The organism is [Mycobacterium] manitobense, assembly GCF_025821665.1.
In the GTDB taxonomy this organism is placed as follows: domain Bacteria; phylum Actinomycetota; class Actinomycetes; order Mycobacteriales; family Mycobacteriaceae; genus Mycobacterium; species Mycobacterium arseniciresistens.
The window spans coordinates 1-57,156 of record NZ_JACKSJ010000037.1; the positions used below are offsets into that span (position 1 = coordinate 1).

The following is a 57,156-nucleotide window of genomic DNA, read 5'->3' on the forward strand; positions in this document are numbered from 1 at the left end:
CCGATCGGGTGAGGGCTGGCCGGCACTACGCGTCGACGACTGGGAGCCGACGCGCAGATCGCTGCACATGTGGACCCAGATCGTGGGCAAGGTGCGGCTGGCCCACGCGCCACTGCTCAACCACTGGTGGCAGGTGCCGCTGTACGTGTCACCACGAGGGTTGACGACGTCGGCGATCCCGGTGGGCACCGACTCCTTCGACATGGAGTTCGACTTCGTCGACCATGCACTCGCGGTGCGGGTGAGTGACGGCGGTGCTGCCACCATCGATCTGCAGGACACTTCCGTGGCGCGGTTCCACCANGCGGTGCTGGACACCCTCGGCAGTCTGGGCATCGAGGCGAACATCTCGAACGCGCCCAACGAAGTAGATCCCGCTGTCCCGTTCGCCGAGGACACGCACGCCGGCTACGACCCGGCCGCTGCCAACGCATTCTGGCGACAGCTGGTGCAGGCCGACAGGGTGATCGGCCGGTTCCGGGCTCGGTTCATCGGCAAGGTCAGTCCGGTGCACTTCTTCTGGGGTTCCTTCGACCTGGCATGTACCCGGTTCTCCGGTGGCCTGGCTCCCCGGCATCCCGGAGGCGCGCCGAACTGCGGCGACTGGGTGATGGAAGAGGGGTACTCGCACGAGCTGAGTAGTTGCGGATTCTGGCCCGGCGGCGCGGCCGAAGGAGCGTTCTACTCCTACGCCTATCCCGAACCGGCGGGGTTCGCCGACGCCNCAGACAGTCCCGNCGGTGTCTTCTACGACGCCGGCCTGCGGCAGTACCTGTTGCCGTACGAGGTCGCACGCCAAGCGAAGGACCCCGACGGGGCGGTGATGGACTTCCTCGAGTTCACCTACTACGACGCCGGCCTGCGGCAGTACCTGTTGCCGTACGAGGTCGCACGCCAAGCGAAGGACCCCGACGGGGCGGTGATGGACTTCCTCGAGTTCACCTACGGCGCGGCCGCCGATTTGATGGGCTGGGACCGCGGCGCCCTCGAAACCGACCCGAACCGCTGGACACACAAAGCCCGGCCTTCGTGACGGCCTGAGCGGGGGTCGAACCTCACTAGCCACGTACTGTGCCATGGAAGCCGTCGAACGATCACGCAACCGGTCGTGGTGTGATGCCGGCAGGCAGCAGTTGGCAGTAGATTGCAGTGACACCACACCATCATTCGAGCAGGCTCGCGGCATGGACACCTGCCCGTCAGGACATCCCTTCATCACGAGATTCGCCGACTTCTGGGACGCGCCGTCCCCGGCGCGACTGCCCGAACTGCTGCACCCGAATGTCGTGCTTCGCCAACCGCTGGCACGTTCAACGGTCGGGATCACCCAAGCCCAGCGCCAATTCGAGCGCTTCTGCCGCTGCCTACCCGGTCTGCACGCGCGCATCGATCACTGGGTCGCCGACGGTGATGACCTCTTCATCGAATTCACTCTGCACGCCGACTTCGGCAGGGACACCCTCACCTGGCCGACCGTGAACCGGCTCGTCCTTCGTGATGGGAAGGCCATCGAGCGCGTGACCTACTTCGACCCGCTCGCCGTGCTTCCGACGTTGCTGCGACACCCCTCGGTGTGGTGGCAGTGGCTCATCCGCCGAGAACGTTCGTCGCTCGGTGACGCGTACCGCCAACTGAACGGAGAAGACCATGCGTGAAGATCTCGTCTCAGCAGAGTCGGTTCACGACCTGGTCGGCCGCTACGCCGAAGCGAAATGTCGCCAGGACCCCGAGGCGGCACTGCGGCTGTGCACCCATGACTTTCTTCTCCACACCGAAGCGGTGCACAACACCACGGTGGGGAAACGCAACGTCGGGCGCCTCCTCGACACCTTCTTCGGCATCTTCCCCGACTACCACGTCACCCTCGAGGACAGCGTTCTCAATGGCTACGGCTACACATGCTGGGGAACGTTGCGCATGACCATGCACGGGCGCATGGGCCCCTGGCCTGCAACTCACCGCACCGCGACCCTGCCGTTCGTCTGCGTATTCACGATCAGGGACGGGCTGATCGCAAGCGAGCATTTCTTCTTCGACCGCTACGCCATGTGCGATGCCCTGGGCCTTCCCTCGGCGAGGTTCGAGCGTCTCTCCCGGATCGTGGCCCGCTTACCGCAGCGGCTGCGGTCCGCCATCTGACCCGAGAACACGGGCGCAGGTAGCGCGCTGTGGATGCGCCACGGCGGCCTCACCGAAGGGCGGTGGCGGGTCATCACTGCATCCGGCTGCCGGCGTAGGCCAGCATGGCTTCGCGCAGGTACTCCGCCAGGCGGGGGTCCTGGGCATTGTAATACGAGCGCAGTTCTGACGGCTGCCGCAGGCCCTCGGCCTGCTCGATGTAGCTGGCCTTGTCCGGACTCCACAGCTTGCGCTGCAAGGCCAGGTCGTCGTCGAGGACCGCGAAGGTCTCCGCGTCGTCGGCGGCCACACCGGCGCGCAGCAGGGCCACCATTCGCCGCGCGAGCGCGTGGCCTTCGGCGTTGAATTGATCCCAGTCCTGTTTGGCCCAGTCGGCGGTGTTGCGTTTGATTTCGGTGATCTCCGGTTGTTCTGTGCGGCCTGTGCTTTCGATACGGCGGGCTTCCAGATCGTCGAGGTGTTCGGGGCTCATCTCGAAACCCTCGAACATGTGCTCTGCGGGCATGTCTGTTCCTTCCTCCAGGTGTTCGATGGTGGCGGCCACAGTGGCTGCGAGACGGTCCAACCGGCCTCGCTCGTCGAGAAGCCGGCGGTGATGCCGGCGCAGCGCCTCGATCGGATCATGCTGCGCATCGACCACTTGTCCGATCGTCGTCAGATCCAGCCCTAAATCACGAAGCAACAGAATCTGCTGCAGCCTCAGCAGCTGCTCCTGCTCGTAGTAGCGGTAACCGTTGGAACCGACTCGAGCGGGCCGCAATAACTCGATCTCGTCGTAGTAGCGCAACGTCCGGGCAGTCACACCCGAAACCCGAGCCGCCTGCTGAATCGACCAACTCACCGACCTCAACCCCTCTCGATGACCAACACCCACGCTAGAAGTTGCCGCTACGAGAAGGTCAAGACCCGACGTTCGGGCGGCGAGCCCGAGACGCCACCAAACCCACGCGGCTGACGGCACCGCCTCCTGTGAAAAACCGCGAGGTCGCCCGCCGGTAGGGAGATGGCCGGCATGGTTACAGCGCGCAGAACTCAGGCGATAGCGGGGCACCACGTCACAGGCAACGAGAGCAAGCCGCGCACTACGCTGTCGGTACGCCACGACAGTGCATCCGGATCAATCGCGAAGTCAAGCGTCGGCAGCCGGGTTAGCAGTGCGGTGAGACCGATATCGAGTTCCATGCGGGCAAGTGGTGCTCCGAGGCAGTGGTGAGCACCGTGGCCGAACGCGATGTGCGGGTTCGGATTCCGGTTGACCTTGACCGCCTCGGGGTCGGCGAACACGTCGGGCTGGCGATTCGCGATCGCCGAGGCGCCCAGGACGATCTCGCCCGCGCGCACGTCGACTCCGCCGATGGTGAGATCCTCGGTGGCCACCTGACTGAACGTCCCTGCCACCCCACTGCCGAGAGGGGTCAGTCGCAGGAGTTCCTCGATCGCTGACGGCATCTGCTCCGGGTGGTTTCGTAGCGAGTCCGTGAGGTCGGTGTACGTGAGCAGGCGGTAGGTGAAGTTGGCGAGTTGGGTGGCTGTGGTCTCGTGACCTCCGATCAGGACACCGGCCGCCAGATCCACCATCTCCTGCTCGTCGAGCCGATGCGCATCGTCGCGGGCCGCGATCATCACCCCGAGCAGATCGTCGGATGGCGCTGCGCGCTTCGCTTCGATCAGTGCCTTCATGTACCGGTCCAAGTCCTCCTCGGCCGACACGACCCGCGACGGATCTGCGGTCGACATCAGGTCCCGGGACCACTGCGCGAACCTGTCGCGGTCCTCCTCCGGTATGCCCAACAATTCGCCGATCACGGTCACGGGAAGGGGCAGACAGAAGGCCTCGATCAGATCGACAGGCGGACCCTGGCGCAGCATCTCGTCGATCAGTTTCGCGGCGATGACTTCGGTGCGTTCACGCAGATCTTTGATTCGCCGCGCGCTGAAGGCGCGCACGACCACCGAGCGCACCCGACCGTGGTCGGGTGCATCCATCATCGAGATCGAGTCGTGATTGCCGGGTTTGGCGATCGCGGCGCGGGAGAATCTCGTGTCGGTCAAAAGTTGACGAATGTCGTTGTGGCGCGTCAGCAACCACGTGACTTGGCCATCGATCTCGAAGCGATGCGCCGGGCTCTCGGCCAGGGCCATCGATGCCTCCGTCAGTTCGATGCCCACCTCGCCCTCCGGGAATCGGGGTGACTCGGTCATCGCATGGCTCCCTTCGGATGAGGCGGCGGCGTCTCGGGCCCAGGTTCCTCAGTGAGCGCCAACGCACCCGACGGACAGCAGGCGACTGCGCGCCGCACAGCGTCGAGGTGGTCGGTGGTAGGAACTCGGGTCCGTAACAGGACGACGCCGGTGTCGTCGTCCTGATCGAAGACATCAGGGGCGGTGGTGGCGCACATGCCCGCACCGATGCACACCTCGGTGTCTGCGTGCAGCCGAGTAACTCTGTCGGACATGTCGATCACCACGTGACGGGGAGGGCGTGGACGCCGTACACGGCATGGCTGCGCCGATAGGCAATGTCCTCGAAAGGCACGCCGAGCGCCAGATTCGGGAAGCGGCGCAAGAGCGCGGGGAAGGCGACGCGCATCTCGGCTCGAGCCAGCGGCGCACCCAGGCAGTGGTGCACGCCGTGCCCGAAGGCGACATGTCCGGGTGCGCCGCGACGCACGTCGAGGCGGTCAGGATCGGTGACGAAGCCCGGGTCGCGATTGGCGGCCGGGAGGTACACGACTACGTGTTCCCCCGAGGGGATGGTGTGGTCGCCGATGGTGACGTCCCGGGTGGTGATGCGTTCGACCCCGGTGGGCACGATCGACAGCCAGCGCATCAGTTCTTCGACGGCCGGCCCGATCAGCTCCTGGTCGTCGCGCAGTGCTGCGAGCTGGTCGGGGTGGCGCAGCAGGGCCAGCGTCCCCAACCCCAGCATGTTGGCGGTGGTTTCGTGACCGGCGATGAGCAACAGCGAGCCGATGCCGACGAGTTCGTCAGCCGAGAGGTCGGCGCCATGACTGCGTACCAATGCGCCCAGCAGGTCGTCACCGGGATCGGCTTGAGCCATGGCGACGAGTCCGGCCATGTAGCGACGCTGTTCCCTGTCGACCTGCAATTGCTCGGTGGAGCTGAGTGTCGAGTCCACCATCGCCTGGGCGCGCTGCTGGAATTCGTCGCGATCGTGGTACGGGACACCGAGTAGCTCGCAGATGACCAGGGACGGGACCGGCAGCGCGAAGTGGGCCACCAGGTCGGCGGGCTGGGGTTGGGCGGCCAGGTCGTCGAGGAATCCTTCGACGATCTCGGTGATGCGTGACTCCAGCGCTGCGATGCGCCGGGCGGTGAAGGCGGAAACGAGCATGCGGCGCAGCCGGCTGTGCTCGGGCGGGTTCATCTCGAGCAGGTTGCCCGCCCTCATCACAGCCGCCTCCTCGTCGCTGACCGGGCCGTAATCGGCGGAGACCACGGCGAAGTCTGCGCTGTTGGCGAGCACGCTTCGCGCATGTTCGTAGTTGGTGACGACGTACGCCAACGTGGGGGTAGATGAATATGCGAGCGGAACACGAGTCAGCACACCTTCGTCGCGGGCACGAGTCAGCTCCGGGTCGGGCTCGAAAACGTTGTGGCGTCGCAGGATCAGCGGTCGCTCGGCGCTATCGGTCATCGTTGAGGTCCTCTCGATCGTCGGGCCGGGATGGGGTGAGCATCGTGGTGGTGGTCAGCTCGACCAGCAGGTCCGTTTTTCCAGCGACTTCGCACACCTCGGCCAGGTGGACGAGCGCATCGCGATCGCCGTGTCGAACCGCCTCGGCAGCCAGGCGGCGCGCATCCATCCAGCGCTGCGCACCGGCCATCGCCAGCGCCGTCATCGTCAGTGCGGTGGGGGCGTTGTGACGGGCCGCCTCCCCGGCCAACCGTTCGGCCTCGTCCCATTGCCGGCGCTTCGCCCGGACAGCGGTCAGGGCCGTCAGTGCCCGCCCCGGCCGTGGTGATGTCCTGGCGAGCGTCTCGGCCTGCAGCCAGTCGAGTCGGGTGGCGGTGCGCCGGTCGACGAGCGCCACCAGGGCGGCGGGTTCGCCACGGGCAGCCGCTGCCTGGGTGTCGGCACGGTCGAACTGGCGCGCCTGAGCGATCTTGACCCCGGTGACAGAGGCCTCCAGCATGCCGCCGACGTCCTGGCCGACGAGCGGTTTGGCGATCGTCGCAGCCGTGCGACCGGCAGCCCCGCGCAACGCGGACAGTCCGGTGCGGCCGATGGGGGCTTCGCTCGACGGGACAGGATCCTTGCGGTCGACCGTTGGCGATGTGGCAGCCGGGATGAGGCGCCACGAGACGACGGCGGCGGCCACGAGTAGCGCGGCGGTCACAGCCGAGGTCATCTGCATCGCGGCCACGAAAGCCTCCTGGCTCGCGGTGACCATCGGTTCGCGCAGGCCCGCCGATGCGTCACTGGCCGCGGTCATGGCCGAGGCGATGGACTCGCGGGCGCGTTCGGCGAGGTCGTCGGCGAGGTCGGTGGGGAGGGTGAGATGGCCGCGGTAGAGCGCGGTGTGCAGCGAGCCCAGCAGGGCGATACCGAGGGCAGCGCCCAGTTCATACCCGGTTTCCGACACTGCCGCCGCTGCTCCGGCCCGTTCGCCGGGTACGGCGGACACGACCGCATCGGTGGTGACCGTCAACGCCAACCCGACACCGAACCCGGTCACCGCGAGCCCGGCGACCAACCACCCGTACCCGGGCATGACCTCGGCCGCCGCAACCGTGGCCACACCGGCCGCGGCGCACGCCAAGCCTCCGGCGATTACCCCGCCGCGACCCAGGCGCGCCACCAGCCAACCCGCCAGAAATGCGGTGAACAGGCTCGCCAATGTCATGGGTGATTGCGCGATACCGGCGGCGAGGGGCTGAAGGCCGCGCACCAACTGCAGGTACTGCGACAGGTAGAACAGCAAGCCGCTCAGCGCGAAGATGGCCAGAACGTTGGCCGCCACCGCGCCCGAGAACGCCTTCGACCGGAACAGTCGCAGGTCGAGGAGCGGAGCCGCGGCACGGCGCTGCCGAGCGACGAACAGCCACCCGCAAACCGTTGCGACCGCCGCCGCCACGGCCACGGTGATGTCGAAGCCCTCGCCGGCCACGAGTTTGATCGCGTACACCGCGGGGATGATCGTGGCCACTGACAACACGGCGCCGAGCACGTCCAACGGCGCGGATTGCGGCGAACGCGATTCGGGCAACAACCAGGCTCCGGTGATGAGGAGCAGCACCATCACCGGCAGGTTGATCACGAATACCGATCCCCACCAGAAATGTTGCAGCAGAGCACCACCCACCAACGGGCCTACCGCCGCGCCGGCGGTCGCCGCCCCGCCCCATGCCGCGATCGCGGTGGTGCGCTGGCGCGCGTCCGGGAACATCGTCCGAATCAACGACAAAGTCGACGGCATCAATGTCGCGCCGGCCACGCCCAACAGCGCCCGCGCCGCGATCAACCACGCCGCACTCGGCGCGATCGCCGCCAGGAGTGACGCCACCCCGAATCCGGCGGCCCCGATCAAGAGCAGCCGCTTACGGCCGATCCGATCCCCCAGGTTGCCCATCGTGACCAGCAACCCGGCCAATGCGAAGGAGTACACGTCGACGATCCACAACAGCTGCGGGGCAGATGGATTCAGGTCCTCAGCCAGCGACGGCACGGCAAGCGAGAGCACCGTGGCGTCGACGGCGAGCAGCAGCACCGCGAGCACCAGGACGGCTAGCCCCAGCCACTCTCTGAGGCCGGCGGTGCCGACCTCCTCGTTGTCGTCCATTCGGCCGTCCATCGACCGGTACCCCTGAGCCATGGCAGCCAACGTACCGTCCAGACGGTCGGTTAGCTAGTCTCGGCCGGGTATGCTCACACAGTGACCACGGTGCAACGCGACGCGATCCGCACTCGCCGCGCCCTACTGGAGGCGGCGGAGCGCGCACTGATGGCCCACGGCCCGCAGGTCAGCCTGGAAGTCGTCGCCCGTGACGCCGGCGTCTCCAAAGGTGGCCTGCTCCATCACTTCCGCAGCCGAGAGGCGCTGCTGCGGGCGCTGTGCGAGCACTGGATCCAACAGTACGACGACGCCGTCGCCCGGTACCTCGAACTCGACGACGGACGACCCGGGCGATGGTGCCGTGCACACATCAGGGCCTCATTCGATCCGTCGATCGGAGATGGACCGTGGCGAAATATCGCGGTGCAGTCGGCGCTTCTGGCCATCCCCGGCCTCTTCGAACACGCCCGCATCAACGGCCATCGATGGGAGACCGAGATGGCCAGCGATGGACTACACCCGCAGCGGGTCCTCCTCATCGCGCGCGCACTGGACGGCGACTCGATGACCGAAGTCTTCGACGCAGAACCCGACCATGACACGCGCCACGAGCTTCGAGACCTGTTGCTTGCCCTCACCGAACGCAATGAGCCCTTGGTCTGAGCAGCGCCGTCATCCGGTCGCGGTGACCCTGACTCCGAGCGGGGTGCGCCCTGTCCTGCGACTGAAGGCGCGGTGGAAGGAGTTCGGGTCGTCGTAGCCCAGGAGGAACGCGATCTCGGTCAATGACAGTGCGGACTGGGTGAGGTAATGGCGAGCCAGGTCTTCGCGGACCTCAGCGAGGATTTCTTGGAACGTCGTGCCTTCCTCGCCGAGGCGGCGCTGCAGCGTGCGGGTGCTGATGCCGAGGTGGCGTGCGACGCCGTGCGTCGTTCCGGCACCGGCGGGCAGTAGTTCGACCAGGATGGCGCGAACCTTGGTGCCGAGCGCGGCGTCGGCCGCGAGATCATCGAGGCGTCGGCGCAGCTCGGGTTCGAAGAACTCCCACATACCCGCGTTGGCGGTCAGGAACGGCCGGGAGGCGTCGAGGCGGGAGAACCGGATGAGGGTGGTTTCGCCCCGCTCCACCCGTGTGCGCAGCCAGTCCTCGACTGCTGCGAGGTTGCGCGGCGGCTGCGGCAGCACGACACGCGCAGGTACGACGCGGGTGCGGGTGCCGATCCGGGCCAGGGCCGCGAAGAAGGCGACTTCGACGGCGGGCAGCACAGCCGGTGGGGCATTGCCTGCGGGCCAGCAGAACTCGAGGCTGACGCCGTCGGCATCCGCCTCGATCCGCAGGCGAATCGGCCCGAGCAGACGTTTGTGCACGGCGATGCGTTCGGCCGCGACCTGCAAATTGGGACTGCACATCGCCGCGAAGATCGGCGGGTCGAAGACCTCGGGGCTCAGCGTGCCGGCGATCGTCGTCGCCAGCTCCCGATCACCCACGAGGTGATCCAGAGCATCGAACAGTGCGTAGTACTGCGGCGGGGTCAGCGCCGCATCCTCACGGCCCAGCAGGTCTCCGGGTAACCCCGCCGCGTCGAGCAGGTCCGCCGCCCGCACGCCGAGGTCGGCGAGCAGTACCCGCACGAACGGCAGCGACAGGCGGAAGGGCGCGACCAGAGTGCTCATGCTCCGACGGCGGCGGCCACGTCGATTCGGAGGCCGGTCTCACTCTCGGCCGCGCGCCACAGCGCCTCGATGGCGGCGTTGCTGCCGGGCCGTACCAGCGGCTTGCGAACAGGCGGGCCGTTCGTCCCCCACAGTGGTCCGTAGAACCCGCCACCCGGGGCACCGGGATCGACGGCTGCTCGCAGTTGGCTGAGCGCGCCGCGGTCGGTCGACATGCCGATCACCTTGACCAGCCTCTCGGAGACGGTGCCGAGTAGGCCGGCGCTCCCGTGGGCCTGCGTGGTGGTCTGCAGATCGGAGTTGGTCAGACCCGGCTGGGCGGACAGCGCCTTCGCGTCGATACCCGCGTCGTCGAACTGCCTCTGGAGGCCGACCGCCAGGTGGCGCATCGCCAGCTTGGTCTGGCCGTACATGCGCCACTCGTCGAAGTTCTCGCGCATGTGCGGGTCGGCGGGATCGACGGCACGACCGGTGTGCTGCGCGGTGCTCGACAGGGTCACCACTCGTGCGCCGGGTGTGCCGACGATGTTCGGCAGCAGGTGGGAGATCAGAGCCCAGTGGCCGAGGACGTTGATGCCCATCTGGGTGTCGAAGCCGTCCACCGTGGTCCCCTGGGGCAGCGCCATCACTCCGGCGTTGCACATCAAGATGTCGATGCGGTCGTGCGCGGCGGCGATGGTCTTCGCCGCAGCCGCCACGGAGGCGAGCGACCCGAGATCCAGGTCGACGATCTCGAGTGACGCGCCCGGGTGCTCAGCGAGGATCTCTGCGTGCGCGTGGACTGCCTTGGCCTTGTTGCGGACCGCCATCACCACGTGTGCGCCACTACCGGCGAACGCCTTGGCGGAGGCGAGGCCCAGCCCGCCGTTGGCTCCGGTGACCACGGCGACCTTGCCGTTCAATTCGGGGAAGTTCTTCGTTGACCAGCTCATGGGTGTTCCTCGGGTCGGCGATGCTCGGATCACCCCAAGCTACGACAACGGAGTCGGTGTGACGCTCGCAAAGCGCGCCATCTGACTCGCACTTCGCGCCGTCACGGCCGGCCGCCCCCTGCGCTGCGGTGTGGTCGTCAGGCATCATCGAGGCATCATGCTGGTGATCACCGGTCCGACTGGGAACGTCGGAGCCGAGCTCGTCGACATCCTCGGTAGGCAAACGAACCCCTTGCCGCGGCGCATCGCCAGCCGCCACACCGACACGCGGCCAGGCATCGGCGACGCCGCCGAGGTGGAGCGGACCAGGCTGGACTTCTTCGACCGAACCACCTGGGACGGCGCACTCGCCGGCGTCACACAACTGTTCCTGCTGTTCCCGCTTCCCGGCAATCGCGCTGCGCGCGAAGGGATCGTCCCGTTCCTGCGCGCCGCCCAGGGCGCGGGCTGTCGACACGTTGTGTACGTGTCGGTGTTCGGAGCCGACCGGGCGCGGTTCATCCCGCACTACACGGTCGAAGCCGCGCTCCGCGAGAGTGCGATGACGTGGACGGTGCTGCGATGCAGCTTCTTCATGCAGAACCTGCATCGCCACATCTCCACTCACGGCGTCGACATCACCGAGCGCGGTGAGCTCTTCATTCCCGCCGGCGCCGGCCGTACCACGTTCCTCGATGCCCGCGACGCCGCCGCCGTCGCCGCACTCGCCCTCCTCGACCCCGACAGTCACCGCAACACGGTGCATCACCTGACGGGGCCGGAAGCGCTCAGCATGGAGCAGGTGGCAGCGGCGTTGACAGAGGAACTGGGCTATCCGGTGACCTACACGAATCCCGGCTTGATCAAATTCGCCCGGCGACTTCGCAGCCGCGGCGTCGGGTGGGACAGCATCGGTTTCATGTCGGCGGTCTACACCCTCACAAGGCTCGGACAGAACCAACCCATCACCGATGACGTCCGGCGCCTGCTCGACCGATCTCCGCGCGATCTCGCCACCTTCCTTCGCGACAACGCTTGGCGATGGCGGGAGCGAAGCTGGACGTGAGCACCCATCCTGGTGCGTGCGCCGCTTCATCGGTCCGCAGGTAACGCCGAGGGCTCCGTTCGGCAACGGCGCGCGGCATCGACGGCGGTGGTGTTCTGCCATCAGCAGACGACTCGCGGGCCGTTGCCCGGTGGGTCCGGGGTGACCGCCCGTCCCCAGGCGAGCGGACTCAGTTGACGGAACGGGTACGTTGCGGCCGCGGTACCAGCGTCGGCCCGAGTCCGCGGATCAGGCTCAGTAGGTGTGCAAGCCCGGCCGCAGCGTGGCGCGATCGTGCTTGCGCTGCGCAGGTTAGCCTTGATCGGTGGGGGCACCGCAGCTGCCGGACGGAATCGTGCGCGAGGCAACGGCACCGCAGCAGCTGGTGGTCGTGTGGGCCGGTGCACAGGACGTCGACTCGCTCCTGCACGCGACAGCCGAAGCAGGATTCCTGGCGATGCGGCTCGACCCCCAGGAGACTGAGGAATCCTGTCTGTCAGCTGGTCGCTGTCGATGATGTTGATCGACTCGGACCTGCTCGATGCGCAGGTGGTGGGCGTCATTGCGCGGATCACGGCCAGTGTGGACGGTCTGCGGGTCGCCGTCCTCGCCGATGCCGGAGCACGAGGCTTGCGTTTTGCACTGAGCGCCGGCATCGGTGAGATCATCGATCCCACAGATGCGGAGTCGATCGCCGCGTTCGTGTCCACTACCAGCTCGGCTGCACCCATGGAGCGCGTGCTCGCGATCGGCGCTCATCCCGATGATGTGGAAATCGGTTGCGGTGCAACGTTGTTGCGGCACCGGGACCAGGGTCACTGGCTGTCGGTGCTGACGCTGAGCCGTGGCGCCGTCGGCGGGCCGCGCGAGGACAGGCGCCGCGAAGCGATCGGTGCGGCGATCACGATGTCGGCCGAGCTGTTGATGGGCGACATCACCGACACCCGGATTTGACGGTCGAAGCAAAACTTGGGGAGCCGCAGTGGAGTGGACGGAGACCATCGTGGTGACCCGGCCGCTGGAGCAGGTGCGTGACGCGATAGCCGACGAGAACCAACTGATGGCATGGTCGGCATGGCCGAAGGCCACCGGCTTCAGCTGCGCCGTCGAAGGCGATGGCACGTCCATCGGCTCGGCGATAACCTTCCGCGACCGAGCCGGCGTCGTGCAGGGCCGTCAACGGCTGACCCGCATCGAGACAGATCGAGTCGAGTATCGCCTGCGTAACAGGGGCCCCGGAGGGCGTGAGATGACTCCGGAACTCGACTTCCGCCTCACCCCTGTCGACGACACCCACACCCGTGTGCACCTCGACTTCCGCGCCACCGCTCCCCTCCCACCCGGACTGCGACAACTAGCAGAGCTGGTGCTGGGGCGACGGGTCCGGCGCCTGCACATCCAAGACCTCGAACAGCTGAAGGCGCACGTGGAAAACGATCGGGGCAGCAGGCCGACACGATGAACCGCGACCGGCATCTCGGCCCGGTTTCGCAGCGGGCCTGGCTTGCCGACGCGCGCGCCTGATGGAGGCGATGAGGTCTCCTGCTTCTTCGGCGCCATCCCGAAAAGACAGGTCGGCGACATCGACGACATCCACCTATTCGATCGCAGCTTGCACGGTCATCGCCGCCGTCAGGAGGCGACGGTCGTGGCCAAAAGGTGCGGACAGCAGCATCCCGATAGGCGATCGGCCGAGCGGCAGGCTGATTCCGCAGGTCCCGAGATAGCTGAGGACCATCGTCGTTCTCAGAGTGCTGGCGTTGGCGGCGTCGTATACCTGCTCCGAGGTCAGGAGGTCCGCGATGCGTGGGGGTGCGTGGCGCACCGTGGGGCAGAGCAATAGCCCGCCGCCGAGCTCAGTCGCGAATTGCCGGCGCAGGGCGGGCATCGCCTTGCGAACGACGTCGACGGTGTGCTCGAAACGGGCGCTGGCGACGAGGCGACGCCGAGTGGCGGGCTCGATGTCCTGCGGCTGCTCCAGCAGCCGGCGATAGGTCGCGTACGCGTCGGCCCCGACGATGGTGCCGTGAGTGTCGAGAAGATGTTGCGCCTGCCGAAGAGAGGGCACCTCGGCGGTGGTCACAGCGCCCGCCCCGCGCAACCGGTCCACGGCCGCTGCGAACGCGTTCGCGACCGCATCGCTGCATTCGTCGATCAGCTCGCCGGTGGGGACGACGAGGCGCAACTTCGGGGAATCGACGTAGTCGGCGTCGGACGCGAGTGCCCGGTCGAAGTCAAGGATGCGCGCAACCGTCTTCGCGATGACGCCGACGGTGTCGAGAGCAGGCGACAGCGGATGAAAATCGTTGCGACCGTAACGGTTGAAGCTCGCGCGGAAGCCGACACAGCCCGTGAACGCCGCCGGAACGCGCACCGATCCTGACGTGTCGGTGCCCACCGCCAACGGCGCGATGCCGGTCGCTACCGCCACCGCAGCACCCGACGACGATCCCCCGGGAACCAGGCCCGGGTCTATCGGATTGACCGGGGTGCCGAACGCGCGGTTGATTCCGAGACCGGAGAACGCGAACTCGCTGAGGTTCGTCTTGCCAACCGTCACCGTGCCGAGATTCGACGCCCGACGCACCAGCGCACCGTCAGCCGTCGCGGCGTCCCCGTGTCGACGCGACGCGGAACCGAGGGTTGTCACCGTCCCGGCAACGTCGAAGACGTCCTTCCAGACAATCGGCAGTCCGTCCAGCGCGCTCAACGGGCGGCCGGTGCGCAGCCGTTCATCGCTGAGCTCGGACTCGCGACGCGCGCGTTGAGCGGTCACCGTGATCATCGCGGCCGCCTCGGAATCACCGGCCCGCTGCAACGCCAGCTCACATCGTCGGCGGGACAGCATGCTCACAGGCTAGAGGCGTGCGCGAGGTGACGTGGGTGGAGGAACCTCCAATCCATCCCGCCAAACGGTGGATCATCGGCCATGCCGTTCACCGCGGCCTTCCCCGTTGACTCACCACATGGAGCTGACGAACACCAACGCGCGGCGGGTCGTTCCCGCGGGAACGGGACGCGCGGTCCGGTTAGCGCGCGGCGCGCGTCTTCGAGTCGTGGACCTCGAGGGTGGTCAGGTCGGGGATCTCTTCGCGTTCGTCGCAGACGACCCCGAGGAACACCTCTCGGCATCTCACACCCGAACGAGTACCGGGCGACTGTTTCCGCGGGCGGGTGAGCACTTCGTCACCACCCGGCGGCGGCCCATCCTCACACTGATCGAGGACACCTCACCGGGTGTCCACGACATGCTCATCGCCGCGTGTGACGCGGCCCGGTACCGAGCCCTCGGCGCGCCGCATCATCCGTCGTGTGCGGACAACCTCCGAACGGCACTGACTTCTGTCGACCTTCACTGCGAGGTGGTGCCGCAGCCGGTCAACGTCTTCATGAACATCCCGGTCAGCGGGGGCGGCGAACTGCGCTGGCTTCCCGCCGTCAGCAGGCCAGGGGATTCAGTGACCTTCGAAGCCGAGCTGACTTCGGTCGTCGTCGTCTCCGCCTGCCCGATGGACCTCAATTCCATCAACGGTGAACGTCCGACCGCGCTCGCCCTGGAGATCACGCCACCGAATCACGCCACCAAAGAGGAGACCTGAGAATGCCCATCAACCACGCCGCCCTGACGCCTATGCACATCGGAACCCTCGAGTCGAGGAACCGGTTCGTCGTTGCGCCGATGACCCGGGTCTCGGCCACCCCATCCGGCACACCGACCGATGAGATGATCGACTACTACCGTGATTTCGCCCGCGGCGGGTTCGGCGTCGTGTTGACCGAGGGCCTCTACACCGACACCACCCACAGTCAGGCTTACCTCAACCAGGCCGGAATCGCGACGGATGAGCATGTAGCGGCTTGGCGTCGCGTCGTCGATGCGGTGCACACCGAGGGCACACCCTTCATCGCTCAGCTCATGCACGCCGGCGCGCTGTCGCAGGGAAACGCCTACGGTGCCGAGACCATCGCGCCCTCGGACGTGGCGCCGCGTGGCGAGATGCTCAGCGAGTACGGCGGTTCGGGTCGCTGGCCGACGCCTCGGTCCATGACGGCCGCCGACATCGACCGAGTAGTCGACGGATTCGTCGCCGCGGCCACCCGCGCGAAACAGGCCGGCTTCGACGGCGTCGAGGTGCACGCGGCGAATGGGTACCTGCTCGACCAATACCTCACCGACTACACCAATGTCCGCGACGACGACTACGGCGGCCCGATCGCCAACCGGGTCCGATTGACCACCAGGGTGATCAGCGCGATCCGCCGCGCCCTGCCGGACGGATTCGTGGTCGGTGTCCGGCTCTCGCAGACCAAGGTCAACGATTTCACCTACCGCTGGCCGGGGGGCGCAGCCGACGCCGAGATCGTCTTCGGCGCATTGACCCGGGCCCATTACCTGCACATCGCCAGCGAGGGGCGCGACTTCATCGAGACCGCGCGACTGGACGACGGCCGGACCATCACCGAGGTCGCGCGCGCGGTCACCGGGCTGCCGGTCATCGCGAACGGCGGCATGCACGACCTCGACCAGGCGGCCGCGGTGCTGGAAGGCGGCCACGCCGACCTGTTGTCAGTCGGGCGCGGCGCGCTCGCGAACCCGGACCTGCCCAATCGAGCGGCGGCGGGTGTCGGCCTGGAACGGTTCGACCATGCGATGCTCTCTCCCATGGCCACCATCGCCAACTCCCGTGCGTGGCGAGCCACGCACGCGCTCCGATGACCACGCAGTGGCACGGGGGTGCCGCGGCGGTGGCCACGCTCACCTTCGACGTGGACGCCGAGACGCCGATCCTCGCCCAAGGCCGGGGCTACGCCGATCATCTGATGACTATGTCGCACCAGTCCTACGGGCCCGATGTCGGTGTTCCGCGCATCCTCGACATGCTGGCCGAGGTCGACGTTCCCGCCACCTTCTTCGTGCCGGGCTGGGTCGCCGAGCACCGACCGGGCTTGGCGGCTGCGATCGTCGAACGCGGCCATGAGGTTGCCCACCACTCGTACAGCCACCGTTCCCCGGTCACCATGACGGACGCCGAGGAACGGGTCGATTTCGTCCGGGCGCTCGAGGTGTTCGCCGAGCAGGGCATCGAGATCCGCGGACACCGTGCGGCGTTGTGGGGGGCGAGTTGGCAGACGCCGTCGCTGATCGCCGAGCACGGACTGGCCTACGATTCGTCGCTGATGGGTGACGACCGGCCGTACCGCATCGCCACCGCTTCCGCTCCGATCGTGGAGTTGCCCGTGCACTGGTCGCTTGACGATTGGGAGCAGTACGCCTACCTGCCCGACCCCCACATCGGTTCGGTGATCGAGTCGCCGGTCAAAGTGGCCGAGATGTGGCGGGCGGAACTCGACGGGATGCGCGAATACCGGTGCCTGTTCAATCTCTGCGTGCACCCGTTCCTCTCGGGCCGGCCCAGCCGCATCGTGGCCTTGCGTGGACTGATCGAGTACGCAAAGGAAACGGGCGACGTCCGGTTCGCGCGTTGCCGTGACGTCGCGGACGCGGTGGAGGCCGACTCGTCGATGCGACCACGGGTACTCCGCCGGCCCTATGCCCCGGCCGACGTCTACCCGGATTAGGCGGTCAGCTCAGGGAGTCCGCTTCGAGCGCGAGGAACAGGTCGACACGGTCCTCGATCCGCGTGACGTCGCGACCGGTGAGTTCACCGATCCGAGCCACCCGATTGCGCAGGGTGTTGACGTGAACGAACAGGTCGTTCGCCGTGGCGGACCAGTGTCCGTCGTTGCCGAGGAAGACTCGCAGCGTGCGCTCCAGGGCAGTGCCGTGCAGGTCGTCGTGTGAGCGCAGCGGGGCGAGGACGTCGTCAGCGAACCGGCGCAGGACCGCTCGGTCGTGCAGGCCGAGCAGCATGCGGTGGGTACCCACGTCGGCGAACGTTCCGATGCGAGAACCGGTGCTGCGCCGACGCATAACGTGGCACACCTCGCGTGAGCCGACCAGCGGCTCGCGCAGTGCCGCGGAATCAGCGGCGATATCGCCGATGCCGATGACCGTGCGATCGGTGGGGAAGCGGGCGGTCACCGCGGCGGCGAGGTCTCCAGCCAGTGCCCGCAGCGCCGCGGCGCCCTCGCCCCAGGGGAACACCGCGACGGTGTCGCTACTGCCCGCAACCACGACCGCGGGCATGCCACGCCCGGTGAAGAACGACTCGATCTCATCGGTGGACCCGGCGGGCCGCAGCCGGTCGTCACCCACGACGATCGTCATCACGCCCAGGCGACCCGTCGGGTCGATGCCGAACGCGCGCAACCGGTCCTGTACGTCCGCGTTGCGGGCCGCGCCGGACAACACCATCTCGAGAAGCTCGCTGGCGAAGCGGGATTCGATCGCCTGCAAAGCCTGTTGCCGCGTGACTTCGAGGCTGAGGAAGCGGGCGGCCTGTTCGATCGCGTCGCGCTCGATCGCGGTCAACTCGGCGAGCGGGCTCATGCAGAACAGTCCCGCATCGACGTCGCCGACGGCGCCCTCGACGAGGAACAGGGCGGCGCGCCGACCGCCGGGCAACTCCACTTCCAGCGGCGGGGGGTGACGGGCCAGGGCTTGGGCGGCGAGGCGGTCGAAGTCGGCGTCGACATCCGCGGTCGTACCCGCCAGGCGGCGGCCGACCCGGTCGACCACGGCGAGAGGGAGATCGTGGTCGCGGCGCAGCACCTCGAGGACGCCTTCGGCACCGCCGCCACGCGAGATCGACGTGGCAAGCGCGTTACCTCGGCGCACCAGGCTCGTCAGTGCCTCCTGGCGGCCGGTACTCCGGATGCGTGCGGCGGCCTCGGTGATGGCAGTGAAGGGCACCGCAATGGAGACCGTTGCGAGGGGTAACGCGGCGTCGGCGCACGCCCGGACGAGATCTTCTGGGGGAGAATCGATTTGCTCAGTCAGGCCGAAGACCAGAGCGGATGCGCGTGCCGCGGTGAGGGATGCGACGAATTGCTCGGCGGCGACATGGGAGCGCCAGAGTCCGTTGGTGAGAACCAGCTCGGTGGGCCGGATATACGGCGACGGGTCAGCCAGTTCGGTGTTGTGCACCCAGAGCACCTCGCGGTCGACGGCGGCATCGGATCCGGCCACGATCAACGTCAGTTCGAGGGCGGGGTCCTCCAGGAGGGAGCGCAGACTCAACATCGGTGTCGCTACCTCCAACTCAGGCCCCCGATAATGGACGTTTATACACTCCTCGCGCCGGTACGACGGTGTTTCGATGGCGACAACCACATCCTCGAGGAGTCCGCCATGACCGCCAGTCCACAGTCCTCAGTCGCCCCGTCCGATGCGGCGTCGACCGGGACCGCCGTCCCGTTCGACGCACACGGCATCGAGCCGATCCCCGACGGGAGTCGTGACTGTTCGCCGTGGGAGCTGTTCTGGATCTGGGCCGGCGCGAACATCGCCCCGATCAACTGGGTACTCGGCGCGCTGGGAATCACGCTGGGGCTGAGTCTGGTCGAGACGCTCATCGTCGTCGCGGTCGGGAACATCATCGGATGCGCGGTCTTCGGGCTGTTCAACGTCATCGGCCACCGCACCGCGGTGAATCAGATGGTGCTGGGCCGGGCCCCCTTCGGCTCGGCCGGGGCAGCGGTGCCCGGTGTCGTGCAGTTTCTTCTCACGATGGGCTGGGTCGGCGTCAACACGTGGGTGGTTCTGGATCTCGTCATGGCGATCCTCGCCGAGGTGGGGCTCACCGGCGGAGTGTGGCTCGACGTCGCCGTCGCTGCGGTGATCATGGCGATACAGCTGGGCCTTGCGCTGTACGGCTTCTACGCCATCCGCAGCTTCGAGAAGTACACCGTCCCCGCCACGGCCGCGGTGATGGGCGTGATGACCGTGCTCGCCATCGCGACCACCGATGTCGACTGGACCCTGCAGGGTACGGCCGCGACCACTGCGGACGAGGTCACGGCGATCACCCAGTTGCTCACCGCGATCGGCATCGGTTGGGGTCTGACCTGGATTCCCTATGCATCCGACTACAGTCGGTTCGTCCGGGTCGGCACCCCGTCGCGGACCGTGTTCTGGTCCTCGGCGCTGGGCATGTACATCCCTACGGTGTGGTTGGCGGTGCTGGGCGCGTGCCTGGCCAGTGCCGGTAGCGGCAGCGATCCGTCGACGCTGGTGGTCAGCACCTTCGGCGTCATGGCGATTCCCGTACTGCTGCTGCTCGTTCACGGCCCCATCGCCACCAACGTGCTCAACCTCTATTCCTGCGCGCTCGCCGCGCTGTCGATCGGGATGCGCGCCGCTCGATGGAAAGTGACTCTGGTGGCGGGGGTTTGCGCGTCGGCGGTGCTGGCGGTGTTCGTCGAGGCCGACAGCTTCGCGCACGCCTTCGACAACTGGATGGTGTCCATCCTCGTGTGGATCAGCCCGTGGGCCACCATCGTCGCGGTGGACTACCTCGTCCTGCGCGGTGGCGCGTTGGATGTCGGATCGTTGTACTCGTCGCCCGGCTCGAAGTCGTTACCGCGTTACCGTGCAGCGGGACTCATCAGCCTCGGCGCCGGCGTCGTCGCGGGCTGGGCCTGGCAGTATGGACTGGTGTCCGCGATGCAGGGTCCTCTGGCAACGGCGTTCGGCGACACCGACTTCTCCTGGCTGTCCGGCAGCGTCGTGGCGGGCGGCCTGTACCTCACGCTGAGCAGGCGCGCGTGAGCGCCGATCGATTGCCGGCCGTGCTCAGCGCCACCCGGCTGTCCAACAGCTTCCTGGGAGAATTGATCGAGATCTGCATCGTCACCGCCGATCACCGCCGCACCATGGAGGGCCTTGTGCGGCTGGGGATCGGGCCGTGGCGGGTCTACACCTTTGACTCCCGGACCGTGACCGACCGCACCTACCGCGGAGCCGCCGCCGACTATGCGATCAAGGTGTGCTTCGCCGACGTGGGCAACATCGCGGTGGAGATCATGCAGCCGCTGTACGGGCCGTCGATCTTCCAGGAGTTCCTCGATACTCACGGGGAGGGCATTCAGCACATCGCCTTCGACTGCGAGCAGCGGCCCTGGGGTGAGCGGATCGCCGATTTCGCCGGACGCGGATTCCGAATGGTGCAGTCAGGCCGCTTCGTCGACGAGAACGCGTTCGCCTTCTTCGACACCGAACGGGACACGGGTACAACGTTCGAGACGTATTCGATCCCGCCCGGTTTCGTCTGGCCCGAACCCGAGGAGTGGTTTCCGGCACCGCCTCCGCAGGGCCAGGCGCCTCCCGTGCGCGAGCAGCGCGGCTGAGCGTTGACCGGCGGCGCATTGTCCATACAGGTAGGGGCACCCGACGTTGTTTTGTCCAGCGTCCCCGCCCGCCCCCCAGCCTGACTCAGCACCCAGATACCCATAATCAAGCCGTGTTTCGTGACATTGGCGCACGCTGGGTTCAACCCAGTCGCCACCGAACACGGTTGTCAGATTCGAGCGGTTCGACTGTCAGACGGGAGGTCGGTATGTCACACAGCGCGAACGGCGACGACGGTCTGTCGACGATCGTCGCCGCAGTGGGCGACGAGTTCCCGTGCCATCGCCACCGTGCCGATCGCGAAACTACGTGGCGGGCCGATGACCGACGTTTCGGCGCTCAGATCGGTCAGCTGGAGCGAGCTGCCATAGAGACGATCTGGAGCAGGCGGGCTACCAGCCTTGACCGCTGGCACGAGAATCACGGCCCCAGTCAAGGTCTCGGCGACTGGCCTCAGCATGCGACCGGTCGTCCTCGCCAGCGCCAGGTGAGCGTTCGCTCCGCCCGGTAATCTGCAGGACTCCTCGAGGCCGCCCACGACGACGACGGCCCCCGGATTGCTCCGGGGGCCGTCGTCGGTGGTGCGTGGTGTTACTTGACGCTGACGGTGACCGTCGGGCTGAAGGTGGAGTTGTTCTTGTCGTTGGAGCGGATCGCGTCGGGGCGGATGCTGGCGTTGGGGCTGACCGAGACGACGCGGGCTTCGTCGAGCGGGACGTCGTTGAGGCGGTTGACCTGTACGCGGTAGCCCTGCGAGCGGAGNTCTTCGATGGCTTGTTCGGCGTTGCCGGGGCCGCTGGGTGCGGCGGCGGCGGGGCCGGCGAGGCCGATGAAGGCGGCGGCGAAGGCGCTGGCGGCGATGGTGGCGAATCCGAACTTGTTCATGGTCGTGCTTCTTTCTTGTCTCGAGGTTCGAGCCGTGGCGGAGAGGTCGCGGTTCGGACGCGGTGTCGGCCGGTTCTTGNTGGTTCTCGTTCCGGTCTGACCCGTTAAACCGGCAGGTCAGGGGTTTAATTCCGCTGGCAGAAATTGATCGACCGGTGGCAGGAAGTGAACGCATCGGTGCCGATGCCGGAGAACCGCGAGCACCCGCCGGGGGTCTGCGATGCCGCACGCGCAGCCGCACAGTCCCTCGAGCCGATGGCGCGGCTACGGCTGAGGACCAGCGAAACCGGATCCCGCGATCAACTCGTACCGATCGTCGTCCACCTTGCGAAGACACATGGGTGTGAGGACCTGGACGCCATCGGCGACTCTCCACCCTTGCTATGAGCGCCGGTGTCAGCTGGGAACGTAGTCATCCGCCTCAGGCGTTGAGCTCGGTCTCCAACGTCTCTTCGCGGGCCCACGACGCCAACCGGGCCAGACTGTCAGCGGCCGGCCCCTCTGCAGGTGCCGTGTACACGTTCAGCTGCAGGCCAGGGTCGGTGGGCAAATCCATGGACTCGAAGTTCAGGTCGAGCCGGCCCACCACCGGATGGTTCACATGCTTGCTTCCATGCCCCTTCACCCGCACGTCCCGAGTTGCCCACTGCCGCCGGAAGAGCTCACTACACATCGATAACTCGCTTACCAAGGCAATGAGCTCCTCGTCGTGGGGATGATGGCCCGCTTCCATGCGCAACATCGCGGCCGCATTTCGCGTCGCCTGGTCGTAGTCGACGAAGAACATCTCGGCTTCCCGGGGCTTCAAGTACACGAACCGCGCCAGGTTGGCGGGCCGTCGCGGGTCGGCCAGTATCGGTGCATACAGCGCGCGACCAAGGTGATTCATGGCGAGCACGTCATGGCGCCCATTACGGATCAACGCCGGCGCACCGGTGAAGGCTTCGAGCACATCCTTCAGCGCCGTGCGCACCGTCGCGGGAGGTGTGTCGTGCCGTCGACCGCCGGACTCCCCGGACTGGCTTGCGAGATGGAACAGGTGATCGCGCTCCGCGTCGTTGAGTTGTAGGGCTGTGGCGAGCGCGTCGAGCACGCCCTCCGAGGTGCCGGCGAGGCTGCCGCGCTCGATGCGCACGTAGTACTCGACCGACACCCCAGCCAGTAGTGCTACCTCCTCTCGCCGCAGACCCTCAACTCGACGTCTGCCACCGAAGGTGGGCAGGCCGGCATTCTCGGGTGCGATGCGGGCGCGACGCGACCTCAGGAACTCTCGGATCTCGGTGCGCAGATCAAGCGTGGCGGCCATTCACTGATTTTAGGCCCGCACGAAACCGAAGGGTGTGCCGACAATCCCCAGAGCCTCGGCGTCTATCAGGGCGGTCGGTGTCGGCGCCCCTGGCTCACGCGGTAGTGGCGATCCCTCCGTCGACGGGGATGATGGTGCCCGTCAGGTACGCGCCGGCCCGGCTGGCGAGGAACACCGCGACACCGGCCATGTCGTCGTCGCGGCCGATCCGGCGCAGCGGGGCCGACGCCGCGATTTCCTCGCCGAACTCGTCGAGGGTGTCCGCCATCATCGTCGACGGGAACGGTCCCGGCGCCACCGCGTTCACCGTGATGTGCTGCGGGCCCAGCTCCTTGGCGAGCACTCTGGTGAGTTGATGCAGCGCAGCCTTGCTGCTGGAGTACGAGTAGTTGGGCCGCGCGGGGATGTGGATGGCGGCGATGCTGCCGATGTTGATGATCCGCGCGGGGTCGTCGGCGGTCCCAGCCCACCGAAGTGCAGGCAGCAACGCCTGCACCAGCCAAAACGGCGACTTCAGGTTGAGGTCGATCACCGTGTCCCAGGCAGTGTCTGGGAACGTCTCCAACGGCTCGTCCCACAGCGCACCCGCATTGTTGACGAGGAGGTCGAGACTCCCGAAGTCGGCCGTGACGAGTTGAGAGAGGCGCTCACACTCCTCGTGCCGGGACAGGTCGGCGGGGACCGCCCGGACGTCGCCGAATTCGGACAACTGTTCCTGCGCCTGAGCGCACACCTCCTCGTTGCGTGAGCTGATGATCACGCGAGCGCCCGCCTGCAGAAGCCCGCGCGCAATCATCATCCCGATGCCCCTCGTGCCGCCGGTAACCAGGCCGCGCTTGCCACTTAGATCGAAGAGCTCTGTCTGCGTAACGAATTGGGTGTTGACCACGTGGCTCGTTTCTCCGCTTCTCGGCTTCATTGCTTCTCTCCAATCAAGCTAGGCGGCATTCCCGAGCCCAAAGAGATCCCCGCAGTACGGGTACTGCCAGGGTCCCCCAGGTTTGGTCGCAACAACGCGGCGGCAATGACGAAGGGTTACCGCCCCGACCGGTCGGACATCATCGGCGCCCTTGGCTGCGTGGCCGGCGTGCACGTCATCACGTATGCCCCATGAGACCTGACACTGCACAAGCGATCACTGTCACAGTCCGCGCAGCGACCTCAGGGGTCTGCACACGGTGCATTGTGGAGATCCAGCGGTCGTTGGCTCTAGAGCGGGCCAGCGCGTCACCGAGGATGACCAGTAGCGCGCCGTCGGCGGGCCGAACCCAGCAGTCGGCGCCACTCCGGTGCCGCGTATCGGAACGAATATGACGGGATCGAATATGGCGGATTACCAGCATGCGCGGGATAGCCTGTTGGACATCTGAATACGGGGTTGACGAGGGCCGATCAGAAACTCCGCCAGCCAGTGGCTCTCGCGACCACATCAAAGAATTGCGGTGGATTGTCGGTGCAGTCGGCGGCCAAGCTGGGTGCAGCGTTGGCTCGTCACCCAAGACGCGCAACGGCTTGAATCCCAGACCTGCCACGCCTTAACCCGTGGACGCGCCCGCGAAACTCGGCTCCCATCCCAGCGCCGGGGCCACGTAGCGGGCAAAAGTCTCGAGAATGTGTAGGTTCAGGTCCACCCCGAGCTGACTGGGAATCGTGAGCATGAGCGTGTCAGCCGATTGGATTGCGGCATCGGCCTTCAATTGATCGATGAGGACGTCGGGATCGGCAGCATACGTCTTGCCGAAGGTCGAGCGGAACCCGTCGATGATGCCGACCTGGTCCGCCGAATCGTCTCCCCGCGGGCCGAAGTAATGCCGGTCCAGTTCCGTGACCAACGGGAAGATGCTGCGAGTTACCGAGACTCGCGGAGCACGAGTGTGACCTGCGGCCACCCATGCCGCACGGAACTGGTCGATCTGCTCAGCCTGGAGGTCTGCGAAGGCATCCCCGGTGGCCTCGGTCAGCAGCGTCGAACTCATCAAATTGACGCCTACGGTGCCCGCCCATCTCGCGGTCTCCCGCGATGCGGCGCCCCACCAGATACGCTCTGCCAGTCCTGCCGATTGCGGCTCGATGCGCAGCTTTCCGACTCGCCCAAACTGTCGGGGATCGGCGTCGGCGATACCCTCGCCGCGGACGGCACGCAGGAACAGTTCGAACTTGTCCCGGGCGATGTCGGCGCCACGCGGATCGGTGGAATCGCTGTAGCCGAAGGCCTCCCAACCGCGTAGCGCCGGCTCGGGCGACCCGCGACTGACTCCGAGTGCCACCCGCCCCTCGGAAAGCAAATCGAGCGCAGCCGCCTCCTCAGCGAGGTGGAGCGGGTTCTCATACCGCATGTCGATCACACCGGTTCCAACCTCGATGTGACGAGTACGGGCAGCGATCGCAGCAAGCAGCGGCATGGGGGCAGCGGACTGCCGGGCGAAGTGGTGAACGCGAAAGTATGCACCGTTGACGCCTAGTTCGTCGGCACCTGTTGCGATATCCACTGCATCGCGCAGCATGTCTGCGGCGCCGGACCCACCGGCGGATGCGTAGTGCCCAAAGCTCAAGAATCCGAAAGCTTTCACGGCGGCATAAACCTCATTCACCGTTCAGGTATTCCCGGGTCTTGGTCAAGTTCACCAGCCGGAAGTAGGAATCGGAGCGGGCGCCAACACAGCGACAGCGTGCTGGCCGCTGGACGAGTCGACACGCGCGCGTTCGTGTCGTCGTGTCGGACGTGCAGGACACTGACCGCTCGGGAGTACTCAACACGTACATGCGGGCTTTCGGTCGGCGAAGCGGGTCGTAGGGCGGATTGGCTGGTCCCGCGATATGCGGATTGCCTTTCGCTTCACTGCGAGTCAGCACCTCGCCCATCAGGGTGGGGCTGTCTGCGTCGCAGCGCTCGTCATGTGTCGTACCCGGGCAGATCCACACGGGGCTGGTGACCGGTCGCGTCGACCTCGTCGGGTTCGGCCCGACCCGCCGACGCGTCGTCCCAGCGCGCGATCATCGTCTGATGGGTCCAGGCAGGCGATATTGCTCACGCGGGTGAGCTGGAGTCATGGCGGTGCGTAATCTGTCCTGGTGGTGATCCGTCTTGCTACCTCTGATGACGTCACCAAGATCACGCAGATAGTCGGCGACGCGTACAGCCCGTTTGTTGAACGCATCGGCCGCGCACCGGCCCCGATGAGCGTCGACTACTCCGACGTCGTCGCGCGTGGCTCCGCGCGCGTCCTTGTGGACGACGGGGAGGTTGTAGGAGTGCTGGTCATCCGGACCGACTTGGATCATCTGTCCATCGAGAATGTGGCTGTCGCGCCGCGCGCGCAGGGCCAGGGCCATGGGCGTGCGCTTCTGTCCGACGCAGAAGGTCTGGCGCGTGAATGCGGGCTCTCCGAACTGCGGCTGTACACCAATGAGGCAATGACCGAGAACCTCCGGCTCTACGCGAGATTGGGCTATGTCGAAGTGGACCGCCGGCGGGTGGACGGCTTCTCTCGCGTGTTTTTCGTGCGCGCAGTCGAACCTCGTGGTTGAACATTCACTCGGGACAGTGGCGTCGGCCGTGGACTTCAGTGCCAAACCATGCCACGGTTGGCGGGAAGTCCCTGAGTGAAATGCTTTATGAGAGAGAATTTCTCGAGAGAGGCAGGCTGCGGACGGCGGATGCAAGAGGTTCACTTGCGAATAGGACCAAGGCGGCGCCGACAGTCAGCTTGATGAGGGGGGAGCGTTCCAGCCCTATGCCGTCGACTCGCTCTCGAATGCCGCAGCTCGGCGCCCGGATGAGCTCAAATGCGGGATCTGTCGGAAGGCTCGCGGTCGAGCATGGGTGTGCCCAGAGTTCGCAGCAGCGCCAGCGCCCGTTCCGATGGTGACCCCGCGGCGGTGGTGATCACGATCAGACTCTGACCGGGCGAGCGCGCAATGGTCAGGGTCTGCTGAGTGACAGTCAGGGCGCCGACCACAGGATGGTGCAGGTCGTAGGTCGCGGCGTCGCAGGGGGTGATCCGATGATCGCCCCACATGGTGACGAACTCCGGACTCTTCATCGTCAGCTCACCGATGAGGGCGGCAAGGTCACGGTCGTCCGGATGGCGTCCCATGGCGATCCGCAGATTGCCCACCACTGCTCTGGCCTTGCGTCGCCAGTCCGTGTAGAGCTCGCGCTGGTGTCCGTCCAGGAACACCATTCGGCTCATGTTGGGCCGGTTCACCACATCGTCCACGGCGGCCCGGTCCACATGTCCAGCCAGCAGCGCGTGCCCTAGGTGATTCCAGGCCAAGACATCGGTGCGCCGGCCCAGAACCAGCGCCGGCGTCCCGTCGAGCGCGCGCATCAGGTCCCGAGTCTCGTCGCTCACCTTCTCCGGCCGCGGGCGCCGCAGCCGAGCTGCCCGCCGGGCAGCCCCGGCCAACCGTTCGAGGTGTTCACGTTCGTGCGTATCCAGCTGCAGCGCACCAGCAATCGCTTCCAGGACCTCGAGTGAGGCACCGCGGGAGATCCCCTGCTCGAGCCGCGTGTAGTAGGACACGCTGACTCCCGCCAGGTACGCGACCTCGTCGCGACGCAGACCCTGCACCCGCCGGCGCGCACCGAAGTCCCGCACACCGACGTCCTCGGGGCGGGTACGTGCCCGGCGCGCCTGCAGGAATTCTCCGAGTGGCCCAGGTCCGTCCATCTCTTCAGTATCCGTGCGCAGTGGGATCCCAGCCACCCCCTGCCAGGGGTAGGACCGACGAGGTGTGGTTGGCGACCGCGCCCGTCGACAGACTCGTGTGAGTACCGGCGATGACCAAGGAAGTCACATGGAACAGATCGAATTGGGCGACGTCACCGTCACCCGCGTCAAGGAGTACTACGGCTCCGTGGACATGGGTCCCGCGGACTTCTTCCCAGAGAGCGCCAAGCACGACTGGGAAGCCAACAAGCAGTGGCTGACCCCCGATTTCTGGGATCCTGGAACCGATCAGTGCATCTCGGCGATCCAGACCTGGGTGCTGCGCAGCGAGGGCCGGACCATCCTGATCGACACCGGTGTCGGCAACCACAAGGAGCGGCCGTATGTCCCGGTGTGGAACCAGCTCGACACAGCGTTTCTCGACAATCTGGCCGCCGCAGGCGTAGCGCCCGAGAACGTCGACCTGGTGATCAACACCCACCTGCATATCGACCACGTGGGGTGGAACACCCGCCTGGACGGTTCGACGTGGGTGCCCACATTCCCGAATGCGACCTACCTGATGCCACAACGCGACTTCGACTTCTGGAACCCGGCCAACGTCCACAAACCGGCTGCCAGCCGCGGAAGTTTGAATGTGTTCGAAGACAGCGTCACCCCGGTCCACGAAGCCGGGTCGACACGTCTGTGGGATGGGACCTACCAGATCGACAAGAATCTACGGCTGGACCTCGCGCCCGGACACACCCCCGGCTCGTCGGCCCTGACCTTGGAATCCGGCGGAGACCGTGCGGTGTTTGTCGGGGACCTCATCCACACCCCGCTGCAGATCGTCACACCGCACACCAACAGCTGCTTCTGCGAAGACCCCGCGGCATCACGCAACACCAGGCACAAGCTGCTGGGCCGCGCCAGCGACGACAACGCGCTCCTCTTTCCGGCGCACCTCGGCGGACACGGCGCTGTCGAAGTGGTCCGCGACGGCTCCAGCTTCGCGATCAAGGGCTGGGCCGGCTTCGCCCGTATCAGTTGATCGTCCGTCACTTCAGGAGGACCTTTTGTCTCAGAACAACGCTCCCGTCGTCCGAACACCGGCCGGCGCGGTGCGCGGAGTCTGCGACCATGGCAGCGAGCGCTACCGGGCCATCCCCTACGCCGCCACCCCGACGGGGGCGGCCCGCTTCGGCCCGCCGGCACCGCACCCGGGTTGGCGCGGTGTCCGCGACGCGACCGGTCCCGGGGCGACGGCGCCACAGCCCATCCGAGACTTCGGTGCACTCGACATGCGGCCCTACTTCGGCCCCGGGTGGGTGCGCGGCACGGACTATCTGACGCTCGACGTTCACACTCCCGCCGCCGACGATGCGGCGCGACCGGTGATGGTGTTCGTCCACGGCGGCGGCTTCGTCACCGGGTCGTCGCAGGCCTCGCTGTACGACGGCCATGCGTTCGCCCGTGACGGCGTGGTGCTCGTCATCCTCAACTACCGCTTGGGGGTGGCCGGGTTTCTCGATGTCGGCGGGGCGCCGCGCAACCGTGGACTGCTTGATGTGCTGGCCGCCCTCAAGTGGGTTCAGGACGCGATCAGTGCGTTCGGTGGTGATCCCGCCAACGTGACCGTGTTCGGTCAGTCCGCGGGCGCCACCCTGGTGGGGGCTCTGCTCGCCACACCGGAAGCCACCGGGTTGTTCCAGCAGGCCATCATGCAGAGTGGCAGCGGCACAGGGGCGTTCACACCGGAGCAGGCGGAACGGGTCACCCGCGCGGTCGCTACCGAGCTGAGCGTGAGGGCGACCGCGGACGGGTTGGGGAACATCTCAGACGAGCAGTTTGTCGCCGTGCTACCGAAGCTGGCTGGCCTGGACCTGCAGACCGCCTCCGACGTAGATCCGCTGGTAGGTCTGAGCCCGTTCAGCCTCGTCCTGGACGACCAACCCGCCGACGCACTAGCCAAGGGCCCCGCGGCAGATGTCGCTCTACTGATCGGCACCAACACCGAGGAGGGCAACCTCTACCTCGTTCCGCAGGGCCGGTTCGAGACGTCGATGCACGCGGACGTTCTAGCCGTGGCGGCGCGGAGCCATGCAGACCCCCGGACCGCCATGGATGCCGTGGCGGCTCGGCTGCCCCATGCCACCCGCGGCCAGCTCCGTTCGGCCCTGCTCGGTGAGGCGCTCTTCGGAGCCGGCTCGGCCCGGATGGCGCGGGCTCACGCGTCGATTTCACCGCGAGGCACCTATGTCTACCGGTTCGGGTTCCGCTCGAACGCGGTCGACGGCAAGCTCGGAGCGGCGCACACGGTGGAGCTTCCCTTCGTCTTCGACATCGCCGGTTCGCCCTGGTTGCACGGGGAGGCGGGGCTGCTCGGCCCCGATCCCGTTCCGCATGGCCTTGCGGGTGAGATGCATCGGTCCTGGGTCGCGTTTGCCCGCAATGGTTCTCCAGGCTGGGATGCATACCGCGGGGCGGCCGGTGTGATCGAGCACTTCGGGGACTGAGGCTTCGCCACGCCATTCACAACCGACCTGCGAACGAGGATGCAGTTCTCGCGACCGTGCGACGGACGGTCACGGGCCGCCCTGCAGGCCCGAGGGAGTTGGCAGGCCGAAGCCGCTGACGTCGATTTCGGCTTGCGTTGTGAGCTGGACGCCACCGATCAGCCGTGTCCAGACTCGCGATACGCTCTGCAGCACGCTTTCCAATGGCGCGCCATCACCCGACATGCGCTGGTCCGGGAGCGTTGGCTGAGCGCAGTGCTGCAAGTGGGGTCTTGAGAAGCACCGGGCGCCCATCGTTGAATTCGATGACGTTGGCGCTCCGCGTCGGGTAGGCGTTTCGTCCCTACTGCGCGGCGGTGAGGGCCTGTCCGGATGATGCGGCATCGTCGCGAGGACGTTCGGCGCCACTGACCGCCCAACTGTACGTTCGTACGGCGTTGCAGGTTCCCATTTTTCCTGTCACATGCCGACCCGTTGACCTGCGAGGATGCGGTTTGTCCCAGGCGGTGTCATTCGGAGTTTGTCCCAAGTTCGTGTCATTTCCTCTAGCCGCCGAAATGATGGGCCGCAGAGGTCGCGGTCAGTCGCGCAATGCCGAGCTGTCAATTGGTCGCGATCAGTCACAGTGACGGCCCTGGAGGTTGTTCTGCGCGGTGTCAAAACCGCATCTTGCTAACAAGGAATGGGCAGGCCGGTGAACATGTCCCGGCCACACTCAACGCGGACGGAACCCGCCGGTGGGTTCGGACCGTCCCATAGATTGCTGTGTTCGACCTTGAAAGTGCCGTCTAAGGATCTATATGGCACATTGCCCATCCCGGGGGCAACGCGGTACCACGTGTGGCACACATTCATGTCCCAGGCGCCGGGGCTGATACCCGGTCCGGGAGGAGAAGCCAACGACATCCCCGGGCACCACGTGTGCGCGCCCGGTGGGTTGGCCGCAGCGGTGCCCGTCGCGAGGCTCAGGCCGACCGCCGCGAGACTGACCGACGTCAGCGCCCCGGCCAGCATCCGTTTGGTGTGCATGTTGTTATCCCTTCGTTTGACGCAACGTCGATTGCGGCGTCGTCCCGGGAAGTACACCCGGGCAGTATTGCGTACCGATCCCAAGAAAGTGGATCGTGGCGCCACGCCTGCACGTACGCGGGCGCTTCGTCTGCAGACGGTGCACTGGCGGTGCGGTCGCGGTGCCTACGGCCGTATGGGTGGGGCGGTATCGCTGCACCGGGGCGCCAGTCACGGCGACTGTCGTCGCGATCCACGAGACTCGGTGCATGGCCGGTGCCTTTCGTTGTGCCGCAGGGTCGACGTGCGCTTATGGCAATCACCGCGCAGTGCATTGTGGTCAGCCGACCGGCACCGGCGCATGAGGCATTTACCTCAAATTGGCCCAGTAGCCCGGGCGGAGGAACGTCGTGAAGAAACGATGCAACGGTTCGGCGAAGCCGTACCCATCCGATTAGCGGCTGGCCCGACGTGCTGAACGGGGCTGCGCCGCGCATTCGGACGCCGACGCTCATCCACGCTCAGGCCTGGGTGGGTGCGAGACAGCCAGGTTGAGACCTGCCCCCAGGGCATCGTGGATGGCATGGCAATGATTTCTCGGGAGGCCGCCGCCGAGTTCTGCGGCGCTCGGGCTGTGCAGTGCCACCGCCGTGGGTCTTGATGCGCTGCACATCGGGGCCCTCGTCCTTGGAGTTGGGGCGATGGACCCTGCGAAGCTGACCTGCGCCGGGCCCTCCGCGTCTGGTCAACGGGCCTGCGCGCACTCGCTCGCCGCACTGGTGACCCGTCTGCCGAACACGCCTGCAATCGTGGTCAACGACATCGGTGATGTACTCAACATCAACGATCTGGCATGTGAGTTGTTCTCCGAGTTCATCATTCGCGACACGTGGTACGGATGACGTTCCTCGATCCGGCAGCACGGTGGTGCGTGGACGCCTGGCGTGATCAAGCCCGTGGTGCATTCGGGACTCTGCGCCCTCGCGAGCGGATTGAGCTGGGTAAGATTCAGCAGCGGGTTCAAGCGCAGCTCCCGCAAATATCGACCGGATCGAACGACGCTTCTCCGACACCTCCACCCTTGAACAGACGGTGGATCAGCTCGTCGCGCTCATGCGGTTCAACGGTGCGAAGGGTCCCGCGATGTCGAGCTGAGCTGATGCCCTGACGCTTCTCTGTCACCCACCGACGCCTAATGACAGAGGGTTACGCGGTCGCGGCGGCCCGCCGCCCACTCGACAGCGACGAAATCGACATCCAGACATGACCGCACGTGCCTTTGACGTGCCTGCGTTGCAAGCGTGGACGGACGCTTGCTGAGCTAAGCTCTTGACCGCATTCGGACCTGACATCGGCTTGCCGTCGCCCGCGGCAAGCCGCTTGCGCACCGCCAGGAGGACCGTGGCTCCAAGGGATCGACTGTTCGAGCGCGATACGGCGTTTGCGGGATTGAACCAACGGCTGCGGGCGGCGACACGTGGCGACGGCCGAGTGGTGTTGCTGAGCGGAGAGGCTGGAGTCGGAAAGACCACGGTGATCGCACGGTTCGTCGCCGGAGTCGGCCACCAGGTACGTGTGCTCCGGGGATGGTGCGATCCCCTTGCGGCGCCGCGACCGCTGGGCCCGTTGATCGACATGCTCGCGAGAACGCCGGGTGACCAGACGGCCGCGCTGCGCGCATCCGTGGACGCGGGTGACCTCGAAGCGATCTACGCTGGACTGGTCGACATGTTCGACGACAAGACCGCTTGGGTCTGCGTCGTCGAAGATGCGCACTGGGCCGATGGAGCGACGCTTGATCTTCTGCGCTTCCTGTCCCGCCGTATCGACTCGCTGCCGCTACTGCTCCTGGTGTCGTACCGCGATGACGAGATCGGCAATGAACACCCCCTTGCGCTGCTGCTGGGTGATCTGGCCACTTCTGCCGCGGTGACACGCATCGGCCTCCAACCGCTCAGCGAGACGGCAGTAGCCGAGTTGGCCGTTGGCAGCGGCGTCAATGCCGACCAGCTGCACCGGCTCACCGGCGGAAATCCCTTCTACGTCACCGAGGTATTGGCCGCAGGCTCCGACGCGCTGCGCGACGGCGGATTGCCGAATAGCGTGTCCGACGCGGTCCGTGGGCGGCTGGGTCGGCTGTCCAGCGATGGGCGCGAGACCGCTTATGCGACCGCCGTATGCGGCCCGCGGACCAGCTTGGCGCTGCTACACAACGTATGTGCTGCCGCCGGTGCAGGACTCGCGGAATGCCTCGATGCCGGCGTGCTCGTCGCAGACGCCGACACCGTCGGATTCCGCCACGAGTTGGCCCGCCGCGCGGCGCTTGATCAAATCCCCGCCTACCAACGTCGGGTGTTGCACAAGCGAGCATTGGCAGCTCTTGCCGAACTGCCCATCGCCCCGGACAGCCTGTCGGCGTTGGCGTTCCACGCTCATGAAGCCGGTGACACCGACGCTGTGATTCGCCACGGGCCTCCAGCCGCCGAGCAGGCTCTACATCTTGCCGCGAACCGGGAAGCCGCGGCGTTGTACGCGTTGACACTGCGTCATGCAGACACCGCCGCCGCCGAACAGAAGGTCGACTGGCTCGAGAAACATGCCCTCAGCTGTTGGCTGAGCGGACACGCCGACGGGGCGGTGTCGTCATGGCGGGAGGCGATCGCGGTGCGTCACGAGTTGGGCGACCGGCTCGGCGAAGGTCACGATCTGTGCTTGCTGTCCCAGCAGCTATATGCGCTGGGCGGCACACGAGAGGCCACCGACGCCTGTGCGGCTTCGCTGCGGCTGCTGGAAGACGTGGGACCATGCCCGCAGCTGGCCTGGTCACTGGCCACGATGGCCATGATGACGGCATTCGGTTTCGACCGCGCCTGCGGTGAGTACGCCAGCCGCGCCATCAGCCTGGGCACCCAATTCGGTGATCCCGCAGTGGTGGTGCGGGCCCGCTTCTCCGCCGCGCTGGCCAGCGTACTGAGCACCGACACCGGGTGGGATGAGGTGGAGGCGGCCTGGCGCGACGCGATGGTCACCGACGGGCTGTCCGAGCAGTCCGGCCTGAACGGCTCACTCATGTCCTGGTACGCGGCCGTCAAACACGACCTCGACCGCGCCGACGGCTACATCGCCGAAACCTCCGCGTTCTGCGCCGATCATGAACTTGGAATGTTCGAAGCGATCACCACCGGCGCTGCCGCCCTCGTGGCGTTGCACCGTGGCGACTGGACGACCTCATTGACGTGCGCCGAGGACGTGCTCACCCGCCCGGGCCTGGGCACACCACAGCGAATCCTGCCGCTGATCAGCGCGGCGTTGATCCACGCACGCCGAGGCGAGCAGCCCGTGGCCGCGCTGCTCGACGAGGCACTGCGCGCGGCCGACCCCGATGACCTGGCTCGGCTCGGCGTGGTCTGGGCTGCTCGGGCCGAAGCGGCATGGCTCGCGGGCGACGACGTAACCGCTCGCGCCGAAGCCCAGGCCGGCCTCGCGGCGGCCACCGAGCATGCCGACCCGTGGTTGGTAGGCCACCTGCGCCGGTGGGCCCATCTGGCTGGTGGTCCGGTCGACGATGCGCCGACCGCCGACACGGTCACGCCGTATCGACTCGAAGTCAGCGGCGATTGGGCGGCCGCACTCGCCGATTGGACCCGCCTTGGCTGTCCCTATGACATGGCTATCGCCGGGCTCGGCGGTGACGTCGACGCCGTCGCAGCCGCTCTGGACACGTTCCGCGGCCTGGGTGCACGCGCCGCCGCGCGCCGCGCGCAGGAACGCCTCGCGCAACTACGCGGCCGCAGCCCAGATACCCGTCGCAAAGCCACCATCGCCGATCCATACGGACTCACAGAACGCGAACGCGAAGTACTCGAAGTCCTTGCAGGAGGCCACAGCGATGCCGAGATCGCCAGTGCCCTGTTCATCAGCCCCAAGACGGCCAACCGGCACGTAGGCGCGATCCTCTCCAAACTCGGCGTGCGAAACCGCACGCAAGCCGCGGCCTACGCCCACCGACAGTTGCCACCGGAGCCGCAGAACTCCTAGCGCACCGCGCCTTATGGCGGGGCACCGTGTGCAGCAGCAACGCGCTCGGTCGGCGGTTCTGCGGCCAGCGCCGTCGTAGCCGAGTGAACGACGGGCCCAGCACGTTGTGGTTCGATTTCGCGCCGAACAACCGAAGAGCAGATGTCGACATGGATTGCCCGGCGCATCTGCGCCTTAGGCGTCGAGCCGCAGGTCTCATCGCGAGTCGGTGTATACACCTCGAGCTGAGCGGATCCGAAGTTTCTCGGCGGATAGGAAACCCTTCCCTATCGGGACTGGAATCTGGCTTTCCAGCGATCACCAAATCGCCGGTTGGTCGCGACCATTTCCTCACAAGCTTGAGAACCAACCAGAAGGAGACAGCTCATGAAGAAACACACCCTGCTCAAAGGAGCGACGGCTGCCGCACTGCTGTCGGCGACCCTCGTGGCGCCAGCAGTCGCCGGGCTCACCGCAGGCACTGCCAGCGCTCGGCCGATCGAGAACACCGTAGGCGGTAATTGTCGTGCGTCCGGTGGCGAGTGGCAGTCATTCTGGGGCGCCGGCAGCTATATCGGCGGCACCTGTACGTACGGCGGCAATTACCGCGCCCACTTCGACTCTCACGATATTCAGTACATGACAGAGAAGAAGATCAAGGGCAAATGGGTCGTAGTCGACTAACCGCTGGCCACACATCCGAGCCGAATTACGGCGGGTATGAGGTGAACACCTCACGCGCCGGAACGGGTCGAAAGTGCACAGTCATTCAATGAGCGTGCGCAGACGGGCCGTCGCGCCCCAACGTTGCCGCACCTCTAGCAAGGAAGCGGGATACCCGTGAATAGGTCTGTGCCGCACCGTGAATCCCGAATCCCAGACCCCACGGGGGGACGCGGAGGAGGCGATGCCGCTGCTGGCGCCGGTGGCGGCGGGACTGGCGCCACGGCGGGTGCGGGCGGCGGCGGTGACGGTGCCGGCTCGATGACACCGGGCGGTCCGCCAGCGATCGGCGCCGGCGCCACGTTACCGACACCGCTCCATGGAAATGCCAACGGGCCCAGACCGATCACTAACACCGCGCCTGTCAGGAATGTCCGACTCGCACATGTACTCATCACCATGTCGGGAAGTTAACATGCGCCTTGGGCCAGCCACATGAGGCGTTCACCTCATAAATGGGCATCAATGGCGGGGCCCGAGTCTGCTCTCAGCCAGGAACTCCGGTGCGAACGAGAAGGCGCGCTCCCTGTAGGTTCCCATTTTTCCTGTCACCTGCCGACCCGTTGACCTGCGAGGATGCGGTTTGTCCCAGGCGGTGTCATTCGGGGTTTGTCCCAAGTTCGTTTCATTTCCTGTAGCGGTGGGCGACTGGCCCCGAGAATCAGCGCCGGGGGGGTGACTATCGACTCATGGCTCACGGCGTCCCGCTCACGTCATCAACAGCCGGGTTGTAGTCGGGCGTGGCGCTCAGCGAAGTCGGCCCGCGCTCGGACGGCTGTTATGCGGTCGGCCGGCCATCCGGCGCGGCGGCACACTTGCGAGACGGTGTCGGCGGATTGTGCTTCGAAGATGCTGTAGAGCATCTCGTCGGCGAGTGCAGCGACGGTGACGAGCAGCCGGACCGGATGTTCGTTGCTGTGCGTTCGTGCCGCCTCGACGAGTTGACCGGCGAATGGTCCGAAGGTGTCGTCGGTGAGGGCGGGTTGATACCACTCCGCCATGAAGCAATCTTCCGGCGGCGCAGGGGTTGACATGCCCTAAACGCTATGTCGTCGGATCCCCGCGCGAATCAGTGTTTACCCTGGCATCTTTATGAAGCCGCGCGTAGAGCTGCGACCGGGACTTGATACCGAGCTTGCGGTAGACGGTGCTCAGATTCGCCTCCACTGTCTTCGTGGAGAGGAACAACTCGGCGGCGATCTCCTTATTCGCCATACCTCCCGCGGCGCGTCGGGCGACGCGTTCTTCAGCGGGCGACAGGCCGACCTCGGGTGCAGTTTTGGCTGTGAGCCGGTCGAGTTCAGTTTGTGCGCGCCTGGCCCATAGCGGCGCGTCGATCGCCTCGAAGGTGCGCAGTGCCTCGGAGAGCACCGCTGTGGCGGCGGCTCGGCGACGTCGGCGTCTGTGCAGCTGCCCGAGAACCATTTGTGTGCGGGCCTTTTCGAACGGCATGGGCAAGTGGTGGTGGTGGCTCAGCGCCGAAGTGGCCGCGTCTTCGGCGGAATCCAGATCGCCCCGCGCGGCGTGACACAGTGCTCGCCCGCGGGCGCCGACGGCGAGCATCCAAGAACGCTGCAACCGAGCACCTTCCTCTTCAAGGATCGTGACGAGGGCCTCGGCTTCATCGATACGGCCGAGTCCGCTCAGCGCCTCCACCGCATCGGGAAGCCAGCCCGCACGCATCGACTCACAGCCCAAATTCGGATCGAAATCCTCCATTAGCGGCTGCATCAGGTTCACTGCTGCCGCGTGATCGCCCAGTGTGACGTGCAGGAACCCTAGGGTGGTGCGTGGCGCCACGGCGAGGAAGCGGCCACCGGAGTCCTCGGCGATCTGGACCGCTGACGCCGCCGACGCCTTGGCGCCCTCGACGTCGCCAAGGTAGGACGCCACCGCGGCGCCGCAGGTGAGAGCGAAGAGGCGAGCTTGGTGGCCGCCGATCTGCTCGGCGCGCTGCGCCATCTCTTCGGTGATGCGGGCAGCTCCCCGGTAGTCGCCGGCTGCGATCTTGGTCATCGTTGCGTGCTGGTCCACCCAGAGAATGTCCAACTCGCTGCCACGCTGAACGCATTGCTCCCGGATCACGTCTAACCGGGTGCTTGCGCTGGCGACGTCGCCCATCCATGCGGCAACGACCGCGGCGATGGCATCGGCCTGCAGGTGAACATGCACCGCGGTGGCATCGCCCTGCAGTTCTTGTGCCCTGCGCAGTGCGTCGAGTGCGGATGGGTCCCCGCAGTTGAAGGCGAGCAGCGCCCACATCGTCAGGGCTTGACTGTGCGCCGTGGCGTCACCGAGTCGCTCGGCCAACGCGACGGCGTCGCGTGCATGCCCTAGCGCCTCCACGTCGCGACCGGTGATTGCGACCGTGGGGGCGAGCAGCATCAACCCCTGCAGCTGAAGTGCCGGCACCTCGCCCGTCTCTGCCACCCCGGCGGCCAGACCCTCGACCGCGGCGGTGAAACTGCCGTCGTAACCGTCGATCGCGCCGTGCAGCAGGGTTGCCGACCCCCGCAGGACTCCGGGCGGCAGCGTGTGGCGGATCTGATCGAGGTGATGACGGGCCGCGCTGATCGATCCGGCCTCGAAGTGGCGTTGGGCGAGAATGATTCGACGCACCGGGGTATCGCCACCGAGATTGATGGCCAGCTCTAGGAGCTCAGCGGCCGCTGCCGGCGCGCCTTGGGAGCGGGTGACGGCCGCCGCGGCGTCCAGCGCATCCAGGGTGTCGGTGTCCGCCGTCGTTGCGGCCGACGCCAGGTGGCGGGCCCGCAACTCCGGGGCAGAGAGAACCTCGGCCAGTCGTCGGTGCATCTCCCGGCGTTGACCCGGCGCGGCACCGGTGTACACACCGGTGGCCAACAGGGGATGCGAGAACCGGATGCGGTTGCCCGCGATGACGACGATCCGTTCCGCCGCGCCCTTCTCGAGCAGCGTCAGCACTTCGTGTTCGGTGTGACCGGTGGCCCGGGCGACGACAGCCACCGTGGGTGCGGGCGTGCAGGCGGCCGCCAGCAGCACCTGCTCGGTCTCCGCGTCGACGCCGCGTATCCGTTCGCGGACGAGCGCGGCCAACGTATCGGGGAGCTCGTCGGTGAGCCCACGGCCGTCGGCGGCGGCGCGTGCCAGTTCGATGGCGTAGAGCGGATTCCCGCCGGAGATCTCGTGGATCCGCCTCATCGTCGGACGGGGCAGGACGTGACCGAGGCGATGCGCGACGAGGGCGTGCACGCCGCCGAGGGTGAGCGGTGTCATCCGTAATCGGCTCACGACCTCGGGCCCCGTCAACCTGCTCCACGCGAGCATGGTCTCCGAGTTCGGCTCGCCAGTGCGCATCGTGACCAGAACGCCCACAGGCCCCGTCAAGCGTCGAGCGGCGAAGCGCACCGCCATCGCACTCGAGGTGTCCAGCCACTGAACATCGTCAATGGCGACGAGAACGGGCGCGCTCTTCGCCAACTCGTGCAGCACGCTGCGGAACGCCGCCGCGGCTGCCCGTTCGTCCATCGCCGGGCCGGTCGACCCGCGCAGCAATACCCGGTTCAGGGCGTCCCGCTGCACCAGGGGAAGCCGCGCGATAACGGCCGGATCGACCTCAGCGAGCAGATCAGCCAGAACCGCGAAAGTCAGGCTCACCTCGCCGGGATCGCCGCGCGCAGTCAGCACCTGAAAACCTCGGGCGGCTGCCTCGTCGCAACTCTGCTGCCACAGCGTGGTCTTACCGATGCCCGCGTCGCCGTCGACGATCAAACCTGTCGATCTGGTAGCCGCCTCCTGCAGAAACGTCAGGACCGGCTGGATTTCGCGCTGTCGGAGCACGCCTCGGGGACTCTGCGAGACGAACGCTTCAGTCATCCGGGCTCCGTCGACCGATCAAAAGACCGCTTGCGCCCGCCCGTCACTGCCCCGACGGAGAACGCCCCTGCAACTGTCCGCTTCGGACAATCGGGCGCAGAAGTGACGGTCATGGGCAAAGGATTGCAGCTGACGGTTGAGCCCACCACCCGTATCAGTTCCACACGTCGCGACATGCTTGTGAAGGCAATCAACGCTGGGGCTTCGTTCGCGAAACATCGATGCTCAGCCGACACGGCGGATGCACGTGAACCCGATATCTCGCGGCACCGCTCCGCTTAGTCCGATGCAGCTGGCGCGCTATCACCCTTGGCCTTTGAAGGCGCCTTCGTCACCGCGGCTGCGCTCAGTACGTTGCCACCCTGCTTAGGCAGTCAGTACATGCCGCAAACGCCAGGGTTTTCCCTGTATCGCTCCAGGGATGCTCGCGCAAGACTTCGAGCAGCCCTTGGGACCCGCTCATGGCCTGCAGGAGATGAGGTGAGTGATGATCCGTCGTTTGAGCCGCCTGGCCCGCGCGGTGCGCCCCGGCCGCTGAGCCGTTCGTCGAAGTTCATATTCGCTGAAAGGAGGTGCACCATGATCCGTCGTCTGAGCCGTCTGAGCCGCGCTGCGCGCGTCGGCCGCTGAGCGTTCGTTCGCAGACCGAAACCGTCGAGGAGGTGAGCCATGATTCGTCGTCTGAGCCTCTCCCGCCCGATGCGCGTCCGGTTCTTCGGCATGCAGGCCTAGCGGCCACATGCCCAAGTCCGGGTTGCATGTAGCCGTCGACGGTGCGGCAGTTGCGGGGGGACGCCAGAAAACGTTCCCCTGCAACACCCAATTCGGTATCTGCGTGTGTGCGCACTCACTGCGCAGTCGGAAGTAGCGAGGAGGCGGCAGTGGTTCGAATGGCTCATGGCACCGAATATCGGGTGAGTAGGCGCGGTCTGGTGATCGCTGAGCCCTCAGGGCAGACGGTTTTATTTGAGCATCCGCGGGCCGCGCAGCTTCCGCAGTTCCTGTCTGATGACCCCACTCCAGCGGACCTGGCGATTCGTCTCGGCCCGCCGTTGGACGCAACAGTTGTCAGCGACCTCGTCGAGTTGGGGATCTTGGTGACCGACGATACTCGGCGGTCGACCGACGATGCGCCGCGATCGCGTGCTGTGCAGTGGACCCGGTCGGGGCTGATGATTCCCGGCATCGCGGCGCCAGCGCGCGTGCTGAATCGCGTCTTGACCCCATTCGTCAACTCCATCGCCGGCAAGGCAACACTCGCCGCGATCATGGTGGCCGGTGTGCTGTCGCTTCTTGCGGGCCGTCCCGATGTTCCACCAGTCAGCACGCAACCCGCCCTCGAGGTGGCGCTGATGCTGGCGCTCGGTCTTGCAGCGACGATTGCCCATGAGTTGGCGCATGCGGTCGTGCTGGTCCACTACGGCTGTCCGCCGCGCCGCGCCGGGTTCGGCTTCTACTGGGGAGCGGTGTCGTTTTTCGTCGACTCGACGCCGGCCCTGACTCTGCCGCGGCGGGCACGGGTCATACAAGCGTTGGCAGGGCTCGCTGTCGATGCCGTCACCGTGTGCGTTCTCGCCATCGCCGCACAACTCGCCGAGTCCCCAATCTGGGCGATCGTGTGTTGGCGCCTGGCGATATTGCTGCTCGTCGAGATCGGCATCAACCTCGCTCCGGTCCTGCAGGTCGACGGGCACTGGGCCCTCGCTGATTGGCTCGACGAACCCGACCTCGCACCCCGAGCCCGTCGCGCCTTGGGCGCCGCCCTGCGCGGTCGACCGCTTGGCGGGCAACGCGGTCTCGCCGTCTACGGCGCCGCAAGTCTCGCCGCGGGCCTAGCTCTTCTCAGCGCCATGGCAGCCACATACTGGGCGACCACAGCCGACCTCATCATTGCCCTGTTCTCGGGTAACCCCTTCGACATCGTGCTCGGCCTCTACTACGTGGCGCCCATCGCGCTGGGACTCTTTCTCAGCATGGCCGGTCTCATCGTCGAACCGATCCTTGGTGCCGCGCAAGCAACATCGACACCTCGTCGACAACAGACACGCGCACAGAAGAACGAGGAGGTCTGCGATGACATCAGTGAGATCACGCGGTAAATGCAAGGCGAGTCGTCGCCGGCTGGCAGCCGTCGGTGTCGCCGCCATGGCCGTCGCAACGGCCGGCTGCGCCGAAACACAAGCCATCGATATGTCGCCTGCCCAACAAGACGCCAGCTTGCGAACGCAGCTGACCACTCCCGATGAGGTGCACCGGTGGTTCACCACTGTCGCAGGATTGACTTGCGCCGGTGACATCCTAGTTTTCGCACTGTGCACAGCATCCGACACCAGCCAGTGGCATCTGAAATGGGCATCGGCTGGTGACGGAGACGCCGCGCTGTTGTCCTCCGATTGCGCAACCGGACGCGTTCAAGACGGCGGCCGCGCGATCAGCGATGGAAAGGCGTGGACCCTGCGTCCCACGCGCGACGATCAAGCAGTGGCCGCATTTGGGGACGAGTTGTACCGCAGGGGTTTACAGGAAGTTCATGCCAGTTCTTACTGCGCAACCGGACGCCTACCTCACAAGATGCAGGTGGCTCCAAATGCCGTCGAAGTCGCTGGCGGGTGTCTCGACGTGCGTGACGCCGAATCGAACGACGGCGAATGGGCATACGTAATCACAGCCAAATCTCATAAGTGACCTCGGCATGACATCTCAATTGGGATTATGACACCGAGATTGGGAACCTACACTCCCTACTGGAGCCCTCAGACTTGGGTCTCTCCGCATAAGCCAGGCTAATGCAGCCACAGAATCATTAGCTGTTCTGCGACAGCCTAACCCCGTACCGTCAACCGCATGGCCACCCCCGTCGTCGTCGGATTCCTCGCCTCGTTCACGCTGATCGCCGCCATCGGCGCGCAGAACGCGTTCGTGCTGCGCCAGGGCATCCGTCGCGAGCACGTCGCGGCCGTGGTGGCACTGTGCACGGTGTCCGACATCGTGCTGATCGCGGCGGGCATCTCCGGCTTCGGCGCACTGATCAACGCCCACCCCGCCGCGGTCGACGTCGCCCGTTACGGCGGCGCCCTGTTCCTCGGCGGCTACGGGCTCCTCGCCGCGTGGCGCGCATGGCGTCCGGCGGGGCTCACCCCCGCCGAGAAGGGACCCGCCCGCCTCGTCGATGTGCTGATCACCTGCGCCGCAATGACATGGCTCAACCCGCACGTCTACCTCGACACCGTGGTGCTGCTCGGCGCACTCGCCAACGAACACCGCGACGACCGCTGGCTGTTCGGCGTCGGCGCCGTCACCGCGAGCGCCGTGTGGTTCGTCGGCCTGGGACTCGGGGCCCGCCGGCTGGCCGGGCTGTTCGCATCGGCCGCGACGTGGCGCATCCTCGACGGCCTGATCGCCGTCGTGATGATCGCGCTCGGTATCACCGTCGCCATCGGCTGAAGAGCCGTCCGACGTTCCGACCACGCTGATTCTTGCGTTCCCGCGTCGAACACCGCAGACCAGGGCATCGGCCGACGCCGACAGTGACGTCTCGGCCCCCTCGGTAAGAACCCTTCTGCCAGCATGAGAATCGCTGCACCCCCAGCCGCCCCTTCACCGCTACGAGGTCCCCGATGCTCGACCTACGCCGGATGATGCTGTTGAACGACCTCGCCGACCTCGGTACGGTGTCCGCCGTCGCCGAGCGTCGTCACATCACCAGTTCTGCTGTCTCACAACAACTCCGTGTGCTCGAAGAAGAAGCGGGCGCGACCTTGTTCCGGCGCGACGGCCGCACCCTGGGTTTGACCCGCAGCGGTCAGGTGCTGGCCGAACACGTCCGGCGGGTGGTGGCCGCGGTGGACGAGGCCATGAGTGCCGTCGCCGCGAGCCGTGACCGCGTCTCCGGCCACGTCGCGGTCGCCGCGTTCAACATGGGCATCCCGACGCTGGCCGCACCGATGATGCAGCGGATGAGTGCCGAGGAACCCGAGCTAACCGTGCAGGTGCAGCAGCAGGACAGTGACGCTGCGCTGCGCCTGCTGCGCCAGGGCGAGATCGACGTCGCCATCACGTGTCACTACGACTTCGGCGGTCAGCAGCTTGCCGGTGGCCTCGTCACCGAGGCACTGCTGCTCGAGCCACTCGTGCTGCTGGCGTCGACCGAGGATCATCCCAGGATCCGTACCGGCGGGCTCGCGGCACTCGCCGACGGCCCGTGGGTGAGCGGGCCGCGGAACTCCGGACTCGACGCCGCGTTGCGCCACGCGTGCGAGTCGGTGGGCTTCACCCCGCAGGTGGAGCATCGGCTCGTCGGCGCGCAGAACATCTGCGATCTGGCCGCGACCGGGACGGCGTCGGCGCTGGTGCCCGCGCTGTCGGTACCCGTGCCGTTGCGGCAGCTCGTCGTCGCCGACCTCGATCTGGGCGGGCGCACCATCAGCGCGGTGGTCCGCAACGGCAGGCAGTACGACCCGAACGTATCGGCCGTCCTGCGCGCGCTGCGGTCGATCGCCGCCGCCGCCCTGCCCACCCCCGCCCCTGCTGGGCTGAGCGCCGCATCGTGACCCTCAGCCGGACGCGAAAACTCCTGGCTGAGCCCAGGGCGGCGGCGTAACGTCGGAGGTGACCTGGAGCCCATCCGATCGGTTCTCCCTAGCGCCGAGAAGACGGGCTCCAGGCCCTTGTCCGGCGACGGTCGGACGTTTGCGAACGGCCTCCATGGGCCACAATCTCGTATGCGCAGCAACAGGGCCGTGTTCATCACCGGCGCCGCGGCGGGAATCGGACGCACCACAGCGCTAACGTTCGCCGCCCGCGGGTACACCGTCGGTGGCTACGACGTCGACGGGACGGGCCTCAAGTCGCTGGCCGACGAGATCGGCGGTCGCGGCGGCACCGTCGTGACCGGTCACCTCGACGTCACCGACCCCGACGAGATGGCGCAGCGGGTGGAGGAGTTCGTCGTCGCCGCCGGCGGACGGCTCGACGTGCTGATCAACAACGCCGGGGTGATGGCGGCCGGGCGGTTCGAGGACATCGACGTCGCACGGCATCTCAAGGAGATCGACATCAACGCGAAGGGCGTCGTCAACGGCCTGCACGCGGCGTTCCCCTACCTTCGTTTCACACCCCGGTCGACGGTCGTCAACCTCGCGTCGGCCTCGGCCATCTACGGTCAGGCCGAACTCGCCAACTACAGCGCCACCAAGTTCTTCGTCCGCGGCCTGACCGAGGCGCTCGACCTAGAATGGAACCGCTACGGCATCCGGGTGATCGCGATGTGGCCGCTCTACGTGCAGACCGCGATGACCGACGACGTCACCACCGGCACCACCCGGTCACTCGGCATCCGGCTCACCGCCCAGGACATCGCCGACTCCATCGTCGAGGCCGTCGAACCACCGCTGCTGCGGCGGGCGATCCACCAGGTGCACTACGCCGTCGGTTCGCAGACCAAGGTGCTCGCCACCGGCGCACGGTTCTCGCCGGCGTGGCTGACGCGGCTGGTGAACAAGCGGCTGGCGGGCTCCTGAGGCAGGAGCCGGCTCAGCAGCGGGTGCGGTCACGCGCGACAACAGGCGGCCGGCACGGCGGCGTCACCCGTGAGTGCGCCGATTCAGCGGAATCCACGATCGGTACCAACCGGCTCTGCGCACCCAAGTTCGTGTAGGGCCGAAGCGCCGGGCCGTCGACCACCACGCACAACAGACCGGCCTCGCCATACTGGTCGGCGACCGCGAACAGCGCCCGAAATGCCGAGACCCCGAGGAACTCGAGCTTGCTCAGATCGAGTATCAGCGGAGTGCGCATGGAAGTGAACCTGCGCAGAGTCGCGGTGACCTGGTCGAGGTTCGACGCGTCGACCCAGCCGCCCAGCATGACCACGACCGCAGAACTCGACGCCTGCGACTCCAGCCGCGCACCTCCGCAGTGCAGCACGTGTGCCTGCCGGTGCCGAAGTATCGGACCCGTTCTCATCGCACTGTCGATACACACCAGAAGCCTCCGGACCACTCGTCGATGTCTCACACGGCACGACAGCGGGTCGTGAGGTGGGGGCCAACCCGGTGCTGACCGTAGGTGGCGCTTTCCCCGACGTCAATTTAGCCGAACGCGGGGGCACAGACAGGCTGACCGGATGGCGCAACAATCCGGCTGCGGCGGTGTCTGGGTCTGTGCCACAACGCTATTGAGGATATCGGCCGCCTACGTCACCAGTCTGATCGTTCGCTCACTGACCTGTCCGACCACGATCCGCTTCGCGATCTGGCTACCCTCGGTAGCGTCGGGGACCGTGTTCTCCATGACTGTGCAGGACGTGTTCGCGATCCGGCGGCGCGGCGTCGTCGCCCACGGCGTCATCGACAGCGGGACGGTGCGCGTCGGCGACGTCGTCCGCATCGGTGGCGGCGTGTCCGCCCCCATCGACGCCATCGAGGTCGTCCGCAAACCGGTCGACGAGGCCGGCGCGGGCGACACCGTCGGCCTCTTGTTCAGAGGCCTCGAGAGCGGCCAGATCACACAGGGCGCCGTGCTCACCTCGGACGGCACCCAGTTCCTCGTCTGACCTGATGGGTTGGATTCGCGCTGATCGCAACCGGCGTCGACCGCCCGGAACGCAGGTAGGTTGCCAACCCATGAATGAGGACTGGCTCGCCGTCATCGTCGGCCTGGCGCTGCTCGCGCTCGTGCTCGCCGGCGCGATCCCGGGCAGCGTGATCCCGTGACCGAGCAGGCCACCGAGGAGGAGTACGCGGGCGAGGAACGCCGCGACAACCGGACCTCCTCGGCTGGCATCGGCTACGCCGTCGCCGGTGTGCTCGTGGTGCTGGCGCTGGGCGCCCTGACCCGCTTCTTCGAGGCGCAGGTGCCGCAGTGGGCGGACGGGACTCCGTTCGAGCGTGTCGCCAAGTCCATCGAATTCCCGGTGTACGCCATCGCATTCGGCCTGCTGGGCAATGCGGTGCTGAGCAGGCTGGCACTGCGTGACGCGCTGTCGGCCGGGTTCCGCACCGAGTTCTTCATCAAGACCGGGCTGGTACTGCTCGGCGCGTCGATCAACCTCAAACTCCTCGTCACCGCCGCGGGCCCGGCCATCATCCAGGCCCTGCTGCTGATCTCGATCGTCTTCGGCTTCACCTGGTGGCTCGGCGGCCGGCTCGGGCTGGAGGACAAGCTGCGGGCACTGCTCGCGTCGGCCGTGTCGATCTGCGGGGTCAGCGCGGCGATCGCGGCGGCGGGTGCGGTGCAGGCCAAGCGCGAGCAACTCGCCTACGCCGCATCGCTGGTCATCGCCTTCGCGCTGCCGTCGATCTTCCTGCTGCCCTGGCTGGCCGGCGAGTTCGGGCTGTCCGACGCCGTCGCAGGCGCATGGATCGGCGGCAACATCGACACCACGGCCGCGGTGGCGGCCTCCGGTGCGATCGCCGGCGAGGACGCGTTGCAGATCGCCACCATCGTCAAGACCACACAGAACGCGCTCATCGGCATCGTGGCGATCGCCCTGACGGCCTACTTCGCACTCAAGGTCGAACGGCGCAGCGCCGAGGACGCCCGGCCCACCCTCGGCCAGTTCTGGGAGCGGTTCCCCAAGTTCGTGCTCGGCTTCATCGCCGCGTCGGTGATCGGCACGCTGTACCTGCAGTGGGGCGGCGATAAGGCCGCCATCACCACGGTCAACGATCTGCGGACCTGGTTCCTGATCTTCGCGTTCGTCGCGATCGGCCTGGAGTTCTCGCTGAAGGGGCTGCGAGAAGCCGGATGGCGGCCGGTCGCGGTGTTCGCCTCGGCCACCGTGGTGAACATCGTCGTCGCGCTCGGCCTTGCGCTGGTGTTGTTCGGCAACTTCGAGGTCGGCTAGCGGTTAGGCTCGGCCGGTGCGCACGGCCTGGTCGAGGCGCGGCTTCCTGGCCTCCGCCGGGGTCGCGACACTGGTGGCCGCGTGCGGCTCCGACAAACCGGGCACCGTCGCGAAGGACGGGTCCGTCACCGTCACCCACGCCTTCGGCGAGACCCGCATTCCGGCCCCGCCCACCCGCGTCGTCAGCGCGGGCCTCACCGAACAGGACGACCTGCTCGCCCTCGGCGTGGTGCCCGTCGCGGTGACCGAGTGGTTCGGCGCGGAACCGTTCGCCGTCTGGACGTGGGCCCGGCCCCGGCTCGGCGCCGCCCAGCCCGTGGTGCTCAGCCTCGCCGACGGCCTGCAGATCGAGCCGATCGCGGCACTGAAGCCCGACCTCATCGTGGCCACCAACGCCGGGCTCGACGCAGACACCTACACCCGGCTGTCCGAGATCGCACCGACCATCGCGCAGTCCGGACCGGCCGCATTCTTCGAGCCGTGGAAGGAGCAGGCCACCGTCATCGGCCAGGCCGTCTTCAAGGCCGACGACATGGCCGGCCAGATCGGCGCGGTCGATGAGAAATTCACCGCCGCGGGGCAGAACAATCCCGAGTTCGGCGGCAAGAAAGCCATCCTGCTGCGCGGCACGCTTTACCGCGACAGCGCGCAGGCCACGGTGCCCGGCTGGCGCACCGAGTTCCTCACCGCGCTCGGATTCACCGTCCCCGACGTGCCCGCCCTGATCCCGCGCGACCAGATGGCGTCCGTTCTCGACGCCGCGGACGTGCTGATCTGGACCACCGAGAGCGACGAGGAACAGGCCGCCCTGCTGGCCGACCCCGCGGTCGCGGGGCTGTCGGCCACGTCACGCAACCGCCACGTCTTCACCGGGCGGGAACTCGCAGGCGCCATCGCCTTCGCCTCGCCACTGTCCTACCCACTGGTCGCCGACCAGCTCCCACCGCGGCTGGCGGCCGCACTGTCCTGAGACACTGTTCGGGTGACCAGCACCGATCTCGACCACCGCGGTTCCGCCAGCATCGGCTCGGCCTACTACCCGACGCTGCTGGCCGTCTTCACCGGACTGGTGCTGATCTCGAACGTGGCCGCCACCAAGGGGGTGGCGTTCGGACCGCTGCTCACCGACGGGGGCTTCCTCGTCTTCCCCCTCACCTACGTCATCGGCGACGTGCTCAGCGAGGTGTACGGCTTCCGTGCGGCGCGCCGCGCGGTGTTCGTCGGCTTCGCGATGCAGGCCCTGGCGGTGCTGGTGCTGTGGCTCACGGTGCGGCTGCCCGCCGCCCCCGACTACGCCAACCAGGACGCGCTGGCCAGCACCGTCGCGTCGATCACCGGACTGGCGATCGCCGGCCTCGGCGGCTTCCTCGCCGGCCAGATGGTCAACGCCTACCTCGTCGTCTGGATCAAGCAGCGCACCAAGGAAGGCCACCTGTGGGCCCGGCTGCTCGGCTCGACGGTGGTGGGCCAGTTCTGCGACACCCTGGTGTTCTGTGCGATCGCGGCGCCGATCATCGGATTCGGCAACATGAATTCCTTCGCCGTCTACGCGGCGCTCGGCTGGCTGTACAAGACCGCGGTCGAGGCGGCGCTGCTGCCCGTCACCTACCGCGTCATCGGCGCCATCAAGCGCCGCGAACCGACCTACCAGCCAGCCGTATGAGCGAGCGTTAAGGCTCTTCTGGCAACTTGTACAAAGTTCGCCCGCGGGACGCTACTCGGCGGTAGCTTGTGCAAATGACAGTGGCAGCAGAGTCATATCAGCGGATGGCCCTCGGCACCGTGCACGACTATGGCGATCGAGCACTTTTACTTGACTTCGACGATATCTCTGAGGTTTTGGCGTGGGCCGCCGCGATCCACCACGCCGATCTGCCCGGTGTCCTCGACGTCGTTCCCGGCGCACGCACCGTGCTGGTCACGCTCGCCGGGCCGCGGTACCAGGCCCCCACCCGGCAACGCCTCGCAACGCTTCAGCCGGACCGGTCGGAGGTGGCAGCCGACGCTGCGGACCGCCGGGCCGACGTCGTCATCGACGTCGTCTACGACGGCCCCGATCTCGAGGAGGTGGCGCGCCTGACCGGGCTCGACACCGCTGCGGTGGTGGCGGCCCACACCGGCACGCTGTGGCGTGTCGGCTTCAGCGGTTTCGCGCCGGGATTCGCCTACCTCGTCGGCGGGGACGACCGGCTGCACGTACCGCGCCGGAGCGAGCCACGGACCAAGGTGCCCGCCGGGTCGGTCGGCCTGGCCGGCGAGTTCAGCGGCGTCTACCCGCGCCAGTCCCCCGGCGGCTGGCAGCTGATCGGCCGCACCGCCGAGGGTCAGGCCGCGCTCTGGGACATCGACCGCGACGAACCCGCCCTGCTGACGCCGGGCAAGTGGGTCGAGTTCCGGTCCGTCGACTAGGAGGCACGCGATGACCACCACGCTGGAAATCCTGCGAACAGGGCCGCTGGCGCTGGTCGAGGACCTGGGCCGGCCCGGCATGTCCCACCTGGGCGTGTCGCGCTCCGGAGCTGCCGACCGCCGCTCCCACACCCTGGCCAACCGCCTGGTGGCCAACCCGAACGACCGGGCGACCGTCGAGATCACCCTCGGCGGCCTCACCGCCAGGGTGCACGGCGGCGACGTCGCCATCGCGGTGACGGGCGCCGACGCCGACCCGTCGGTGAACGGTAAGCCGTTCGGCACCAACAGCATTCACTATGCGCACGACGGCGACGTGATCTCGCTGGGCGTCCCGTACTGCGGCCTTCGCAGCTACCTCGCCGTGCGCGGCGGCATCGACGTCACGCCCGTGCTTGGCTCCCGGAGCTACGACGTGATGTCGGCGATCGGACCGACCCCGCTGCGACCCGGCGACGTGCTGCCGGTCGGCGAGCACACCGCCGACTTCCCCGAGCTGGACCAGGCGCCGGTCGCCGCAATCGACGACGACGTGCTCGAACTGAGGGTCGTGCCCGGCCCGCGTGACGACTGGTTCACCAACCCCGACGTGCTGGTGCGCACCAACTGGCAGGTCACCAAACACAGCGACCGGGTGGGGATCCGGCTCGTCGGCATGCCGCTCGAGTACCGCAATACCGACCGCCAGCTGCCCAGCGAGGGCGCGACCCGTGGCTCGATCCAGGTGCCGCCCAACGGTTTTCCCGTCATCCTCGGACCCGACCATCCGGTGACGGGCGGCTACCCCGTCATCGGTGTGGTGTGTGGCGACGACATCGACAAACTCGCGCAGATCCGGCCGGGCCAGACGCTGCGGCTGCACTGGGCGCGGCCACGCCTGCCGTTCGGCGCCGGGTGAACCGCTGACCCGTGTGCGCCGGCGCGCATCCTGGTAGAACAACTGTGTGCACACCGTGGTCCACACCGCGCGCCTGGTCCACACCGCCGACCTCGACGCCGAGACGCGCGACCGCGCCCATCGCATGGTCGTGGACGCCTTCCGCGGCGATCCGGACGGTGACTTCGACGACGACGACTGGGAACACGCGCTCGGCGGGATGCACGCCCTCATCTGGCACCACGGCGCGATCGTCGCCCACGGCGCAGTGGTGCAGCGCAGGCTCATCTACCGCGACACCCCACTGCGCTGCGGTTACGTCGAAGCGGTCGCGGTGCACGAGGACTGGCGGGGTCGCGGGCTGGGCAGCGCGGTGATGGACGCCGTCGAACAGGTGATCCGGGGCGCCTACCAGGTCGGCGCGCTGGGTTCCTCGGACTTGGCCCGCGACATGTACGTCTCGCGCGGCTGGCTGCCGTGGCAGGGCCAGACGTCGGCCCTGACGCCGACCGGGACCGTCCGCACGCCCGATGACGATGACGGCGTGTTCGTGCTCCCGGTGTCCGTCGAACTGGACCGCTCCGCCGACCTGATCTGCGACTGGCGCGCCGGCGACGTCTGGTGAGCCCGGGGTGACCTCACAGAGCCCGAACCCCGTGGGTGAGTGGAATTTCACGCACGAGTCATCACGGAGCGCTTTCGGGTAACGCAGTGTTCCTAGCGTGTGCGCCATGCCGCATCGCATCACCGACTGGGATCCCGAGGACGTCGTCGCCTGGGAGGCCGGCAACAAGCACATCGCCCGCCGCAACCTGATCTGGTCCGTCGCCGCCGAGCACATCGGCTTCTCGATCTGGTCCATCTGGTCGGTGATGGTGCTGTTCATGCCCGAGAGCGTCTACGGCTTCTCGGCCGGCGACAAATTCCTGCTCGGCGCCACCGCCACCCTCGTCGGCGCCTGCCTGCGCATCCCCTACACGCTGGCCACCTCGACGTTCGGCGGCCGCAACTGGACGGTGTTCTCCGCATTCGTGCTGTTGATCCCCACAGTCGGCACGATGCTGCTGCTGGCCAATCCCGGCCTTCCGCTGTGGCCCTATCTGCTGTGCGCGGCGCTGGCCGGCTTCGGCGGCGGCAACTTCGCCTCGTCGATGACCAACATCAACGCGTTCTACCCCCAGCGGCTCAAGGGCTGGGCGCTCGGGCTCAACGCAGGCGGCGGCAACATCGGCGTGCCGATGATCCAGCTGGTGGGTCTGCTCGTCATCGCCGCCGCAGGCAACCGCCAGCCGTACTGGGTGTGCGCGGTCTACCTGGTGGCGCTGGCGATCGCGGGCATCGGCGCCGCCAGGTACATGGACAACCTCGAACAACACAAGATCGACTTCACCGCGATGAAAGACATTCTGCGCGAACGTGATACCTGGGTGATCTCGCTGCTCTACATCGGCACCTTCGGCTCGTTCATCGGTTTCGCCTTCGCGTTCGGCCAGGTGCTCCAGATCAACTTCGCCGCGGGCGGGCAGTCGCCGGCCGAGGCCTCGCTGCACGCCGCGCAGATCGCGTTCGTCGGCCCGCTGCTCGGCTCGCTGTCGCGGGTCTACGGCGGCAAGCTCGCCGACCGCATCGGCGGCGGACGGGTCACCCTCGCGGTGTTCGCCGGGATGATCCTGGCCGCCGGGCTGCTGGTGGCGATCAGCACGATGGACGACCACAGCGCCGGCGCGGCCACCGCGACCACCATGGCGGGCTACGTCGTCGGCTTCATCGCACTGTTCCTGCTGTCGGGAGTCGGCAATGGGTCGGTCTACAAGATGATCCCGTCGATCTTCGACGCCAGGAGCCGGTCGCTCGATCTCAGCGAGGCCGACCGGGTGAACTGGTCACGGGCGATGTCGGGCGCGCTGATCGGCTTCGCCGGCGCGGTCGGCGCGCTGGGCGGGGTGGGCATCAACCTCGCGCTGCGCCAGTCATACCTCAGCAGTGGGTCGGCGACCTCGGCGTTCTGGATCTTCGCGGTGTTCTACGTGGTGGCCTCCGTGGTCACCTGGGCGCGCTACGTGCGGCGTCCCGGCATGGCCGAGATCACCACAGATCGCGACGAGCGACATACCTCGGCAATGGCCGGGTAACCGTCCCGAAACACGAGCTGAATAGACAGAGAGCATGAGTGAGCCTGACTGGGCGCCGCTCACCGGCTTCCGGGTAGCGGTGACCTCCGCCCGCCGAGCCGACGAACTGGCCACGCTGCTGCGGCGGCGGGGCGCCACAGTGACGAGTGCCGCCGCCATCACGATGGTGCCGCTGCCCGACGACGACGAGCTGCGCTCGCACACCGAGGCGCTGATCGACGTACCGCCGGACATCGTCATCGCCACCACCGGCATCGGATTCCGCGGCTGGGTCGCGGCCGCTGACGGGTGGGGGCTGGCGAGCGAGCTCGTCGCCTCGCTCGGCAAGGCCCGCATCGTCTCCCGCGGACCCAAGGCCACCGGGGCCCTGCGCGCGGCAGGACTGCCCGAGGAGTGGTCCCCGGAGTCGGAATCCTCCCGCGAACTGGTGCACTACCTGGTCGAGGGCGGCATCGCCGGCATGCGCATCGCCGTGCAGCTGCACGGCGCCACCAACGACTGGGACCCCTTCCCCGAGTTCCTCGACGAGTTGCGAGCCGCCGGCGCCGAGGTGGTGCCGATCATGGTGTACCGCTGGTACCCGGCTCCCCGCGACGGCGAGTTCGACCAGTTGGTGGCGGGCATCGCCGACGAGAAGTTCGACGCCGTCAGCTTCACCTCCGCGCCCGCGGTGGCGTCGGTGCTCATGCGGGCCACCGAACTGGGCATCGCCGACCGGGTGCTGTCGGCGCTGCGCACCGACGTGCACGCGATGTGCGTCGGACCCGTCACCGCCCGACCGCTGGTGCGCCTCGGCGTGCCCACCTCCGCGCCGGAACGGATGCGCCTGGGTGCGCTGGCCCGCCACATCACTGACGAGCTGCCACTTCTGCAGTCACGAACCGTGAAGGTCGCCGGGCACGTGCTGGAGATCCGCGGCACCTGCGTGATGGTCGACGGCGTGGTCAAGTCACTCTCGCCCGCCGCCATGGCGACGATTCGCGCACTGGCACACCGGCCCGGAGACGTGGTGTCGCGCACCGACCTGCTCGACGCCCTGCCCGGCGGCGGCACCGACACCCACGCGGTGGAGACGGCCGTGCTGCGACTGCGAACTGCGTTGGGCGACAAGCACATCGTCTCGACCGTGGTGAAGCGCGGGTACCGGCTGGCGGTCGACGAGGGAATGGCGGCGGCCCGGTGAACCCCGCGGCCCACCTGGTGCTGGTGGCGCACGGCACCCGCAAGCAACGTGGCGTCGCCCTGGTGGGTGACATCGCCGAGCAGGTCGCCGCGACGCTGGGGCGACAGGTTCACGTCGCGTTCGTCGACGTGCTGGGACCCACGCCGGCCGAGGTCCTCCGGAGGTTGCCCGACGCACCGGCGCTCGTGGTGCCCGCGTTCCTGTCGCGCGGCTATCACGTCGGCGTCGACATCCCCGAACACGTGCATGCCAGCGGCCATCCGGACGTGACGGTCACCGACGCGCTGGGGCCCGATCCGCAGCTGATCCGTGTGCTGGCCGACCGCCTCATCGAATCAGGTTGGCAGCAGGGCGATTCGGTGGTGCTGGCCGCGGCGGGCACCTCGGACCCTGCGGCGCAACGCGACCTGCACACCACCGCGACGTGGCTGTCGGCGCTGACCGGGTCCCGCGTCGAGCTGGCCTTCGCCGCCACCGGCGAGCCGAGGGTGGCCGACGCGGTCGCCGATCTGCGCCGGCGCGGCCGACGCCGGGTGGTGGTGGCGTCCTATCTGCTGTCCGAGGGACTGTTCCAGGATCGACTGCGCGCCAGCGGCGCCGACGTCGTGACCGCCCCGCTGGGCACGCACCCGGGGCTGGTGCGCCTGATCGCCAGCCGGTTCCGGCGGGCGCGGGTGACGGTCCCGGCGTAGCGCTCGAACGGGGATGTCAGTTGACGTTGCCGGCGTCCTGCGGGCCGCCCGCGACGAGTAGCCGCGCCACCGACTCGATCGAGTCGTGCTGCTCCTTGGCCATCGCCACGAGCAACGAGTACGCCTGCGCGACGTCGGCGCCGAACTTTTCCATCAACAGCAGCTTCGCCTGGTTGATCACGTCCCTGCGGGCCGACCCGCGACGGGACTGCCCCGTCATCATCAGCCCGATGTGCCGCGCGAGCAGTTCGGCGGTTCCCTCGAGGCCGTCCTCGAGTCCGCCTGCGTTGTCCGCGTAGAGGTTCAGCGCCGCCCGGACCTCGCCGCCGAGGCACACCGGAACCGCCACCACCGCTCGTACCGGCGTGCTCACCATGGCCTGCCGGGCGAACGCCGGCCACCGGGTGTCGTCGGTCAGGTCGTCGGCGCGGTACGGCCGGCCGTCGTAGGCCGCACTGAGACTCGGGCCCTCGCAGACGCGGCGGGTGATGTTGTCCAGGACGAGCGGATGGCCGTCGGTGGCGGCCATCGACCGGATGAGGATGCCTTCCCCGATACAGGTGATGCCCGCGTGGTCGACAGCCGGCAGCAGGCGCACCGCCAGCATGGTGATGTCACCCAGCCGCTCGGTGTTGGCGCGGCGCTGACCGGTGTCGGCCATGAGCGCGATCGCGTCATCGATGCGCCTGCCGATGTCGCGGCGCTCCAGCGAAGGTCCGTCGACGCATTCACCACCCGGCGACATGCGGCGGAAGTACCCGCGCAGCGTGCAGGCAAACGTCAGATTTGGCGCGACCGTCGCTAGGCCGGTGCCACCTCGACGAACCCCTCGGCGGTGATCCGGGCGCGGTACACCGGCAGGGACGCCGCCGGATCGTCCAGACAGCTGCCGTCGTCGAACGCGAATGCCTGCTTCTTGATCGGCGACTGCACGGTGGCGCGGCCGGCCCGGTCGCCGACAATGCCGCGCGACATCACCGCGGCCCCGGAGAACGGGTCGATGTTGCCGACGGCGGCCAGCGTTCCGTCGTCCAGCCGGAAGAGCGCGACCTGGGAGCCGTCGGCGAGCAGCACGCCGACGCCCCGGTTCGGGATCAGGTAGTCGTACCGGCAGGCCGGCGTCCAGTCCGCGTCATGCTGCGGATCGCGTTCCCTGCGGTCGTCGATGAGCGTCATGTGGTCTCCTGCATGGGCTTGATCGTGGGCATTCCGATGGACACCGGCACCTTGCGACCGCCGTTCTCGGTGAACTCGACGGTCGGGTCGGGCACGTCCGGCGCGTTGACGAACGACACGAACCGCGACAGCTTGTCCGGGTCCTCGAGGACGCCCTTCCATTCGCAGGCGTAGCCGTCGACGTGGCGCGCGACGGCGTCCTCGAACTCGGCCGCCAGACCCAGCGAGTCCTCGCAGACCACCTCACGCAGGTGGTCCATCCCGCCGTCGAGCGCGTCGACCCACGGCGCGGTGCGCTGCAGCCGGTCGGCCGTGCGGATGTAGAACATCAGGAACCGGTCGATGTAGCGCACCAGGGTCTCGTCGTCGAGGTCTCCGGCGAGCAGTTGCGCGTGCTTGGGTGTCATGCCGCCGTTGCCGCCGACGTAGAGGTTCCATCCCGTCTCGGTGGCGATGACGCCGACGTCTTTGCCGCGCGCCTCCGCGCACTCGCGGGCACAGCCCGACACGCCCATCTTGATCTTGTGCGGGGACCGCAAGCCGCGGTAGCGGAGTTCGAGGTTGATGGCCATCTGCACCGAGTCCTGCTGACCGTAGCGGCACCAGTCGCTGCCCACGCAGCTCTTCACCGTGCGCAGCGACTTGCCGTAGGCCTGCCCGGACTCCATCCCGCCCTCGACGAGCCTGCGCCAGATGTCGGGCAGCTGATCGACCCGGGCGCCGAACATGTCGATGCGCTGGCCGCCGGTGATCTTGGTGTAAAGGCCGAAGTCGCGGGCGATCTCACCGATCAGGATCAGGTGCTCGGGCGTGATGTCGCCGCCCGGCACCCGCGGCACCACCGAATAGCTGCCGTTCTTCTGGATGTTGGCCAGGAAGTGGTCGTTGGAGTCCTGCAGTGACGCCTGCTCGCCGTCGAGGATGTGGTCGGAACTCGTCGACGCCAGGATCGAGGCGACCGTAGGTTTGCAGATGTCGCAACCCTTTCCGGTGCCGAAGCGTTCGATCAGGCCGGTGAAGGTGCGGATCGAGGTCGCGGAGACGATCTCGAAGAGCTCA

54 protein-coding genes and 2 pseudogenes (1 of these 56 only partly in view) are annotated in these 57,156 nt (G+C 67.3%); 35 read left to right on the forward strand and 21 right to left on the reverse strand.

Annotated features, from left to right (window positions below; genetic code table 11):
- The 3 genes from H7I41_RS04700 to H7I41_RS04710 all read left to right on the forward strand — a co-directional run.
- Positions 1-1,033, forward strand: a 1,033-nt coding sequence (locus tag H7I41_RS04700) for a DUF5996 family protein (protein ID WP_264011407.1), incomplete at its 5' end; no start/stop codon positions are given.
- Between the two features lie 151 nt (positions 1,034-1,184).
- Positions 1,185-1,655, forward strand: coding sequence for a nuclear transport factor 2 family protein (locus H7I41_RS04705; protein WP_264011408.1), 471 nt, complete (start codon positions 1,185-1,187; stop codon positions 1,653-1,655).
- The gene (locus tag H7I41_RS04710; RefSeq protein WP_264011409.1) at positions 1,648-2,139 is read left to right on the forward strand and encodes an ester cyclase; all 492 of its coding nucleotides are present in this window, start codon (positions 1,648-1,650) and stop codon (positions 2,137-2,139) included. Before H7I41_RS04705 ends, H7I41_RS04710 begins: the two co-directional genes overlap by 8 nt.
- Before the next feature lie 73 nt (positions 2,140-2,212).
- Here H7I41_RS04710 and H7I41_RS04715 read toward each other — a convergent pair whose 3' ends face one another.
- The 5 genes from H7I41_RS04715 to H7I41_RS04735 are packed head-to-tail and all read right to left on the reverse strand — an operon-like array spanning position 2,213 to position 7,976.
- A complete protein-coding gene (locus H7I41_RS04715; RefSeq protein WP_308214583.1) occupies positions 2,213-3,241 on the reverse strand; it encodes a MerR family transcriptional regulator in 1,029 nt (342 codons plus the stop codon).
- Positions 3,172-4,341: a cytochrome P450 gene (locus tag H7I41_RS04720; RefSeq protein ID WP_264011411.1), complete on the reverse strand. Its 1,170-nt coding sequence runs from the start codon at positions 4,339-4,341 to the stop codon at positions 3,172-3,174. The genes H7I41_RS04715 and H7I41_RS04720 overlap by 70 nt, the downstream gene beginning before the upstream one ends.
- Positions 4,338-4,595 (reverse strand): ferredoxin, encoded by a 258-nt coding sequence (locus tag H7I41_RS04725; RefSeq protein ID WP_264011412.1) that lies wholly within the window; start codon positions 4,593-4,595, stop codon positions 4,338-4,340. The genes H7I41_RS04720 and H7I41_RS04725 overlap by 4 nt, the downstream gene beginning before the upstream one ends.
- Positions 4,596-4,600: 5 nt before the next feature.
- The gene (locus tag H7I41_RS04730) at positions 4,601-5,797 is read right to left on the reverse strand and encodes a cytochrome P450 (RefSeq protein ID WP_264011413.1); all 1,197 of its coding nucleotides are present in this window, start codon (positions 5,795-5,797) and stop codon (positions 4,601-4,603) included.
- Complete coding sequence (locus H7I41_RS04735) at positions 5,787-7,976, reverse strand: MFS transporter (RefSeq protein ID WP_264011414.1); 2,190 nt, start codon at positions 7,974-7,976, stop codon at positions 5,787-5,789. The genes H7I41_RS04730 and H7I41_RS04735 overlap by 11 nt, the downstream gene beginning before the upstream one ends.
- Positions 7,977-8,045: 69 nt before the next feature.
- Here H7I41_RS04735 and H7I41_RS04740 point away from each other — a divergent pair, with 69 nt between their 5' ends.
- Positions 8,046-8,600: a TetR/AcrR family transcriptional regulator gene (locus tag H7I41_RS04740; RefSeq protein ID WP_264011415.1), complete on the forward strand. Its 555-nt coding sequence runs from the start codon at positions 8,046-8,048 to the stop codon at positions 8,598-8,600.
- A gap of 9 nt (positions 8,601-8,609) precedes the next feature.
- Here the strand turns inward: H7I41_RS04740 and H7I41_RS04745 are convergent, their stop codons facing one another.
- Together H7I41_RS04745 and H7I41_RS04750 are read right to left on the reverse strand one after the other, a co-directional pair.
- Entirely contained in the window at positions 8,610-9,611 is a 1,002-nt protein-coding gene (locus H7I41_RS04745) for an AraC family transcriptional regulator (protein WP_264011416.1), read from the reverse strand.
- On the reverse strand, positions 9,608-10,543 hold the full coding sequence (locus H7I41_RS04750; protein ID WP_264011417.1) for an SDR family NAD(P)-dependent oxidoreductase: 936 nt from the start codon (positions 10,541-10,543) through the stop codon (positions 9,608-9,610). Before H7I41_RS04750 ends, H7I41_RS04745 begins: the two co-directional genes overlap by 4 nt.
- Positions 10,544-10,700: 157 nt before the next feature.
- On the opposite strand from H7I41_RS04750, the gene H7I41_RS04755 reads away from it, so the two are divergent.
- From H7I41_RS04755 to H7I41_RS04765, 3 genes are all read left to right on the forward strand, one after another.
- On the forward strand, positions 10,701-11,588 hold the full coding sequence (locus H7I41_RS04755; RefSeq protein WP_264011418.1) for an NmrA family NAD(P)-binding protein: 888 nt from the start codon (positions 10,701-10,703) through the stop codon (positions 11,586-11,588).
- Positions 11,589-12,080: 492 nt separating this feature from the next.
- The gene (locus tag H7I41_RS04760) at positions 12,081-12,521 is read left to right on the forward strand and encodes a PIG-L deacetylase family protein (protein ID WP_264011420.1); all 441 of its coding nucleotides are present in this window, start codon (positions 12,081-12,083) and stop codon (positions 12,519-12,521) included.
- A 28-nt stretch (positions 12,522-12,549) separates the two neighbouring features.
- Positions 12,550-13,029 (forward strand): SRPBCC family protein, encoded by a 480-nt coding sequence (locus tag H7I41_RS04765; protein WP_264011421.1) that lies wholly within the window; start codon positions 12,550-12,552, stop codon positions 13,027-13,029.
- A 135-nt stretch (positions 13,030-13,164) separates the two neighbouring features.
- Here the strand turns inward: H7I41_RS04765 and H7I41_RS04770 are convergent, their stop codons facing one another.
- Positions 13,165-14,415: an amidase family protein gene (locus H7I41_RS04770; RefSeq protein ID WP_264011422.1), complete on the reverse strand. Its 1,251-nt coding sequence runs from the start codon at positions 14,413-14,415 to the stop codon at positions 13,165-13,167.
- Between the two features lie 118 nt (positions 14,416-14,533).
- On the opposite strand from H7I41_RS04770, the gene H7I41_RS04775 reads away from it, so the two are divergent.
- From H7I41_RS04775 to H7I41_RS04785, 3 genes are read left to right on the forward strand one after another with little or no spacing between them, the layout of a single operon-like run.
- Positions 14,534-15,166 (forward strand): DUF1989 domain-containing protein, encoded by a 633-nt coding sequence (locus tag H7I41_RS04775; protein WP_264011423.1) that lies wholly within the window; start codon positions 14,534-14,536, stop codon positions 15,164-15,166.
- Positions 15,167-15,168: 2 nt separating this feature from the next.
- Entirely contained in the window at positions 15,169-16,284 is a 1,116-nt protein-coding gene (locus H7I41_RS04780; RefSeq protein WP_264011424.1) for an NADH:flavin oxidoreductase, read from the forward strand.
- On the forward strand, positions 16,281-17,147 hold the full coding sequence (locus H7I41_RS04785; protein WP_264011425.1) for a polysaccharide deacetylase family protein: 867 nt from the start codon (positions 16,281-16,283) through the stop codon (positions 17,145-17,147). Before H7I41_RS04780 ends, H7I41_RS04785 begins: the two co-directional genes overlap by 4 nt.
- Before the next feature lie 4 nt (positions 17,148-17,151).
- On the opposite strand, the gene H7I41_RS04790 is transcribed toward H7I41_RS04785, so the two are convergent.
- Entirely contained in the window at positions 17,152-18,711 is a 1,560-nt protein-coding gene (locus H7I41_RS04790) for a PucR family transcriptional regulator (RefSeq protein ID WP_264011426.1), read from the reverse strand.
- Between the two features lie 108 nt (positions 18,712-18,819).
- Between H7I41_RS04790 and H7I41_RS04795 the strand changes: the two genes are divergently transcribed.
- Together H7I41_RS04795 and H7I41_RS04800 are read left to right on the forward strand one after the other, a co-directional pair.
- On the forward strand, positions 18,820-20,238 hold the full coding sequence (locus tag H7I41_RS04795; RefSeq protein ID WP_264011427.1) for a cytosine permease: 1,419 nt from the start codon (positions 18,820-18,822) through the stop codon (positions 20,236-20,238).
- Positions 20,235-20,816, forward strand: a complete 582-nt coding sequence (locus H7I41_RS04800) for a VOC family protein (protein ID WP_264011428.1) — start codon at positions 20,235-20,237, stop codon at positions 20,814-20,816. The genes H7I41_RS04795 and H7I41_RS04800 overlap by 4 nt, the downstream gene beginning before the upstream one ends.
- Positions 20,817-21,028: 212 nt before the next feature.
- Here H7I41_RS04800 and H7I41_RS04805 read toward each other — a convergent pair whose 3' ends face one another.
- The 3 genes from H7I41_RS04805 to H7I41_RS04820 form a co-directional block, all read right to left on the reverse strand.
- Positions 21,029-21,241 (reverse strand): hypothetical protein, encoded by a 213-nt coding sequence (locus H7I41_RS04805; RefSeq protein WP_264011429.1) that lies wholly within the window; start codon positions 21,239-21,241, stop codon positions 21,029-21,031.
- A gap of 882 nt (positions 21,242-22,123) precedes the next feature.
- Positions 22,124-23,008: a helix-turn-helix transcriptional regulator gene (locus tag H7I41_RS04815; protein ID WP_264011431.1), complete on the reverse strand. Its 885-nt coding sequence runs from the start codon at positions 23,006-23,008 to the stop codon at positions 22,124-22,126.
- 94 nt (positions 23,009-23,102) lie between these two features.
- Positions 23,103-23,927 (reverse strand): SDR family oxidoreductase, encoded by an 825-nt coding sequence (locus H7I41_RS04820; RefSeq protein WP_264011432.1) that lies wholly within the window; start codon positions 23,925-23,927, stop codon positions 23,103-23,105.
- Between the two features lie 114 nt (positions 23,928-24,041).
- On the opposite strand from H7I41_RS04820, the pseudogene H7I41_RS04825 reads away from it, so the two are divergent.
- A pseudogene (locus H7I41_RS04825) lies at positions 24,042-24,122 on the forward strand (YnfA family protein); the annotation flags it as partial.
- Between the two features lie 28 nt (positions 24,123-24,150).
- Here H7I41_RS04825 and H7I41_RS30395 read toward each other — a convergent pair.
- Positions 24,151-24,276 (reverse strand): annotated as a pseudogene (locus H7I41_RS30395) (isopenicillin N synthase family oxygenase); the annotation flags it as partial.
- Positions 24,277-24,543: 267 nt separating this feature from the next.
- Complete coding sequence (locus H7I41_RS04830; protein WP_264011489.1) at positions 24,544-25,578, reverse strand: LLM class flavin-dependent oxidoreductase; 1,035 nt, start codon at positions 25,576-25,578, stop codon at positions 24,544-24,546.
- Positions 25,579-26,080: 502 nt separating this feature from the next.
- Here H7I41_RS04830 and H7I41_RS04835 point away from each other — a divergent pair.
- Positions 26,081-26,536, forward strand: coding sequence for a GNAT family N-acetyltransferase (locus tag H7I41_RS04835; protein WP_264011433.1), 456 nt, complete (start codon positions 26,081-26,083; stop codon positions 26,534-26,536).
- A gap of 254 nt (positions 26,537-26,790) precedes the next feature.
- Here H7I41_RS04835 and H7I41_RS04840 read toward each other — a convergent pair whose 3' ends face one another.
- Positions 26,791-27,681: a helix-turn-helix domain-containing protein gene (locus tag H7I41_RS04840; RefSeq protein ID WP_264011434.1), complete on the reverse strand. Its 891-nt coding sequence runs from the start codon at positions 27,679-27,681 to the stop codon at positions 26,791-26,793.
- A gap of 127 nt (positions 27,682-27,808) precedes the next feature.
- Between H7I41_RS04840 and H7I41_RS04845 the strand changes: the two genes are divergently transcribed.
- The 6 genes from H7I41_RS04845 (at position 27,809) to H7I41_RS04875 (ending at position 36,192) form a co-directional block, all read left to right on the forward strand.
- Entirely contained in the window at positions 27,809-28,714 is a 906-nt protein-coding gene (locus H7I41_RS04845; RefSeq protein ID WP_264011435.1) for an MBL fold metallo-hydrolase, read from the forward strand.
- A 25-nt stretch (positions 28,715-28,739) separates the two neighbouring features.
- Positions 28,740-30,179 carry a carboxylesterase/lipase family protein gene (locus H7I41_RS04850; RefSeq protein ID WP_264011436.1) on the forward strand — a complete coding sequence of 480 codons (1,440 nt, stop codon included), beginning with the start codon at positions 28,740-28,742 and terminating at the stop codon, positions 30,177-30,179.
- Positions 30,180-31,837: 1,658 nt separating this feature from the next.
- The gene (locus H7I41_RS04855) at positions 31,838-32,089 is read left to right on the forward strand and encodes a hypothetical protein (protein ID WP_264011437.1); all 252 of its coding nucleotides are present in this window, start codon (positions 31,838-31,840) and stop codon (positions 32,087-32,089) included.
- Positions 32,090-32,588: 499 nt separating this feature from the next.
- Positions 32,589-35,225 (forward strand): helix-turn-helix transcriptional regulator, encoded by a 2,637-nt coding sequence (locus H7I41_RS30140; RefSeq protein WP_308214584.1) that lies wholly within the window; start codon positions 32,589-32,591, stop codon positions 35,223-35,225.
- 366 nt (positions 35,226-35,591) lie between these two features.
- Positions 35,592-35,888: a hypothetical protein gene (locus tag H7I41_RS04870; RefSeq protein ID WP_264011439.1), complete on the forward strand. Its 297-nt coding sequence runs from the start codon at positions 35,592-35,594 to the stop codon at positions 35,886-35,888.
- A 178-nt stretch (positions 35,889-36,066) separates the two neighbouring features.
- On the forward strand, positions 36,067-36,192 hold the full coding sequence (locus H7I41_RS04875; protein WP_264011440.1) for a hypothetical protein: 126 nt from the start codon (positions 36,067-36,069) through the stop codon (positions 36,190-36,192).
- A gap of 451 nt (positions 36,193-36,643) precedes the next feature.
- Here the strand turns inward: H7I41_RS04875 and H7I41_RS04880 are convergent, their stop codons facing one another.
- Together H7I41_RS04880 and H7I41_RS04885 are read right to left on the reverse strand one after the other, a co-directional pair.
- On the reverse strand, positions 36,644-36,928 hold the full coding sequence (locus H7I41_RS04880; RefSeq protein ID WP_264011441.1) for a DUF4242 domain-containing protein: 285 nt from the start codon (positions 36,926-36,928) through the stop codon (positions 36,644-36,646).
- A 43-nt stretch (positions 36,929-36,971) separates the two neighbouring features.
- On the reverse strand, positions 36,972-39,782 hold the full coding sequence (locus H7I41_RS04885; RefSeq protein ID WP_264011442.1) for a helix-turn-helix transcriptional regulator: 2,811 nt from the start codon (positions 39,780-39,782) through the stop codon (positions 36,972-36,974).
- 932 nt (positions 39,783-40,714) lie between these two features.
- Here H7I41_RS04885 and H7I41_RS04890 point away from each other — a divergent pair.
- From H7I41_RS04890 to H7I41_RS04910, 5 genes are all read left to right on the forward strand, one after another.
- Positions 40,715-41,881, forward strand: a complete 1,167-nt coding sequence (locus tag H7I41_RS04890) for a hypothetical protein (RefSeq protein WP_264011444.1) — start codon at positions 40,715-40,717, stop codon at positions 41,879-41,881.
- Between the two features lie 46 nt (positions 41,882-41,927).
- Entirely contained in the window at positions 41,928-42,467 is a 540-nt protein-coding gene (locus H7I41_RS04895) for a hypothetical protein (protein ID WP_264011445.1), read from the forward strand.
- Positions 42,468-42,626: 159 nt separating this feature from the next.
- Complete coding sequence (gene lysE / locus H7I41_RS04900; protein ID WP_264011446.1) at positions 42,627-43,226, forward strand: L-lysine exporter; 600 nt, start codon at positions 42,627-42,629, stop codon at positions 43,224-43,226.
- A gap of 173 nt (positions 43,227-43,399) precedes the next feature.
- Entirely contained in the window at positions 43,400-44,332 is a 933-nt protein-coding gene (locus tag H7I41_RS04905; protein ID WP_264011447.1) for a LysR family transcriptional regulator, read from the forward strand.
- A gap of 171 nt (positions 44,333-44,503) precedes the next feature.
- Positions 44,504-45,301 (forward strand): SDR family oxidoreductase, encoded by a 798-nt coding sequence (locus H7I41_RS04910; protein ID WP_264011448.1) that lies wholly within the window; start codon positions 44,504-44,506, stop codon positions 45,299-45,301.
- A 13-nt stretch (positions 45,302-45,314) separates the two neighbouring features.
- Here the strand turns inward: H7I41_RS04910 and H7I41_RS04915 are convergent, their stop codons facing one another.
- Positions 45,315-45,746, reverse strand: coding sequence for an STAS domain-containing protein (locus H7I41_RS04915; protein ID WP_264011449.1), 432 nt, complete (start codon positions 45,744-45,746; stop codon positions 45,315-45,317).
- A 316-nt stretch (positions 45,747-46,062) separates the two neighbouring features.
- On the opposite strand from H7I41_RS04915, the gene H7I41_RS04920 reads away from it, so the two are divergent.
- The 10 genes from H7I41_RS04920 (at position 46,063) to H7I41_RS04965 (ending at position 54,921) form a co-directional block, all read left to right on the forward strand.
- On the forward strand, positions 46,063-46,335 hold the full coding sequence (locus H7I41_RS04920; RefSeq protein ID WP_264011450.1) for an EF-Tu/IF-2/RF-3 family GTPase: 273 nt from the start codon (positions 46,063-46,065) through the stop codon (positions 46,333-46,335).
- Positions 46,336-46,491: 156 nt separating this feature from the next.
- Positions 46,492-47,628: a YeiH family protein gene (locus tag H7I41_RS04925; protein WP_264011451.1), complete on the forward strand. Its 1,137-nt coding sequence runs from the start codon at positions 46,492-46,494 to the stop codon at positions 47,626-47,628.
- Positions 47,629-47,644: 16 nt separating this feature from the next.
- Positions 47,645-48,598 carry an ABC transporter substrate-binding protein gene (locus H7I41_RS04930; RefSeq protein WP_264011452.1) on the forward strand — a complete coding sequence of 318 codons (954 nt, stop codon included), beginning with the start codon at positions 47,645-47,647 and terminating at the stop codon, positions 48,596-48,598.
- 12 nt (positions 48,599-48,610) lie between these two features.
- Positions 48,611-49,291, forward strand: coding sequence for a queuosine precursor transporter (locus tag H7I41_RS04935; protein WP_264011453.1), 681 nt, complete (start codon positions 48,611-48,613; stop codon positions 49,289-49,291).
- Positions 49,292-49,365: 74 nt separating this feature from the next.
- Positions 49,366-50,037: a 5-oxoprolinase subunit B family protein gene (locus H7I41_RS04940; RefSeq protein ID WP_264011454.1), complete on the forward strand. Its 672-nt coding sequence runs from the start codon at positions 49,366-49,368 to the stop codon at positions 50,035-50,037.
- Positions 50,038-50,047: 10 nt separating this feature from the next.
- Positions 50,048-50,935, forward strand: coding sequence for a 5-oxoprolinase/urea amidolyase family protein (locus H7I41_RS04945; RefSeq protein WP_264011455.1), 888 nt, complete (start codon positions 50,048-50,050; stop codon positions 50,933-50,935).
- Between the two features lie 46 nt (positions 50,936-50,981).
- Positions 50,982-51,539, forward strand: coding sequence for a GNAT family N-acetyltransferase (locus tag H7I41_RS04950; RefSeq protein ID WP_264011456.1), 558 nt, complete (start codon positions 50,982-50,984; stop codon positions 51,537-51,539).
- 106 nt (positions 51,540-51,645) lie between these two features.
- Positions 51,646-53,046, forward strand: a complete 1,401-nt coding sequence (locus H7I41_RS04955; RefSeq protein WP_264011457.1) for a nitrate/nitrite transporter — start codon at positions 51,646-51,648, stop codon at positions 53,044-53,046.
- 34 nt (positions 53,047-53,080) lie between these two features.
- The gene (locus tag H7I41_RS04960) at positions 53,081-54,229 is read left to right on the forward strand and encodes a uroporphyrinogen-III synthase (RefSeq protein WP_264011458.1); all 1,149 of its coding nucleotides are present in this window, start codon (positions 53,081-53,083) and stop codon (positions 54,227-54,229) included.
- Positions 54,226-54,921, forward strand: coding sequence for a sirohydrochlorin chelatase (locus H7I41_RS04965; protein WP_264011459.1), 696 nt, complete (start codon positions 54,226-54,228; stop codon positions 54,919-54,921). Before H7I41_RS04960 ends, H7I41_RS04965 begins: the two co-directional genes overlap by 4 nt.
- A 16-nt stretch (positions 54,922-54,937) precedes the next feature.
- Here the strand turns inward: H7I41_RS04965 and H7I41_RS04970 are convergent, their stop codons facing one another.
- The 3 genes in view from H7I41_RS04970 to nirB are tightly spaced (at most 56 nt apart) and all read right to left on the reverse strand, a layout consistent with a single transcriptional unit that may run on beyond the window.
- On the reverse strand, positions 54,938-55,666 hold the full coding sequence (locus H7I41_RS04970; RefSeq protein WP_264011460.1) for an ANTAR domain-containing protein: 729 nt from the start codon (positions 55,664-55,666) through the stop codon (positions 54,938-54,940).
- Between the two features lie 56 nt (positions 55,667-55,722).
- Positions 55,723-56,097, reverse strand: coding sequence for a nitrite reductase small subunit NirD (nirD, locus tag H7I41_RS04975; RefSeq protein WP_264011461.1), 375 nt, complete (start codon positions 56,095-56,097; stop codon positions 55,723-55,725).
- Positions 56,094-57,156 carry the 3' end of a nitrite reductase large subunit NirB gene (gene nirB, locus H7I41_RS04980; RefSeq protein ID WP_264011462.1) on the reverse strand. The gene runs 1,511 nt beyond the window's last position, so 1,063 of the gene's 2,574 nt are visible here — the last part of the coding sequence; the start codon falls outside the window, past its right edge; the stop codon is at positions 56,094-56,096. The genes nirD and nirB overlap by 4 nt, the downstream gene beginning before the upstream one ends.

What these genes read in the sequence shown, in the direction of transcription:
- H7I41_RS04705 (WP_264011408.1), top strand. Translation starts at nt 1,185, where the DNA reads ATGGACACCTGCCCGTCAGGACATCCCTTCATCACGAGATTCGCCGAC.
- H7I41_RS04710 (WP_264011409.1), top strand. Translation starts at nt 1,648, where the DNA reads ATGCGTGAAGATCTCGTCTCAGCAGAGTCGGTTCACGACCTGGTCGGC.
- H7I41_RS04720 (WP_264011411.1), bottom strand. Translation starts at nt 4,341, where the DNA reads ATGACCGAGTCACCCCGATTCCCGGAGGGCGAGGTGGGCATCGAACTG.
- H7I41_RS04725 (WP_264011412.1), bottom strand. Translation starts at nt 4,595, where the DNA reads ATGTCCGACAGAGTTACTCGGCTGCACGCAGACACCGAGGTGTGCATC.
- H7I41_RS04730 (WP_264011413.1), bottom strand. Translation starts at nt 5,797, where the DNA reads ATGACCGATAGCGCCGAGCGACCGCTGATCCTGCGACGCCACAACGTT.
- H7I41_RS04735 (WP_264011414.1), bottom strand. Translation starts at nt 7,976, where the DNA reads ATGGCTCAGGGGTACCGGTCGATGGACGGCCGAATGGACGACAACGAG.
- H7I41_RS04745 (WP_264011416.1), bottom strand. Translation starts at nt 9,611, where the DNA reads ATGAGCACTCTGGTCGCGCCCTTCCGCCTGTCGCTGCCGTTCGTGCGG.
- H7I41_RS04750 (WP_264011417.1), bottom strand. Translation starts at nt 10,543, where the DNA reads ATGAGCTGGTCAACGAAGAACTTCCCCGAATTGAACGGCAAGGTCGCC.
- H7I41_RS04755 (WP_264011418.1), top strand. Translation starts at nt 10,701, where the DNA reads ATGCTGGTGATCACCGGTCCGACTGGGAACGTCGGAGCCGAGCTCGTC.
- H7I41_RS04760 (WP_264011420.1), top strand. Translation starts at nt 12,081, where the DNA reads ATGATGTTGATCGACTCGGACCTGCTCGATGCGCAGGTGGTGGGCGTC.
- H7I41_RS04770 (WP_264011422.1), bottom strand. Translation starts at nt 14,415, where the DNA reads ATGCTGTCCCGCCGACGATGTGAGCTGGCGTTGCAGCGGGCCGGTGAT.
- H7I41_RS04775 (WP_264011423.1), top strand. Translation starts at nt 14,534, where the DNA reads ATGGAGCTGACGAACACCAACGCGCGGCGGGTCGTTCCCGCGGGAACG.
- H7I41_RS04780 (WP_264011424.1), top strand. Translation starts at nt 15,169, where the DNA reads ATGCCCATCAACCACGCCGCCCTGACGCCTATGCACATCGGAACCCTC.
- H7I41_RS04785 (WP_264011425.1), top strand. Translation starts at nt 16,281, where the DNA reads ATGACCACGCAGTGGCACGGGGGTGCCGCGGCGGTGGCCACGCTCACC.
- H7I41_RS04790 (WP_264011426.1), bottom strand. Translation starts at nt 18,711, where the DNA reads ATGTTGAGTCTGCGCTCCCTCCTGGAGGACCCCGCCCTCGAACTGACG.
- H7I41_RS04795 (WP_264011427.1), top strand. Translation starts at nt 18,820, where the DNA reads ATGACCGCCAGTCCACAGTCCTCAGTCGCCCCGTCCGATGCGGCGTCG.
- H7I41_RS04815 (WP_264011431.1), bottom strand. Translation starts at nt 23,008, where the DNA reads ATGGCCGCCACGCTTGATCTGCGCACCGAGATCCGAGAGTTCCTGAGG.
- H7I41_RS04820 (WP_264011432.1), bottom strand. Translation starts at nt 23,927, where the DNA reads ATGAAGCCGAGAAGCGGAGAAACGAGCCACGTGGTCAACACCCAATTC.
- H7I41_RS04840 (WP_264011434.1), bottom strand. Translation starts at nt 27,681, where the DNA reads ATGGACGGACCTGGGCCACTCGGAGAATTCCTGCAGGCGCGCCGGGCA.
- H7I41_RS04845 (WP_264011435.1), top strand. Translation starts at nt 27,809, where the DNA reads ATGGAACAGATCGAATTGGGCGACGTCACCGTCACCCGCGTCAAGGAG.
- H7I41_RS04870 (WP_264011439.1), top strand. Translation starts at nt 35,592, where the DNA reads ATGAAGAAACACACCCTGCTCAAAGGAGCGACGGCTGCCGCACTGCTG.
- H7I41_RS04880 (WP_264011441.1), bottom strand. Translation starts at nt 36,928, where the DNA reads ATGGCGGAGTGGTATCAACCCGCCCTCACCGACGACACCTTCGGACCA.
- H7I41_RS04885 (WP_264011442.1), bottom strand. Translation starts at nt 39,782, where the DNA reads ATGACTGAAGCGTTCGTCTCGCAGAGTCCCCGAGGCGTGCTCCGACAG.
- H7I41_RS04895 (WP_264011445.1), top strand. Translation starts at nt 41,928, where the DNA reads ATGGCCGTCGCAACGGCCGGCTGCGCCGAAACACAAGCCATCGATATG.
- lysE (WP_264011446.1), top strand. Translation starts at nt 42,627, where the DNA reads ATGGCCACCCCCGTCGTCGTCGGATTCCTCGCCTCGTTCACGCTGATC.
- H7I41_RS04905 (WP_264011447.1), top strand. Translation starts at nt 43,400, where the DNA reads ATGCTCGACCTACGCCGGATGATGCTGTTGAACGACCTCGCCGACCTC.
- H7I41_RS04910 (WP_264011448.1), top strand. Translation starts at nt 44,504, where the DNA reads ATGCGCAGCAACAGGGCCGTGTTCATCACCGGCGCCGCGGCGGGAATC.
- H7I41_RS04915 (WP_264011449.1), bottom strand. Translation starts at nt 45,746, where the DNA reads ATGAGAACGGGTCCGATACTTCGGCACCGGCAGGCACACGTGCTGCAC.
- H7I41_RS04940 (WP_264011454.1), top strand. Translation starts at nt 49,366, where the DNA reads ATGACAGTGGCAGCAGAGTCATATCAGCGGATGGCCCTCGGCACCGTG.
- H7I41_RS04945 (WP_264011455.1), top strand. Translation starts at nt 50,048, where the DNA reads ATGACCACCACGCTGGAAATCCTGCGAACAGGGCCGCTGGCGCTGGTC.
- H7I41_RS04955 (WP_264011457.1), top strand. Translation starts at nt 51,646, where the DNA reads ATGCCGCATCGCATCACCGACTGGGATCCCGAGGACGTCGTCGCCTGG.
- H7I41_RS04960 (WP_264011458.1), top strand. Translation starts at nt 53,081, where the DNA reads ATGAGTGAGCCTGACTGGGCGCCGCTCACCGGCTTCCGGGTAGCGGTG.
- H7I41_RS04970 (WP_264011460.1), bottom strand. Translation starts at nt 55,666, where the DNA reads ATGTCGCCGGGTGGTGAATGCGTCGACGGACCTTCGCTGGAGCGCCGC.
- nirD (WP_264011461.1), bottom strand. Translation starts at nt 56,097, where the DNA reads ATGACGCTCATCGACGACCGCAGGGAACGCGATCCGCAGCATGACGCG.